The organism is Paenibacillus pinihumi DSM 23905 = JCM 16419 (genome assembly GCF_000422505.1).
In the GTDB taxonomy this organism is placed as follows: Bacteria; Bacillota; Bacilli; order Paenibacillales; family Paenibacillaceae; genus Paenibacillus_D; species Paenibacillus_D pinihumi.
In genome coordinates this window covers 461,371-517,913 of sequence record NZ_AULX01000006.1, presented here as the reverse complement: position 1 = coordinate 517,913, position 56,543 = coordinate 461,371, and the positions used below count along the sequence as shown (strand labels likewise).

Annotated in this window: 66 protein-coding genes and 1 pseudogene (2 of these 67 only partly in view); 58 read left to right on the top strand and 9 right to left on the bottom strand. The window is 48.7% G+C overall.

Going from position 1 to position 56,543, the window contains the following annotated elements; all coding sequences use genetic code 11:
- The 10 genes from H583_RS0102170 to H583_RS35880 all read left to right on the top strand — a co-directional run.
- Positions 1–89 carry the 3' portion of a hypothetical protein gene (locus H583_RS0102170; protein ID WP_028559042.1) on the top strand. 277 nt of this gene lie to the left of the window's left edge, so the window shows 89 of its 366 coding nt (coding positions 278–366); its start codon lies beyond the left edge, outside the window; the stop codon is at positions 87–89.
- Entirely contained in the window at positions 89–583 is a 495-nt protein-coding gene (locus H583_RS0102165) for an ASCH domain-containing protein (protein WP_245585819.1), read from the top strand. Before H583_RS0102170 ends, H583_RS0102165 begins: the two co-directional genes overlap by 1 nt.
- Before the next feature lies 1 nt (position 584).
- Positions 585–863, top strand: coding sequence for a hypothetical protein (locus H583_RS0102160; protein WP_028559040.1), 279 nt, complete (start codon positions 585–587; stop codon positions 861–863).
- An 86-nt stretch (positions 864–949) separates the two neighbouring features.
- A complete protein-coding gene (locus tag H583_RS0102155; RefSeq protein WP_028559039.1) occupies positions 950–1,414 on the top strand; it encodes an ArpU family phage packaging/lysis transcriptional regulator in 465 nt (154 codons plus the stop codon).
- 181 nt (positions 1,415–1,595) lie between these two features.
- Complete coding sequence (locus tag H583_RS0102150) at positions 1,596–1,898, top strand: hypothetical protein (protein ID WP_028559038.1); 303 nt, start codon at positions 1,596–1,598, stop codon at positions 1,896–1,898.
- A 585-nt stretch (positions 1,899–2,483) separates the two neighbouring features.
- Complete coding sequence (locus H583_RS0102145) at positions 2,484–2,699, top strand: hypothetical protein (protein ID WP_028559037.1); 216 nt, start codon at positions 2,484–2,486, stop codon at positions 2,697–2,699.
- 68 nt (positions 2,700–2,767) lie between these two features.
- Positions 2,768–3,109: a hypothetical protein gene (locus H583_RS0102140; protein ID WP_028559036.1), complete on the top strand. Its 342-nt coding sequence runs from the start codon at positions 2,768–2,770 to the stop codon at positions 3,107–3,109.
- A 131-nt stretch (positions 3,110–3,240) separates the two neighbouring features.
- Positions 3,241–3,960 (top strand): hypothetical protein, encoded by a 720-nt coding sequence (locus H583_RS35065; protein ID WP_028559035.1) that lies wholly within the window; start codon positions 3,241–3,243, stop codon positions 3,958–3,960.
- A gap of 32 nt (positions 3,961–3,992) precedes the next feature.
- On the top strand, positions 3,993–5,288 hold the full coding sequence (locus H583_RS0102130) for a site-specific DNA-methyltransferase (RefSeq protein ID WP_028559034.1): 1,296 nt from the start codon (positions 3,993–3,995) through the stop codon (positions 5,286–5,288).
- Positions 5,289–5,425: 137 nt separating this feature from the next.
- Positions 5,426–5,641: a hypothetical protein gene (locus H583_RS35880; protein WP_081666937.1), complete on the top strand. Its 216-nt coding sequence runs from the start codon at positions 5,426–5,428 to the stop codon at positions 5,639–5,641.
- Here H583_RS35880 and H583_RS36440 read toward each other — a convergent pair.
- Complete coding sequence (locus tag H583_RS36440; RefSeq protein WP_154665775.1) at positions 5,574–6,182, bottom strand: hypothetical protein; 609 nt, start codon at positions 6,180–6,182, stop codon at positions 5,574–5,576. The genes H583_RS35880 and H583_RS36440 overlap by 68 nt on opposite strands.
- Before the next feature lie 65 nt (positions 6,183–6,247).
- Here H583_RS36440 and terS point away from each other — a divergent pair, with 65 nt between their 5' ends.
- The 21 genes from terS (at position 6,248) to H583_RS36435 (ending at position 22,592) form a co-directional block, all read left to right on the top strand.
- Complete coding sequence (gene terS / locus H583_RS0102120; RefSeq protein WP_028559032.1) at positions 6,248–7,135, top strand: phage terminase small subunit; 888 nt, start codon at positions 6,248–6,250, stop codon at positions 7,133–7,135.
- Complete coding sequence (locus H583_RS0102115) at positions 7,128–8,549, top strand: AAA family ATPase (RefSeq protein WP_028559031.1); 1,422 nt, start codon at positions 7,128–7,130, stop codon at positions 8,547–8,549. The genes terS and H583_RS0102115 overlap by 8 nt, the downstream gene beginning before the upstream one ends.
- Before the next feature lie 15 nt (positions 8,550–8,564).
- Entirely contained in the window at positions 8,565–10,055 is a 1,491-nt protein-coding gene (locus tag H583_RS0102110; RefSeq protein WP_028559030.1) for a phage portal protein, read from the top strand.
- Positions 10,052–11,626, top strand: a complete 1,575-nt coding sequence (locus H583_RS31600; protein ID WP_051235857.1) for a minor capsid protein — start codon at positions 10,052–10,054, stop codon at positions 11,624–11,626. Before H583_RS0102110 ends, H583_RS31600 begins: the two co-directional genes overlap by 4 nt.
- A complete protein-coding gene (locus H583_RS37825) occupies positions 11,623–11,757 on the top strand; it encodes a hypothetical protein (protein WP_281170085.1) in 135 nt (44 codons plus the stop codon). Before H583_RS31600 ends, H583_RS37825 begins: the two co-directional genes overlap by 4 nt.
- Before the next feature lie 52 nt (positions 11,758–11,809).
- A complete protein-coding gene (locus tag H583_RS0102095) occupies positions 11,810–12,082 on the top strand; it encodes a hypothetical protein (protein WP_028559029.1) in 273 nt (90 codons plus the stop codon).
- On the top strand, positions 12,082–12,345 hold the full coding sequence (locus H583_RS0102090) for a hypothetical protein (RefSeq protein WP_028559028.1): 264 nt from the start codon (positions 12,082–12,084) through the stop codon (positions 12,343–12,345). Before H583_RS0102095 ends, H583_RS0102090 begins: the two co-directional genes overlap by 1 nt.
- A 115-nt stretch (positions 12,346–12,460) precedes the next feature.
- Complete coding sequence (locus H583_RS0102085) at positions 12,461–13,102, top strand: phage scaffolding protein (RefSeq protein WP_028559027.1); 642 nt, start codon at positions 12,461–12,463, stop codon at positions 13,100–13,102.
- Between the two features lie 5 nt (positions 13,103–13,107).
- The gene (locus H583_RS0102080) at positions 13,108–13,467 is read left to right on the top strand and encodes a hypothetical protein (RefSeq protein WP_028559026.1); all 360 of its coding nucleotides are present in this window, start codon (positions 13,108–13,110) and stop codon (positions 13,465–13,467) included.
- A 22-nt stretch (positions 13,468–13,489) separates the two neighbouring features.
- Entirely contained in the window at positions 13,490–14,539 is a 1,050-nt protein-coding gene (locus tag H583_RS0102075) for a major capsid protein (protein WP_028559025.1), read from the top strand.
- 48 nt (positions 14,540–14,587) lie between these two features.
- On the top strand, positions 14,588–14,857 hold the full coding sequence (locus H583_RS0102070) for a hypothetical protein (RefSeq protein ID WP_028559024.1): 270 nt from the start codon (positions 14,588–14,590) through the stop codon (positions 14,855–14,857).
- Positions 14,854–15,240: a hypothetical protein gene (locus H583_RS0102065; RefSeq protein ID WP_028559023.1), complete on the top strand. Its 387-nt coding sequence runs from the start codon at positions 14,854–14,856 to the stop codon at positions 15,238–15,240. Before H583_RS0102070 ends, H583_RS0102065 begins: the two co-directional genes overlap by 4 nt.
- Positions 15,237–15,608 carry a DUF6093 family protein gene (locus H583_RS0102060; protein ID WP_028559022.1) on the top strand — a complete coding sequence of 124 codons (372 nt, stop codon included), beginning with the start codon at positions 15,237–15,239 and terminating at the stop codon, positions 15,606–15,608. Before H583_RS0102065 ends, H583_RS0102060 begins: the two co-directional genes overlap by 4 nt.
- Entirely contained in the window at positions 15,608–16,009 is a 402-nt protein-coding gene (locus H583_RS31595) for an HK97 gp10 family phage protein (RefSeq protein WP_036708083.1), read from the top strand. Before H583_RS0102060 ends, H583_RS31595 begins: the two co-directional genes overlap by 1 nt.
- Positions 16,006–16,491 (top strand): phage tail terminator family protein, encoded by a 486-nt coding sequence (locus tag H583_RS31590; protein ID WP_211228311.1) that lies wholly within the window; start codon positions 16,006–16,008, stop codon positions 16,489–16,491. Before H583_RS31595 ends, H583_RS31590 begins: the two co-directional genes overlap by 4 nt.
- On the top strand, positions 16,448–16,663 hold the full coding sequence (locus tag H583_RS0102045) for a hypothetical protein (RefSeq protein WP_028559021.1): 216 nt from the start codon (positions 16,448–16,450) through the stop codon (positions 16,661–16,663). The genes H583_RS31590 and H583_RS0102045 overlap by 44 nt, the downstream gene beginning before the upstream one ends.
- Positions 16,663–17,979, top strand: a complete 1,317-nt coding sequence (locus tag H583_RS0102040; protein ID WP_028559020.1) for a phage tail sheath family protein — start codon at positions 16,663–16,665, stop codon at positions 17,977–17,979. Before H583_RS0102045 ends, H583_RS0102040 begins: the two co-directional genes overlap by 1 nt.
- A complete protein-coding gene (locus H583_RS0102035; RefSeq protein ID WP_028559019.1) occupies positions 17,980–18,444 on the top strand; it encodes a phage tail tube protein in 465 nt (154 codons plus the stop codon).
- A 30-nt stretch (positions 18,445–18,474) separates the two neighbouring features.
- Positions 18,475–18,897, top strand: a complete 423-nt coding sequence (locus H583_RS0102030) for a phage tail assembly chaperone (RefSeq protein WP_028559018.1) — start codon at positions 18,475–18,477, stop codon at positions 18,895–18,897.
- A 188-nt stretch (positions 18,898–19,085) separates the two neighbouring features.
- Complete coding sequence (locus H583_RS35060; protein ID WP_051235855.1) at positions 19,086–22,337, top strand: hypothetical protein; 3,252 nt, start codon at positions 19,086–19,088, stop codon at positions 22,335–22,337.
- Between the two features lie 12 nt (positions 22,338–22,349).
- Positions 22,350–22,592: a prefoldin domain-containing protein gene (locus H583_RS36435; RefSeq protein ID WP_054708973.1), complete on the top strand. Its 243-nt coding sequence runs from the start codon at positions 22,350–22,352 to the stop codon at positions 22,590–22,592.
- On the opposite strand, the gene H583_RS0102020 is transcribed toward H583_RS36435, so the two are convergent.
- Positions 22,525–23,223 carry a hypothetical protein gene (locus H583_RS0102020; protein ID WP_154665774.1) on the bottom strand — a complete coding sequence of 233 codons (699 nt, stop codon included), beginning with the start codon at positions 23,221–23,223 and terminating at the stop codon, positions 22,525–22,527. The two genes, H583_RS36435 and H583_RS0102020, sit on opposite strands and share 68 nt — an antisense overlap.
- Before the next feature lie 169 nt (positions 23,224–23,392).
- Here H583_RS0102020 and H583_RS0102015 point away from each other — a divergent pair, with 169 nt between their 5' ends.
- From H583_RS0102015 to H583_RS31580, 11 genes are all read left to right on the top strand, one after another.
- On the top strand, positions 23,393–24,091 hold the full coding sequence (locus H583_RS0102015; protein WP_028559016.1) for a stalk domain-containing protein: 699 nt from the start codon (positions 23,393–23,395) through the stop codon (positions 24,089–24,091).
- Positions 24,092–24,453: 362 nt separating this feature from the next.
- A complete protein-coding gene (locus H583_RS0102005) occupies positions 24,454–25,167 on the top strand; it encodes a LysM peptidoglycan-binding domain-containing protein (RefSeq protein ID WP_051235853.1) in 714 nt (237 codons plus the stop codon).
- Between the two features lie 4 nt (positions 25,168–25,171).
- Positions 25,172–26,143 (top strand): XkdQ/YqbQ family protein, encoded by a 972-nt coding sequence (locus H583_RS0102000; RefSeq protein WP_028559014.1) that lies wholly within the window; start codon positions 25,172–25,174, stop codon positions 26,141–26,143.
- Complete coding sequence (locus H583_RS0101995) at positions 26,143–26,448, top strand: DUF2577 domain-containing protein (RefSeq protein ID WP_028559013.1); 306 nt, start codon at positions 26,143–26,145, stop codon at positions 26,446–26,448. The genes H583_RS0102000 and H583_RS0101995 overlap by 1 nt, the downstream gene beginning before the upstream one ends.
- Complete coding sequence (locus H583_RS0101990; protein ID WP_028559012.1) at positions 26,445–26,825, top strand: DUF2634 domain-containing protein; 381 nt, start codon at positions 26,445–26,447, stop codon at positions 26,823–26,825. The genes H583_RS0101995 and H583_RS0101990 overlap by 4 nt, the downstream gene beginning before the upstream one ends.
- Positions 26,822–27,904, top strand: a complete 1,083-nt coding sequence (locus H583_RS0101985) for a baseplate J/gp47 family protein (protein ID WP_342663504.1) — start codon at positions 26,822–26,824, stop codon at positions 27,902–27,904. The genes H583_RS0101990 and H583_RS0101985 overlap by 4 nt, the downstream gene beginning before the upstream one ends.
- A complete protein-coding gene (locus H583_RS0101980) occupies positions 27,897–28,484 on the top strand; it encodes a putative phage tail protein (protein WP_028559010.1) in 588 nt (195 codons plus the stop codon). Before H583_RS0101985 ends, H583_RS0101980 begins: the two co-directional genes overlap by 8 nt.
- Positions 28,481–28,771 carry a hypothetical protein gene (locus H583_RS0101975; RefSeq protein ID WP_028559009.1) on the top strand — a complete coding sequence of 97 codons (291 nt, stop codon included), beginning with the start codon at positions 28,481–28,483 and terminating at the stop codon, positions 28,769–28,771. Before H583_RS0101980 ends, H583_RS0101975 begins: the two co-directional genes overlap by 4 nt.
- On the top strand, positions 28,771–33,102 hold the full coding sequence (locus H583_RS0101970; protein ID WP_028559008.1) for a pyocin knob domain-containing protein: 4,332 nt from the start codon (positions 28,771–28,773) through the stop codon (positions 33,100–33,102). The genes H583_RS0101975 and H583_RS0101970 overlap by 1 nt, the downstream gene beginning before the upstream one ends.
- 68 nt (positions 33,103–33,170) lie before the next feature.
- Positions 33,171–33,623, top strand: coding sequence for a phage holin family protein (locus H583_RS0101965; protein ID WP_081666936.1), 453 nt, complete (start codon positions 33,171–33,173; stop codon positions 33,621–33,623).
- Positions 33,620–34,372: an N-acetylmuramoyl-L-alanine amidase gene (locus H583_RS31580; protein WP_081666935.1), complete on the top strand. Its 753-nt coding sequence runs from the start codon at positions 33,620–33,622 to the stop codon at positions 34,370–34,372. Before H583_RS0101965 ends, H583_RS31580 begins: the two co-directional genes overlap by 4 nt.
- 37 nt (positions 34,373–34,409) lie before the next feature.
- Here H583_RS31580 and H583_RS0101955 read toward each other — a convergent pair whose 3' ends face one another.
- The 4 genes from H583_RS0101955 to H583_RS37820 all read right to left on the bottom strand — a co-directional run bounded on the left by H583_RS0101955 (position 34,410) and on the right by H583_RS37820 (position 35,856).
- A complete protein-coding gene (locus H583_RS0101955; protein WP_028559006.1) occupies positions 34,410–34,838 on the bottom strand; it encodes a hypothetical protein in 429 nt (142 codons plus the stop codon).
- Positions 34,819–35,325: a hypothetical protein gene (locus H583_RS0101950; protein WP_154665773.1), complete on the bottom strand. Its 507-nt coding sequence runs from the start codon at positions 35,323–35,325 to the stop codon at positions 34,819–34,821. Before H583_RS0101950 ends, H583_RS0101955 begins: the two co-directional genes overlap by 20 nt.
- Before the next feature lie 119 nt (positions 35,326–35,444).
- Positions 35,445–35,639, bottom strand: a complete 195-nt coding sequence (locus H583_RS0101940) for a hypothetical protein (RefSeq protein ID WP_028559004.1) — start codon at positions 35,637–35,639, stop codon at positions 35,445–35,447.
- A gap of 85 nt (positions 35,640–35,724) precedes the next feature.
- Positions 35,725–35,856, bottom strand: coding sequence for a hypothetical protein (locus tag H583_RS37820; RefSeq protein WP_281170084.1), 132 nt, complete (start codon positions 35,854–35,856; stop codon positions 35,725–35,727).
- Between the two features lie 183 nt (positions 35,857–36,039).
- Here H583_RS37820 and H583_RS0101930 point away from each other — a divergent pair, with 183 nt between their 5' ends.
- The 3 genes from H583_RS0101930 (at position 36,040) to H583_RS0101925 (ending at position 36,777) form a co-directional block, all read left to right on the top strand.
- On the top strand, positions 36,040–36,243 hold the full coding sequence (locus H583_RS0101930; protein ID WP_028559003.1) for a helix-turn-helix domain-containing protein: 204 nt from the start codon (positions 36,040–36,042) through the stop codon (positions 36,241–36,243).
- A gap of 95 nt (positions 36,244–36,338) precedes the next feature.
- Complete coding sequence (locus tag H583_RS38050; protein WP_081666933.1) at positions 36,339–36,560, top strand: LexA family protein; 222 nt, start codon at positions 36,339–36,341, stop codon at positions 36,558–36,560.
- Positions 36,550–36,777: a LexA family transcriptional regulator gene (locus tag H583_RS0101925; protein WP_028559002.1), complete on the top strand. Its 228-nt coding sequence runs from the start codon at positions 36,550–36,552 to the stop codon at positions 36,775–36,777. Before H583_RS38050 ends, H583_RS0101925 begins: the two co-directional genes overlap by 11 nt.
- A gap of 428 nt (positions 36,778–37,205) precedes the next feature.
- Here the strand turns inward: H583_RS0101925 and H583_RS0101920 are convergent, their stop codons facing one another.
- Positions 37,206–38,534 (bottom strand): ABC transporter substrate-binding protein, encoded by a 1,329-nt coding sequence (locus H583_RS0101920; protein ID WP_028559001.1) that lies wholly within the window; start codon positions 38,532–38,534, stop codon positions 37,206–37,208.
- Between the two features lie 147 nt (positions 38,535–38,681).
- Here H583_RS0101920 and H583_RS0101915 point away from each other — a divergent pair, with 147 nt between their 5' ends.
- The 8 genes from H583_RS0101915 to H583_RS0101880 all read left to right on the top strand — a co-directional run bounded on the left by H583_RS0101915 (position 38,682) and on the right by H583_RS0101880 (position 48,126).
- Complete coding sequence (locus H583_RS0101915) at positions 38,682–40,004, top strand: ABC transporter substrate-binding protein (protein WP_028559000.1); 1,323 nt, start codon at positions 38,682–38,684, stop codon at positions 40,002–40,004.
- Positions 40,005–40,275: 271 nt separating this feature from the next.
- Complete coding sequence (locus H583_RS0101910; RefSeq protein ID WP_028558999.1) at positions 40,276–41,937, top strand: ABC transporter substrate-binding protein; 1,662 nt, start codon at positions 40,276–40,278, stop codon at positions 41,935–41,937.
- Between the two features lie 11 nt (positions 41,938–41,948).
- Complete coding sequence (locus H583_RS0101905) at positions 41,949–43,361, top strand: amidohydrolase (RefSeq protein ID WP_028558998.1); 1,413 nt, start codon at positions 41,949–41,951, stop codon at positions 43,359–43,361.
- A gap of 48 nt (positions 43,362–43,409) precedes the next feature.
- Positions 43,410–44,429 (top strand): ABC transporter ATP-binding protein, encoded by a 1,020-nt coding sequence (locus H583_RS0101900; RefSeq protein ID WP_036708207.1) that lies wholly within the window; start codon positions 43,410–43,412, stop codon positions 44,427–44,429.
- The gene (locus H583_RS0101895; protein WP_028558996.1) at positions 44,426–45,403 is read left to right on the top strand and encodes an ABC transporter ATP-binding protein; all 978 of its coding nucleotides are present in this window, start codon (positions 44,426–44,428) and stop codon (positions 45,401–45,403) included. The genes H583_RS0101900 and H583_RS0101895 overlap by 4 nt, the downstream gene beginning before the upstream one ends.
- Positions 45,404–45,429: 26 nt before the next feature.
- Positions 45,430–46,380 carry an ABC transporter permease gene (locus tag H583_RS0101890; RefSeq protein ID WP_028558995.1) on the top strand — a complete coding sequence of 317 codons (951 nt, stop codon included), beginning with the start codon at positions 45,430–45,432 and terminating at the stop codon, positions 46,378–46,380.
- Between the two features lie 82 nt (positions 46,381–46,462).
- Positions 46,463–47,314 (top strand): oligopeptide ABC transporter permease, encoded by an 852-nt coding sequence (opp4C, locus tag H583_RS0101885; protein WP_245585826.1) that lies wholly within the window; start codon positions 46,463–46,465, stop codon positions 47,312–47,314.
- A gap of 56 nt (positions 47,315–47,370) precedes the next feature.
- Positions 47,371–48,126, top strand: a complete 756-nt coding sequence (locus H583_RS0101880; protein WP_028558993.1) for a gamma-glutamyl-gamma-aminobutyrate hydrolase family protein — start codon at positions 47,371–47,373, stop codon at positions 48,124–48,126.
- 192 nt (positions 48,127–48,318) lie between these two features.
- Here H583_RS0101880 and H583_RS0101875 read toward each other — a convergent pair whose 3' ends face one another.
- Entirely contained in the window at positions 48,319–48,903 is a 585-nt protein-coding gene (locus H583_RS0101875; protein ID WP_028558992.1) for an NAD(P)H-dependent oxidoreductase, read from the bottom strand.
- Between the two features lie 206 nt (positions 48,904–49,109).
- Between H583_RS0101875 and H583_RS0101870 the strand changes: the two genes are divergently transcribed.
- The 4 genes and pseudogenes from H583_RS0101870 (at position 49,110) to H583_RS0101850 (ending at position 55,388) form a co-directional block, all read left to right on the top strand.
- Positions 49,110–50,129: an AraC family transcriptional regulator gene (locus H583_RS0101870; protein WP_028558991.1), complete on the top strand. Its 1,020-nt coding sequence runs from the start codon at positions 49,110–49,112 to the stop codon at positions 50,127–50,129.
- Positions 50,130–50,223: 94 nt separating this feature from the next.
- Positions 50,224–52,410, top strand: coding sequence for an alpha-galactosidase (locus tag H583_RS0101865; RefSeq protein WP_028558990.1), 2,187 nt, complete (start codon positions 50,224–50,226; stop codon positions 52,408–52,410).
- Positions 52,411–53,248: 838 nt separating this feature from the next.
- Positions 53,249–53,669, top strand: a pseudogene (locus H583_RS37460) (FGGY-family carbohydrate kinase); the annotation flags it as partial.
- Between the two features lie 36 nt (positions 53,670–53,705).
- Positions 53,706–55,388 carry an FAD-dependent oxidoreductase gene (locus tag H583_RS0101850; protein ID WP_036708076.1) on the top strand — a complete coding sequence of 561 codons (1,683 nt, stop codon included), beginning with the start codon at positions 53,706–53,708 and terminating at the stop codon, positions 55,386–55,388.
- A gap of 88 nt (positions 55,389–55,476) precedes the next feature.
- Here H583_RS0101850 and H583_RS0101845 read toward each other — a convergent pair whose 3' ends face one another.
- A complete protein-coding gene (locus H583_RS0101845; protein WP_028558986.1) occupies positions 55,477–55,911 on the bottom strand; it encodes a hypothetical protein in 435 nt (144 codons plus the stop codon).
- A 340-nt stretch (positions 55,912–56,251) separates the two neighbouring features.
- Here H583_RS0101845 and H583_RS0101840 point away from each other — a divergent pair, with 340 nt between their 5' ends.
- On the top strand, positions 56,252–56,543 hold the 5' portion of the coding sequence (locus tag H583_RS0101840) for a glycerol-3-phosphate responsive antiterminator (protein ID WP_028558985.1). The gene runs 275 nt beyond the window's last position; the window shows 292 of its 567 coding nt (coding positions 1–292); the start codon lies at positions 56,252–56,254; its stop codon lies beyond the right edge, outside the window.

Here is a 56,543-nt window from a genome sequence, read left to right as displayed (position 1 = left end):
TCTGTCCAATCTGTCGCAGTGATCAGCACCTGCAGGATGGAAGCTATGGGCGATTCATCGCTACTTCAGTGAGTAGGAGGGCTGAGTAGTGAAATTATTAACTCCTATTAAGACGGTTACCGTGTGGCAGCCGTGGGCTTCGCTGATTGCCCTTCGTTTGAAATTGTTGGAGACAAGAGGCTGGGCAACGAAGCACCGCGGTCCGCTGGCCATCCATGCTGCACAAAAAATTGACCGGGAAGCCTGCGAGCGGGAGCCGATCAAGTCCGCCTTGGCTAAATACGGCTATACTGTGGACAATCTCCCGACCGGCGCAATTGTGGCCGTAGCAAATTTGTCGGAATGCTATCAAATAGAAAGGACTGCACCAGAACAGATCGAGGGTGGACCGGTTTGGCTGAAAGCATCTGCAGGTGGAAGCAAAGGATGGGCCGGGAAATTCCCGGATGAATATTATTATGGAGATTATTCTGCTGGTCGTTTTGCATGGGAGCTGGCCAACATTCAGCAACTCAAAGAGCCGATCCCGGCGAAGGGGCAACAAAAAATATGGAATTGGGAGGGGAAACTACTTTTCGGATAAAGTGAATGATCCACAAGATTTTTCAAAACCAGCACTCGTGTTTAATAGTGAAAAATTCTATTTGGGAAGAGCCTTGCGGTTTGAAGGTTCAGACAACAAGGGTTATTCTATCAAGGGGCAATTTTTAATCAAGGATGTTGACAGAGACCGGATGACAGTTACGAATTTCATAAGTGGGGATGTACTCATTCAATTGGAATGGATCTTACCTGAAATCTGGGGAGATGAAACCCGCAATCCACGTCTTATCGTAGAATTATATGGAGAAGATTTGAAATAGAATAATCCCCCGCACCTTGGCCGGACCGCGGGGGACAGCGAATTCAGTTAAACCCTACACCACCAATTATACCGGAGGTGTGGGGAATGGCACAATTGCAATTTCCGTGGGAGATCGACAGAGATGCGACTCGTGCGGCTGTAGAGGAACGTTTAGAATCAGCTCGTATATATAAACAAGTAGGATTTATTCGTAGGGAAATGAAGCTCACATCGTCGCCGGAACCGCGGTATCACGGATCGACGAATGTAGTGGGCAAACCTGCGGAAGATATAGCTATTCATAATGTAGATTCTGAAAATCTGATGCTTCAGCAGTATGAGCAGATAGAGAGGGTAGTCAGCCGGCTGGGGCGTCTGGAACGGGAAATAATTGAACGCCGTTACCTGGATGATGAAGTGTTCGATTATCAAGTAATGATGGACATGGACATCCGGGAGGGCAAATACTATCGCCTGAAGTCCAATGCAATCTACAAATTGGCGTTTGCGCTTCAGCTGGAAGTCTACAGCGAAGAAGCGCAAAATAAAAACATGGAAGAAAAATCGTAGAAAAATCGATGATAAACCGCAGAGCATTAGGTTTTAACCGTGTTATTATAGTAATGTGCCAATTGAGGACAACCATCTCCCCTCATACAAGCCGCTCCTTCGGGGGCGGTATTTTTATTCGACCTTTGAAGGATATGGAAATATAGTGTCGAAATTTGAAGAATAGGGGGTGAATGATCGAATGGAATATAGTATTGACTTAGAGGTCTTTTTAGAAAATGGTGGGAAGAAGGACCACCACGTTTTTACAGGGGAAAAGTTAATTATCAGCAGATCTTCTCAACTGTGGATTCAGAATAAAAATGACCGAGAATCTGACTTTATCGAGACTGTAAAAGTTTGGGATAAGCTCGATAGGTCTACTGGGAAACCAACTTTTTACCAGTTTAAAACTAGTGAAATGACACCTATAGGTTCTAAGACAACCTACAGACTAAAAAGAATAGTCGAAAAGGATCAAGCAGTTGTATTTGAAGCAATTTAAAGCGCCCTAACCGGTGCTTTTTTTAATTTGTAATGAAAGGACAACAGACATGACAGTCTTTGGATCAAAGCGAGCTGCTGACGCGGTATGGTTTCTTATCTGGATGATTTGGAAGATTGGCAGGTTGTTTAAGAGATTCAGGTCTTCCGGATCCTGAAAGAGTGATCGGACATTTTTGTCCAGTCAGGGGACAGAGAGTGGACATTTTTGTCTGTTCGCTTGACGAGTTTTGGAAGTGCCTGTAAAATGCTCTTTATACGTATCTAGTTACTAAGTACGTGTTTAATAATAATGAGCGACAGCGCGATTATAAAAGTTGTGGTAGTGGTGACTGCTACTACGCATACGTGTTTTGTAACTAAGTACGTATAACACCCCTCATTCATCGAATTATCTTGGAATTTTTTGGATGAAGGGAATGAAGAATATGAAGCCTCAGGAGCCGATTTAAGCCCTTGGGGCTTTTTTGCGTTCAGTTGATGGATGGGGGAATTGAAAGGCGGGAATAGGGCGCTGTGGTGATCAGAATGCATGTTCGTGTCCCTGCCTAACCGAAAACCAACTTAACACAAGGAGCTGATAGATTTGGGCATGACAATCAGGGATGAAATGATGAGGCAAGCCACTGTTTCAGAGCTGGAGGTTCGCATGATGTTCTTCCCAAAGGGTCCACATTCGCCAACTGGACCGGTGTTCAATAAGGTATTGACCGATGGGGAAAAACTGGAGAGGATGCAGGCCATGATCCCGACGGCCAATCCTTGGGAGCGGCGGGTGTATGAATTGGATGTTAACGACTAAAATGACTATAGATATCTATGGATTAATATGCCAAAATAGGAGTATACCAAAAGAGGAGGAAAACTAGTATGTCAGAGTCAAAGGCACAGAAAATTAAGTACGAGAGTTTCATTTATAAAGCTTTTAGTCTCGCACTGGGAGAAAAGGTTGGGCGTAGGGGAGATCCAGGACACCTTGCAGATGCAGATCATTTTGTTGATGATAAGTTAGATCGTATTAAAGCAGGTGTGGCTTACGCAATCGAGGTCTATAATGTTTATATAATGAACAATGATATAGATCTTAGTATTTCTGATTATGAATTATCATATCAGATCCAAAGCGATGTAATTAAAGCTAATAATAAAGATGAGGTTGTTCTAAAAATCGAGGAATACAATAAAATACTTGAAAAATATAAACTGCTATAGCACCTTTGGGTGCTATTTTTTATTCCTTCAAACAAAAAGAGCCGGGGGTGCTCCCCTCACGGCTCCCTCACATCATACCATATATTGTCGGATTTTGGTAGACAGTGTATGATGTGGTAGGGAGGGTTTGTATGAAAAAATGGGCGAAAACTGGGTTGTTTTTAGGTTTCGTGTTAGGTATCATTGCACTTTGGTTCTTTTCTAGTTATTTCATTTATTATAGGTGGCCTGAAAAAGAACCTGGGGCGGGAACTATCGGTGACATGTTCGGAGCAGTAAATGCTTTGTTCTCCGGCTTAGCTTTTGCAGCGATAATTATTACTATATGGATGCAGAGAGCTGATATAAAGCTGCAACGTGAGACTTTTGAAAATCAAAAACAAATTATGAATTTTCAAACAGCATTCAGTGTTGTTAATGAATTAACACGCGTGAAAAAAAGTTATATCGAAAGAGTATTGTATGTTATCCCAGCTAATATGCAGTATCCAGAACCGCGCTATGTGTATGGTATTGAGGCTATTCAAGAACATTGGAAAGAATACTATTTAAACGATAAGGAGATAAATAAAGATCACGCTTACTTCCAAGGAATAATAGATACCTTCCTTTTTACTTTGCACTACCTTTCGGGTACTGAGTTGGATGACTCTCACAAGAAAATACTTGTGAATATTATTGAGAGTAATCTAAACCCTTCAGAAATTTTACTGATAAATTATTTATCTACTCCAAATCAAATTCAAATTTACCATGAACTGCTGGATTATATGGGTTTTGATGAGAAAGTGGAAAAGGGTCTAGGGAGTTGGGAAGTTTACAAAAAAGCTGTGAAAAAAAGCCGTGTTTAGCATGGCTTTTTTTCATGGAAAGGAGTCTTCACATGAACATTCAGATCATTCCAATAGACCGAATCAACCCGGCAGCCTATAACCCGCGTGTGGACTTGCAGCCCGGCGATCCGGAGTATGAGAAGCTTCGCAGCAGTATAGAGCAGTTTGGATACATCGACCCTATCATCTGGAACAAACGCACGGAGAACATGGTAGGCGGTCACCAGAGGTATAAAATCCTCCGTGATAAGGGACATACGGAGCTGACTGTTTCTGTCGTTGATCTGGACGATCAGCAGGAGCGGCTGCTGAATCTGGCGCTGAACAAAGTGTCCGGCATTTGGGATGATGAGGCGCTGGCCATGCTGATCGGTGAGCTGCAGGTGAGCGGTGCTGATCTGGCGCTGTCCGGATTCGATGATGACGAAATTGCCGATATGCTAAGTACGCTGCCGTTTAACATTGACATGGAAGAACCGGTTATCGAGGACGATTTCAATTTTGAACAGGCATTGGAGCGAGTCAAAGAGCCGGAGACACGCCGCGGTGATGTGTGGCAGCTCGGCCCGCATCGCCTTGTTTGCGGGGACGCTACAGACCCGGATGATGTTGCATTATTGATGGATGGAGCCAGGGCTGCACTTGTAGTGACGGACCCGCCTTACAATGTGGCCATCGAAAGTGATTCCGAACGTCTGGCCGCTGACGGCCGAAGCAGCATATTGAACGACGACATGCCCGCAGAGGAGTTTGCGGGCTTTTTGCATGCTGTTTTTGAACGGTATGCTGAAATCATGGCACAGAAGGCAGCCATTTACGTCTTCCATCCTTCATCCTATCAACGTGAATTCCAGGATGCTATGGAGGCGGCCGGCATTATCATCCGCAGCCAATGTGTATGGGTGAAGAATTCCGCATCCTTCGGCTGGTCACAGTATCGGTGGCAGCATGAACCGGTCTTTTATGCTCACCTAAAGGGTAAGTCGCCGGGCTGGTATGGTGATCGCCGGCAATCGACGGTGTGGCGGGACGGGCTGCCTGGTGCAGAACTGGAGCCGTCCAGCGTGTGGGAGGTATCTCGCGGTGATGTGGGCAAGTACGTCCATCCTACTCAAAAGCCGCTCCCGCTGTTGGCCATCCCAATCGGCAACAGCAGCCAGAAGGGCGATGTGGTGGTGGACTTCTTCGGAGGCTCTGGCAGTACGTTAATGACCTGTGACCAGATGGAACGTCAATGTCGAACGTTGGAGCTCGACCCGGTATTCTGCGACGTAATCAGGCAGCGGTACCGGGCGGCTACTGGCATCGAGCCGGTGCTGATCCGCCGGACTGGACCTGCAGAATAAATAAAAAAGGAGAGGCGCTCGAACGCCCCTCCCCCTCACCAGGTAACCCCCGGCTGAGATAGTGGAAACCGTGGCCACGGATTCGACAAGCCACTATCTCGCATTCCATATTACAGGAAAGCCGAGGTTACCACAATATGACAGAGCAAAAACACGATGATTTGTTACTTCAGCACGAGCTTGAGGTCATGCAAGGGATAATCGAAAGCAAAGAACAGTACCGCCGCATTATCAAGGCTGCGGTTGCCCGTTGGGTCAGAGACTTCCAGGAGAACCGTATTGAGATTAACACCGTCGACGACCTCCGGAAGCTGATCGAGCTGGATATAGAGCTGCAGAAGGATATTCTTTAATTCCTCCTTCAGTTTCAATTTGATCGATTGCAACAGAAAATTTCTTGAGGAAGCTCTTTCTCCTGTTAGAAATATAGAGATGAGAGCCATATACCGTGAAGAGTATTACAAAAATCAATGCCAGTATAGAAATGTTATAAAAGAGATCTGTTGAAACTCCTGCTAGCGCATTACTTATTTTTTGTTTCAATTCAGATTTTTCAGGAAGAACAGAAACAATCGCCATAGCTGCTGCAATAAGAGAAACCTGAACAGCTGTAATTCCAACGATGCCATTAACTAAGTTTGTCTCAAACGTCTCGTCTCCGTAGTAGTAGCGAACATTATTTTTCAGTTCTCTGTAACAGTAATCAGACAATACTTTAGCGTTACAGTAAATTGATTGTATTGATTTAATCATTCTCTTTTTTTCTTTAATGGTGAGTCGATTACCGAAGGATTCAAACACTTTCTTTTTTATTCTTCTACTATGCATTAATTCAAAGAAAACAATAGAAGCTGCGAAAATTAGTACAACAATTAACATAATTAAAAGAATCAATTATATTATCTCTCCTTCAATTGAAAATATATATCTATTATCGGTCACGGGGGTGGTGATATGTAGTGGCCAGAGAGCGAAGTCCTGAGCGGGACAAGGCAAAACTGATGTGGCTGGAGAGCGGCGGGACGATGTTGTTAAAAGACATCGCTGCCGCTCTTTCTATTTCGGACAGCAAGGTCCGGAAGTGGAAGACATTGGACAAATGGACAGAGGAATTGAAAGGGAGCGCTCCACTTGATTCTAAAGGGAGCGCTCCCAGTCGTGGTGCCCCCAAAGGGAATAAGAATGCCGTCGGTAATAAAGGCGGAGCCCCGAAGGGAAGTAAGAACGCCCTGGGAAATCGCGGTGGCCATGGCGGACCATACGGTAATAAGAAGGCCATCAAGACCGGGGAGTTCGAGTCGATATGGTTCGACACCTTGGATGAGGACGAGCAGGAGCTGCTGGATGAGATCGACACCGACCCGGTCCGGCAGGCAGATGAGTGTATCACGCTGCTGACCATCCGGGAGCGGCGTATGCTTCAGCGTATTAAGCGGCTGACTGACGGGCTGACAGAAAATCAGAAGCGTGTACTTCAGCAGCTTAAATCCATCAAAGAAATAATTGAGGTTCATGATGAGAAGAGCGGGAAAACGAGCAAAGTGCCTGTTACCCGGAACGAGATGGTTGAGGCTGAGATCGAGGAAACAACATATCGGGTCATCGATGATATTCTCAAATTAGAGGATGCGCTGACTCGAGTCCAGGATAAAAAGCTGAAGGCCATTGAATTGAAAAACAGGCTTACTGCTGTGGATGAGGAAAAGGAAGTCCGCACCGCTATCCTGCAAATCGAACTGCAGAACCTTCAAGGTGGAGCCGGCGCAACTCAAAGCTGGACAGAGGGCCTGAAGGAAATTGCAGAGCGGCGTAAGGCCAAGCGGGCAGAGGTGCCTGCTGATGAGTAAGCCTTATAATGTTGTGTCTGACATCGTTGCGCTACTTGATATTTACTGGGATGACCCGGTCGCTTTTGCGGAGGATATGCTAAACTTCGATCCCGATGAGTGGCAGCGGGCTGTCATGACGGATGTGGCCAATCATCGGTTGACGAGTGTCAGATCGGGTCAGGGTGTTGGAAAAACAGGACTTGAGGCTTCGCTTGTGATCTGGTACCTGTGCTGCCGTCCGAATTGCCGGGTTGTCTGTACTGCACCAACAAAGCAGCAGCTCAATGATGTGCTTTGGGCAGAGGTGGCCAAGTGGCTGGAAACATCCATGGTCAAGAACCTGCTCAAGTGGACGAAAACGAAGGTTTACATGATTGGCCATGAAAAGCGATGGTTCGCTACAGCCAGGACGGCGACCAAGCCGGAGAACATGCAGGGCTTCCATGAAGACTATATGTTGTTCATTGTAGATGAAGCTTCCGGTGTGGCTGATCCGATCATGGAAGCCATCATGGGGACCTTGACCGGTGATGAGAATAAGCTGCTGATGTGTGGAAACCCGACTCGGACGAGTGGGGTTTTTTATGATTCTCATAACCGCGACAGAAGTCGTTTTCGTACGCATAAGGTAGACAGCCGGACCAGCAAACGGACCAGCAAAGAGAACATTCAAATGCTGATTGATAAGTACGGCGCCGAGAGCGACGTCGTTCGGGTTCGGGTGTATGGTGAATTCCCCAAAGCTGAGGCGGATGCATTCATTGCTTTGGAAATTGCGGAGCTGGCTGCGGATGCAAATATTGACCCTACTGGAGACACGCTGCACCTGGGCGTTGACGTCGCCCGCTTTGGTGATGACGAGACAGTCATTGCGCCGCGTATCGGCGCAAAGGTGTTCAAACTCAAATGCTACAACAAGCAGGATACGATGGTGACTGCCGGCTGGGTGATCGCTCTGGCCAGGGATATGTTCCGTAAGTATTCTCAGCTCCGCAATGTAGAAATCAAGGTCGATGATAGCGGCGTTGGCGGCGGAGTGACGGACCGGTTAAATGAAGTCATCCGTGAAGAACGTCTGAAGGGTTGGCGTGTGACGCCTATTAATAACGGCAGCAAGCCAACCCGCAAGGAAGAGGAGCATTACGAGAACCGAGGAACAGAGACATGGGCCGATTTGCGGGATCTGCTGCAGGAGTCCTTTTCTAAACATATTCAGGGGCAGCCCGTTTCTCTTGAGCTGCCGAATGATGAACGTCTGGTAACGCAGCTTACCCAGCGCAAGTACCGCATGACCAGCAAGGGTAAAATTGCTCTTGAACGCAAGGAAGATATGAAAAAACGCGGACTGGATTCCCCGGACAGGGCGGATGCAGTCGTTTTGGCGTTCGCGCAGCCGGAGCGCGGGGGCGTATTCTTCCCGAACCAAAGATGAAAGGAGGGCTAATCCATGCCATGGCCATTTGGCGATGAACAGCAAAAAGAGATCGAAAACATCATTATTCGCGGTGCCCGAACGGCTGCCACACTGGAGGATATCATTCAACTGGAAACTGGTGACTGGAAAAAATCAGAACAGCTTCATTGGATGGATGTCGGTGAAAGGTACTATCGAAATAAGACAGATATCCTTGAACGTAAGCGGACAGCGATTGGCCCCAGTGGCGCTAAGGAGGTCGTTGGTAATCTGGCCAACAATAAGCTCGTCAATGCTTTCGTCCGTAAATTGGTAGACCAAAAGGTTGGGTATCTTTTGGGTAAGCCGCTGAGTATTCAGACGGAAAATAAGCAGTATGCGAATGCACTGAAGGGGATCTTTAATGAGGCCATGAACCGCCGTTTGCAAAGCACTGGCAAAGAGGCGGTGAACAAGGGAAGAGCATGGTGGTTCGTCCATAATGATGAGACCGGGAAACTCTGCTTTCGGAAGATGCGTTCTCAGGAAATAATTCCATTATGGGCAGATGAGGCCCATACGATTCTGGACGCAGTCATTAGGGATTATGAAGTAACGGTCTATGAGGGGCTGAAACGCAAGAAACTCCGGAAGATTGAATGGTGGGATAAATCCGGCGTGCGCCGCTATGTACTCGACGGTACCGGGCTAGTGCCAGACGTTGAGGCCGGTTCAGTAGAGTCACATTTTACTGTTATTAATAAAAGTACCGATGAGGAGGAGCCAAGGAACTGGGAGCGCGTCCCGTTTATTTGCTGGAAGTATAACGAGGAGGAGCAGCCGCTGGTCGAGATCATCAAATCCTTGGCCGACGACTACGACCGGAACAAATCCGACAACAGTAACAATCTTGAGGACCTGCCCGATAGCATTTACGAGGTTGCAGAGTATGACGGAACTGATCCGGGTGAATTCAGAAAAAATCTCTCGGTATGGCGCACAGCTTTCGTGTCTAATGGCGGTGGAATTAAGGCGATCAACTTGGAAATAAATACCGAAGCCTACAAGATACACATGGAGCAGGCCCGCAAGGATATTTATGAGTTTGGCCGCGGCGTTGACACTCAGGGCGTGGATATCGGCAGTGCGCCCTCTGGCATCGCACTAAAATTTCTGTACTCCGACCTCGATCTCGATGCAAGCTTAATGGAAATAGAATTTCAGGCATCTTTAGAGCAAGTTCGCTGGTTCATAGATACTTATCTACTTATCAGTACCGGTATCGACTACAGCACCGATCATGTGCAATTTATTTGTAACCGTGACATGCCAGTGGACGAATCGGCCATCATCACGGCGATCAAGGACAGCGTTGGGATTTTGTCCGATGAGACGCTTGTCGCTCAACATCCGTGGGTTCGGGATGTGCTGGCCGAACTGAAGCGGATCAAGAAGCAGAAGGAGGAGGCGCTGAAGCGCATGGCCGACGGTTACGGTGGTATTCCGCCGAGCAAGGACCCGGACAAAGACGGTGATGATGAATGAAGTCGGAGCAATATTGGGCCAAGCGCATGGAGGCATTAAACGAGGCTGAGCTGCGGAAGGGTGAGGATTATGCCCGGAAGCAGAATGAGGAATACGATAAGGCCATGGCCCGGATTAAATGGGACACGGATGCCTGGTATGCTCGATTGGCAAAGAACAATGATGTTTCCATGGCCGAAGCTCAAAAGCTGCTAAAGGCAAACGAGCTTCAGGAATTCAAATGGACTGTCCAGGACTATATTAAAGCCGGCAGAGAGAACGCCATTGATCAGCGATGGATGAAGGAACTGGAGAATGCGAGCGCCAAGGTTCACATTACCCGGCTGGAAGAACTTAAAATGAAGCTTCAGCAGGAAGCGGAGCTTCTGGCAGCCAAGCGGGTCAAAGGGGCAACCGAAACATTAGGCGACATTTACAAAGATGGCTATTACCGCGGTATCCATGAGGTTCAGCGGGGAGTGGGCAAGGGAGTTCCGTTCGCGCGGCTCGACGGCCGGCAGATTGACAAGGTGTTGTCCAAGCCCTGGACGCCGGATGGCAGCAACTTCAGTGCGAGGATCTGGGCTGATCGCGACAAACTGGTTTCGGAGCTCCACACGACGCTGACTCAAAACCTGATCAATGGATCTCCTTCCGAAAAGGTCATTAATGATTTCGCGGCGCGCATGGGTGTCAGCAAGTCAATTGCTGAGCGGCTTATTCTTACCGAGTCTGCCTACTTCGCGGGTCAGTCCCGGATCGACGGGTACAAGCAAACCGGGGTCACTCATTATAAATATGTGGCCACGCTGGACAGCCGGACCTCGGACAAATGCCGCCATATGGATTCAAAAATCATTCCGATCAATGAAGCGGAGCCCGGTGTGAATTATCCGCCCTTGCATGCATACTGCCGCAGCACGACTATTCCGCACTTTGATGAGGCTGAGACTCAGGCGGAGCCGGATTCGGATTCGGATTCGAGTGATTATGAGGACCTTTATGATGTCCCGGAGGATATGCCTTATAAGGAATGGGCTGAGGAGCACGCGCCGGCAGATGCGACTGATCCGCCAAAGCCGGAGGACACAGCGCCAGTTAGGCCGCCGAAGGTTACGACAGCCGAGCCTACTCTGGAAAAGCTTACAACTGATGAAGCGTCAGCAGTGAAAAGGTATATCGGGGAATCCGCTCCGCTAAACTATAAAATTCATCAGGGGCAGCCGCTTGGCAGCAAAGATATGGAATGGGTCCAGCAATTGGATCAAGCTCTGGTCAAGCTGCCGCGTTATCGTGGCGACCTTACCCGTTCGCTTCATTTGACAGCACCTCAATTAAGCAATTTCATGAAACAAATCAAGCCGGGGGCAGTCATACAGCACCCGCAATACACTTCAATGACCAGCGGGGCTGCTCTTCCGGATGGACAGGTTCAGTTCCATATCATCGGGGCAGCCAGCGGGGCGCATTTAGCTGAGCTCAGTAAAGATGGAGCAGAAGTGATCTATGGACGTGACTTTGCGTTTGAAGTATTGGATGTCGAGCTGATTAACGGGGTTTATCACATTCTGCTGCGGGAGCTGGTGAAGTGAGTAAGAGTGATTTGTCCAAACCGAGAATCATCGGTTACAGGGAAGTCCCAAAGGCTGAGCAGGTGGAAAACAAGGCTCTCCTTCAGGAACGTTTACGCAAAATCGGCGTTCTGAAAAATAACAAGGATTAGAAGCGCTCCCGCTGCGGCGAGGGTGCTTTTTTTATGCGAAGGAGTTGAAGACGTGGGAAAGTATCGCAAAAGACCAGCGGTAATTGAAGCATTCCGATGGACAGGTGGTCCCGATCAAACGGAAGATCCCGATTGGATTAAACGGCAGATAAAAGCAGGATTCGTCAGTTTTAGTGGCGGGAACATGTTTATTAAAACGCTTGAAGGAACAATGCAGGCGAGCCCAGGTGATTACATCATTAGAGGCGTTCAGGGTGAGGTTCATCCTTGCAAGCCAGATATTTTCGAAGCAACATATAAGCCTGCCTTAAACGGTGGGAACTGATGCCGCAGCGTTATAAAAAGGCAGTTTATATTGATGCCGTAGAATTTGATAACACTCCCGGCAATCCACAAGCAATCATTGATTTTACTGGCATGCCGATCAGCGTTGAATACACCACTGATGGTGTGCAGCTTCGAGTAATTCGTGGTACCTACAGCGTGCTGATTGCAAAAGTAGGACAGTTCATCATCAAAGAGGCGAATGGTTCACTGCGGATTTGCAACAAGACGGAATTGGAAGCTGAATATGAACTTGTAGAATGATGGGCTCCGGCTGAGACTGCCGGGGCCTTTGCCGTCTTTGGCTGGTAGACGAAAAAACTGGCTCATCACCGGACGCAACCGGGACAACAAGCGATGATGAATAGGAGGATCACATATGACAAAGGAAGAGTTTATCGCATTGGGTTTGACGGAGGAGCAGGCCGCAAAAGCCGCTGCCGCATCAGCGGAGGAACTAAAGAGTTTTATTCCAAAAGCGAGATTCGACGAGGTCAATACCGCGAAGAAAGCTGCGGAAAAAGACGTCGCTGATCGTGACACGCAGTTGGAGGAGCTCAAAAAGTCCAGCGGTGATGCTGCAGAGCTTACGAAGAAGATCGAATCTCTTCAGACCGAGAATAAAGCTGCCAAAGAAAAGTATGAGACTGAGGCTGCTGCTCTCAAACTTAGCACCGCCGTGAAGTTGGCACTCGCCGGAAAGGTCCACGATCCGGACGATGTTACCCGCCTGCTCGATACGACCAAAATCGAGCTGGACGAGCACGGAAGTGTTAAGGCTGGACTGGACGACCAAATCAAAGCCCTGCAGGCCAGCAAGGCTTATTTGTTTGTTCCAGAGGACAAGGGCGGAGGTCAGTTCCAGTTTCGAGGCACCAACCCTTTTGAGAGTGGCGGTTCCGGGGGGAGCGGTGGCAGCGGCGGCAAAGACAAAGCTGCTGAATTTGGTAAGCAGATCGCCGAATATGCCAAAGCCAATGCTTCGACGTCTGATGCACAAAAATCCTATTTTGGAGGCTGATATCAATGAGCAAGTTTGTAACAACGACTTACGGAAATAGAAAAGAAATTCTCAAATTCCCGGACCATTACGTTAACATGCCGATCACTGTCAGCGATGCCGGTGTGGTCCCGAATGCTGAAGGTAAAAAGATTGTTCCTGCAGGTACGATTTTGGGTGGTGGAGTCATCTCAGATAATACGAAGCCCGCCGTGAAATCTAATGACGATAAAGCTGATGGCGTGCTCTTCCATGATGTGGACGTCACATATGGCCCGGCACCCGGCGCACTGCTGATTCACGGCTTCGTGGATCTGGCCAAGCTTCCTGAAGCACCTGTTGCGGCTGCTACCACTGCACTCAAACAAATTACATTTATTGCGTAAAATCGAAAGGAGAACTGAAGATATGCCTACTATTTTTGATTCCATAACAGCGCGAGCTCTGGCTGCCTACATCACCACTAATCCAAGCAATGATATTCCGTACCTGGGAGCAACGTTGTTTCCAGCTAAAAAGAAACTTGGTCTTGATCTGAGCTGGATTAAAGGAGCGCGAGGTGTACCTGTCTCGCTGCAGCCGTCGGCGTTTGATGCTAAAGCGACCCTGCGGGACCGTATTGGTTTCAAGAAAATTGAGACGGAAATGCCGTTTTTCCGTGAAGCAATGAGGTTAGGGGAAGTTGACCGTCAGGATTTACTACGCCTCATGGACAATAGCAATGAACAGTATATTATGCCTCTGATTACTCAAATTTTTGATGACCGTGCAGCGCTGGTAGCCGGTGCAGAAGTCATACCAGAACGCATGATTATGCAGCTTCTTTCGAGTGGTCATATCCGAATCACATCTAATGAGACACGCCAGGATCACGATTACAATTATGGTTTTGCAGGAAGCCATAAAGAGGTTCTCACAGGTTCTGGTCGTTGGAATGATCCTACCAGTACCCCGATTCAGGACATTCAAAGATGGAAGAAAATCATTAGCGGGGACACAGGTGCGACCTTAACTCGTGCGATTTGTACGGAGAAGACGTGGGGGTACCTAATGGAACACCCTGCGATCCGTTTAGACATGAATCCAATCGGTGGCCAGAACGTTATTATGACAGATGAATTGCTAAGAGCATATTTGTTCAACAAATTGAAAATCAGGGTGTCTGTTTATAACAAGATTTATGCTCTGCAAGACGGCAGCACCCACCAGTATTTCCCTGACGACTTTTTCACTTTAATTCCGGATGGGAATCTGGGTAACACCTGGTATGGTACTACGCCGGAGGAAGCCGATCTGATGGCGGGCTCAAAAGCAGCGGAAGTGGCTATCGTCAATACGGGCGTAGCGATCACCACTATTAAGGAGCCACACCCGGTTAACGTTGAGACAATCGTATCCGAGATCGTGCTTCCGTCTTTTGAGACAATGGATACAGTATTTATCGCCAAAGTGGCATAGTGAGAGGTAAATGTCTCTCCTATTTTAATTTCGAAGGGAGAATGAAACATGGCAGCAGCTAAAGTAAAAGAAGAAAATCAAACAGAATTGAAGGTACAGGGAGCAGACGCTCCTGCGATTCCGGACGGACAAGGGCCAGAAGACAATTCTACTGATTTAACTGAACCAGTAGAATCCTTGCCCACTGTGCGGGCGATTTGTTTGACCAACGTCAAGCATAATCGGGACTTATACAGGGCGGGTCAAAAGCTCGATCTTCCTGAAGATGTATTCGATACGCTTCATGAAGCAAAAGCGGTGCGGAGATTGGGTGAATGATTACGGCAGCAGATGTATGGCCGATCGTCAAGCTGCGGCTTGCCTTGGCGGATGATTCACATCAGCCACTTATTGCGACTTACATCGCTGAATTGGAGCATCGAATTAAGCACTATTGCAATATTGAGCGCCTGCCCGATGGCCTGCTATACACCTGGGCCAGTATGGTCGTGGATGCCGTTCGCGTCGATCTGCCAAATGTGGATGAGATCGACGACACGGTTGGCGGGCAGGCCAGCAATGTCAAAGTAGGAGATACATCCGTTTCTGGTGGAGGATCTGGCGGCGGGCTGACCAATACAACCAAATCTGTTATCGATAGGGTCGTGCTTAATTATCAGCACGACCTTAATCGTTATCGAAAGATGAGGTGGGGCGGATGATCAATTATAGGCGGCACCGACGAGCTATTGAGAAGATGTATGAGGACAAGGCGACGATCAGCCGGCACAAGCCCGGCAAGAACCCAGATACCCGAGTGACTGAGCAAAAGTTACAGGCCGTTTATGAGGATCAACCTTGCAAGCTGTCGCAGACCGGTCTTGCACGTAATGGCCAGACTGAGGCCCAGAACGACCTGCAGTATGATGCAAAGCTGTTCATCGCTCCGGAGTTGGAAGTTATGCAGGGCGATGTTGTGGCGGTCACTCGGGGAGCTACGGGTCGAGTCGAGATGTACACCGCTGGCCAGCCATTCCCACCGTACAGCAGCCATCAGGAACTTTTAATGACCCGCAAAGGGTGGGCGTGATGTCCGGGAAAGGCTTGGATGTATCCGGACTTCGCCGACTGCTCGGTAATATTCGCGGAGTAAAGCGGGATACCCGGCGCTTTATTGAGGATTGTGTCAAAGAGCTAGCCAACCGGTTGCTGGCCAAGGTTATTCCCCGTACTCCATCGGATAGCGGGGTGCTGCGGGCAAGCTGGCAGCTTGGGCCAGTAGTATGGGAGACGAACGGCAGTTGTTCCGTCGAGCTGCTTAACGCAGTTGATTATGCGCCTTATGTCGAGTATGGCCACCGGACAGCAAATCATATGGGATGGGTTGAGGGGAAATTCATGTTAACCATATCTGTGGAGGAACTTCAACGGGAGTTGCCGCCGCTGTTGGAGCGCAGAATGAAGCAATACCTCGACCGTATTTGGAGGTGAGCGAACTGATCACGGTTAATGACATGAAGAATGCAGTGACCCGCGCCCTGGATAATGCTTTCCCGGAAATACCTATTTACGGGGATAAGATTAACCAGAACCTTGATCCGCCTTGCTTCTTCGTAAAATTGTTCCCCGTTGGCCATAAAAGGTTACTGGGCCGCCGATACGATCGGCAGCATACTTTTGACATTCACTATTTCTCGGAAAAGGGCAGTGAAGAGATAAATGATGTGACTGAACAACTTTTTGGTGTGATGGAGTACATCGATTGCAATGGTCTTATCCGCGGGACTGATATGCGGGGCGAAACCGTCGATGGAGTGCTCCATTTCTTTGTGTCGTACGACTTCCATGTTCTGCGGCAACGGCCGAAATCTGAACCAATGCAGTTCATGGATGTGAAGCAGGAATTGAAATTGGAAAGGAGCAATCAAGATGGCAAGTTCAAAAGTCAAGGAGACAGCGCAGCAGGAAGTTGAACAGCCAGTTGAGCTGCCGCCGGCGAGGTATGTTGTACGGCAATTTATTCAGTCGGAAACATACAGCGCCGACCGGGATATTTTGACTGCGCTGCTGGATGAGGGGCAGCTTTATACGCCTGCTGAAGTGCAGGCAATTATCAATAAATTTAAGAATCAGGAGGCGTTGTAATGGCAGGAGGAACATGGACAAGTCAAAATAAGGTGCGCCCAGGGGTCTATATCAACATGAACAGCGCTCCGCAGGCTCTCGGTGCAGCTGGTGACCGGGGTGTGGCCAGTATTGCTCTTGCGCTGCCATGGGGACCATCCCAGCAGATCATCAGCATTGCTGCTGGTCAAGATGTCCGGGACGTGCTCGGTTACGATATCACAGCACCGCAGTTGCTTCTTGTACGAGAAGTGCTCAAGCGCGCGCAGACATTGCTGTTGTATCGTCTGAACGCCGGGGTAAAGGCTTCGGCCACCCATAGCGGGCTGCTGGTCACGGCGCAGCATGGCGGCACACGCGGCAACAATTTGAGCATCGTTATTCAAGCCAGCATTGACCAGCCGGAGAAATTCGAGGTGATTACGCTGTTGGACGGTACCGATGTACATCGTCAGATTGTAGCCGATGCCTCAGAGCTACAGCCGAATGCTTGGGTTACCTTTTCGGGTGGCGGCTCCTTGTCGACTACTGCAGGTGTGCCGTTGCAAGGTGGTACGGATGGTACGGTGACAAACGCGGATCATACTGCTTACCTGGCTGCTTTGGAACTATACTCATTTAACACGATCGCCCTGGCCAGCACGGATAATGCGCTTAAGGCGGTCTATGCTGCTTTCGTTCGCAGGTTGAGGGAGCAGGAAGGTGCAAAAGTGCAGGCGGCCCTTGAGAATTACCCCGTTGCTGATTATGAGGGCGTCATCAGTGTGAAAAACGGAGTTATTCTTTCCGACGGTACAGAGTTGACCGCAGCACAGACAACTGCCTGGGTAGCTGGTGCAACAGCAGGAGCGGCGAATAATGAATCGCTGACTTACAAAGCGTACGATGATGCTGTGGACGTGGCCACGCGCTACACCAACAGCCAGATTGAGGCAGCGCTGCGGGCCGGGGAGTTTCTGTTCACTCCGAACAATGGCCGAGCCGTCATCGAGCAGGATATTAATACGCTGACAAGCTTCACTCCTGATAAAGGACGAGCATTCAGTAAAAACAGAGTCATCCGGGTACTGGATGGTATCGCCAATGATATTAAGCGGATTTTCGAAACGTTTTATCTTGGTAAGGTCGACAATAATCCGGATGGCCGCATGCTGCTGGGGCAGGAGATTGTGACCTATTTGGGTAACCTGCAGGACAATGCAGCTATCCAAAACTTTGATTCGCAGGGAGATATGTCCGTCATCCAAGGCAAAGATGTCGACAGCGTATATGTCGAACTCAACATTCAGCCTGTGGATGCCGTTGAAAAAATCTACATGAAAGTGACGGTGGTATAGATGGCATTTTTGAGTGCGAAAGACAGTATTTCCGGCCAGGAGGGCAGGGCGTACGCTAAGGTTAACGGCGTGGTCGAAGAACTGTTTTACCTTAAGGATTTAGAGGCGACAGCCGAAAAACAGAAGGCTGAGATCAGAACTTTGGGCCGCCGCGGTACTCAGCACAAGGCAACCGGCTGGACCGGTACCGGAAGCATGACCATTTACTACGTTACATCGTACTTTCGCAAAATGATGTACGACTACATTAAGACAGGTAAGGATGTCTACTTTGAGATCACAGTAACAAACGATGACCCGACCTCGACGATCGGGAAGCAGACGACGGTTCTGAAAGGGTGCAACCTTGATTCTGTGATCCTTGCCAAGCTCGACACTGAGAGTGACGCACTGGACGAAGAGGTCAGCTTTACTTATGACGATGTGGAAATTCCGGAGCATTTTAAGGCTCCATCAGCTAATTAAATCCATTAACAATAAACGGAGGTAATAATCATGAGTAATATTGAAGCTTTTTACGCACAGAATGCAGATATTGAGGTAACGGAGGACTTTGTTGTATCCGGACGTTTTAAAGATAAGGAAGGGAAGCCGATCCCTTGGACACTCCGAAGCATGAAGCAAACAGAAAATGAGGCTATTCGCAAATCTGTAACTAGGAAAACAAAGGACAGACGTGGAGGCTACCAGATTGAGACCAATCCGGATGAGTATATCGCGAAACTGACTGTGGCGAGCGTTGTCTATCCGCCCCTTAAAGACGAGGCATTGCAAAAATCATATGGTGTTCTGGGAGCAGATAAGCTTCTGAGTGAAATGCTTCTTCCTGGGGAATATTCGGACCTTATTAACAAGGTCCAAGAGTTGAATGGATTTGAAAAAGATATTAATGAGCTGGTGGATGAGGTAAAAAACTAATCCAGGAGGGCGACCCTGAGTGGAATTATGCCTACTATGCCCTCCATGAATTAAATGTTCTTCCGCACGAGCTCAACCGTATGGACCGATACGAGAAGGCAGCCTTGTTCGCGATGATTGATGTAAGGGTGGAACAAGAGCGACGGGCTGCTGCTCGGGCCAAGAATAAGAAGTAAGGAGGCGTACTTATGGCGACGATAGGGGCAAGCTTGCGACTGTACGACCAAATTACGGATACGCTGGCCAAATCCGAGCGGGGAATTGAGTCTATGATCGCAGCGGCTGAGCGGCTTAATACAGTAGCTCAGCGGCATATTGAAATTAAGATTGACACCGGGAAGGCTGCTGCCCAGGTGGATGCACTGACAAGCCGCATTCAAAATATGATAGGCACTTCCACTATTAAAGTGGCAGTGGGTGCGGCAGACATATCACAGCAGATTGGCCAGCTCCAACAGCAATTACGTTCATCACTGGCTGAGACTGCAGTCCGTGTCACCGTAGACGCGGGAACAGTCATTCAGGACGCAGCACAGCTTAAGGGTCAGATTGACGGCGCACTCGCCAATAGCTCTGTGCTTTTGCAACTGGATCGCTCTCGCATTATGGATGGGTTGGCCAGCTTGCGGGCACAAATTAGCAATTCGGCTTCTGCTTTAACGTTACAGCTCACCATTGATTCGGGACATGCCCTTACACAATTGGGAGCGATCAAGCAGCAACTGGCTGCCCAGGCTGGGTCCATCACGGTGACAGTGTTGGCCGATTTGGATCAAGCGAGCTTGCGGGCCGTCACCGCGGCGATAGAAAGGCAGCGCGAATCTGCCGGAAGGCCGATACAACTTCATATCTATACTGCCGGAGCACTGGCGCAAGTTGACGCCCTGAGCGCGCGGATCGCATCGATGATGAACAATTCGGATATTCGTGTGACCGTTGGTGCAGCAGATTTATCCCAAGAGATAGCCCGAATGCAGCAACAGCTTCGTGGCGCAGTGGCGGCAACGGCCATTCAAGTGACATTAGATAGTGGAGCGGCACTCCAAGAAGCTGCCCAGCTTAAAAGCCGTCTTGAGGCTCTGACCAGTCCCCTGCTTATACAAGCGGGTTTGGATGGTTCACGATTACAGAGCGAATTGACTGCCCTTCGTGGCCAACTTGCGGGGACGGCAATGGCTGTATCCATCCCAATGCATATTGACACGGCTCAGGCTGTCGCTCAACTGGGGCCATTGCGTCAGCAGTTAACGAGCATGATCGGCACTGTGGAGATAGAAGTTATGGCCAGGTTGGACCGTTCCCGAATCATGGCCGATCTGGCTGCTTTGCGAGCACAGGCAAGCCATTCAGCAGCGGCTATTGCTTTAACAGTAACGATCAATACTGCGCAAGCTCTGGCACAGGTTGAGCCCTTTAAGCAGCAGCTTGCGACTCAGCTCGGAACGATTGCGGCTGAGCTTCAGATCACTTTGCCGAACGTCTTGCAGGATATGTTGGTCGATTTGCGGCGTCTTGTACTGCAGTTGCTGCGCGGTGTGCGCCGGATCAGGCAGACGCTGCCAACCGGAGCTGCTCAACAGTTAACGGCAGCCCTTCAGCGAATTGAAGAGTTGGAGAGGAAAATACTACAGCTGCAGGAGCAGACCAACAATTCCGTTAACAAAACTCAGGGTAGCACCAGCAATTGGCTTAGCGGGCTTAAGGGTATCCTTGCCACCTTTTTATCTATTGCTGGAGCGGTTAAACTGTTGCATGCTACCGTTGGCGCAGCGATGGAGCAGCTTAAAATGGAGGACATGTTCAAGGCCCGTACCGGGGATGTTCAGGTAGGCTCGGCCATGTTTGATAAATTCAAAGCCGAGGCTCTGGCTGCGGGGCAGGACGTTAATAAATCGTTACAGAGCACACTATCCTTTTTCTCTACAACCCAAAACACAGATCAATTGAGCAAACTCAATAACCTGGCTCAGCGTCTGAATGCCTTTGACGCTGCGGGCAACGGAATTGAGGGTGCAGCCTTTGCTCTGAAGGAAGCTATGTCGGGGGATATCGTATCCTTGGCCGAACGTTTCAATATGTCCAAAACAGATATCCGTGCCTTTAAAATTGATGACCTGGGGAAAGCCGGCGACATGGATGGCTTTATCAAGGCATTTGACCAGCTCCTTGAGAAGCAGAAAATGGGCCAAGCAGCATTTGAGACAATGTTGGCCAGCCCGGCCAAGCAGGTTGAGATCTTGAACAATAACATCAAATCCATGTTTGCGGATGCGGGTGGGGATGCGGTTCAGGCATTGCTGCCGCTCATTAACATGCTTAACACGGCCTTCAAGGAAGGCAAGTTTCAGCCATTCTTTGACGGGCTACGATCTGGGCTTGAGGCTGTGACCAATGTCGCGAAAGAGGTCTTCAATGTTTTTCTGCAGGTCTATGATTTTTTCGTAGGGAACTGGTCTTCCATAGAGCCTGTCATTTGGGGTGTCGTGGGGGCATTCGCTGCGTGGAAGGTAGCGACACTTGCCCAGGCAGCAGCACAAGCTATTGCCACTTTTGCTACCGGAGCGGGCACTGTTGCTATTTTTGCTCAAACGTTGGCGACACAAGGACTGGCGGCAGCCTGGGGAACACTTAACGCCGCGATGAAAGCCAATATCTTTATATTTATCATTTCGGTAATAATCGGCCTGATCGTCTGGCTGGTAAAGCTTTGGCAGACGAATGATAATTTTGCCGCAGCACTCATGCGGGCGTGGAATGGCATTTTGAATTTCTTCGACCGAATTCCCGGATTCTTTTGGCAACTGGTAGAAATGATGATGACCCCCTTTGGCTGGTGGGCGGAGAGCGTAGGTAAAATCTACGATACCGTAATCAACAGCATCATCGAAGGGATTAACTCCATTCTCTCGGTAGTTAATAAAGTTACCGGTTCATCCTATGAGTTGGCCGCGAAATTCAAGTTTGAGGACGTGGCCAAAGACCTTAAAGAATACGCCAATTTGAAAAAAGAGGATGCCTTTAAGAAGGCAGAGGAGAATGCCAAGAAACGTGAGCAGGGCGTCCAGGACATGCTTAATGACCGGGCAAAAAAGCGTGAGGAAGAGAATCAGAAAAAGGCAAATGACAATGCCGCGAAATTCAAGTTTGACGACTGGAACGCAAAAGCTGCTGCAGCCGGTACTCCGAAGGAAATCGACAAGGTAAAGAAGGTCGGAAAAATTGAGGACAAAGTCGATATTTCGAGTGAGGACCTGAAGATAATGCGGGACTTGGCGGAGATGAAGACGATTCAGAATTTTGTCACTCTGACGCCGACGGTATCAATCACAACCGGAGATATCCGGAACGGCGAGGACTTGGATTCTATGATTTCCAAGATCGAAACAGAAATCACCAATCAGATCCAAGCCAGCGCACAAGGCACTTATGGAAATGGTTAGGAGGGGAGAGTATTGAACAATAAGTTTATGAGAATCATCGCATTTGCTCTAACGATTTTCACGCTCGTCCTTCTAGTAAACGGATTTATCGTAGATTTGCAGAAAAGAAAGCTCAACCAGTTGCACAAGCAACAGATTGAGCAGCAGGCCAAACAGTGGCAGGAGTTGATTACGGAATATAGTCACTCTATTCACCGTCTTCAGGAGTTGGCTGATTTGCTTCGGAAGCATCTAATTGCTCCGCTGAAAAACTAGCAATGGCACTGAGCATTTCTTGTATCGCAGTTTCTAGCCGAAGTGCATTTTCATGGTTTTGTCGCAAGACTTCTTTATGATGACGCTCATTTTGCTCCATCTTCTCTTTATGATGACGCTCATTTTGTTCCATCTGCTCTTTATGATGGCGTTCGAGTTGTTCGGTATTCTGGTTGCCCAAATATATTGAGATCGCAATTGGAATTAAAACATTAATTAGCCATTGAAGAATTTGTTGAGTATTGAGCTTCGGAACTACTATCACCGATTGGGTAGAATTGGTTTCTTGTGATTCCTTATCCTGAAGATCAAGGGGGAGAATTTCAAGAATTGCCTCTTGTAAATTTCTTATTTTGGAATAAAAGTTATCATAAGAATGGGCAATTGGATCACTGACTACACTGACTTGTTCTACTATACTTTTTATTTGATTAGTTGCTGAATTTTCCAAGTATCGTGTTGCATCTTGCGCAGCTCTTAAAGCTGAATCTGAAGGGATCATAATATCTCGAACACTCTCACTGAGAGTTAGACGAGATTCAATCATTTGCATTTTTTCAAGCATTTGTTGAGTGGGTGAATCAATTATTCGGTTAATATTTTCGTACCAATTATAAACACCGTTTTTCAAAATACGATCACCTCTTATCTCTAATATTTGGAACTGAATAACATCCAATATTCGACATTATAGGGGTAAAGACCTGCTCCTGAAACCGAAGCTCTATCAAAACGTATTTCCTCCTGTGGCAAAGTTTGGTACTATATTCATAGCATCATGATATAGGAGGGGATACGTTTTGAAAAAGAGCATCATTACACTTGCTGCGGGCGTTCTGATTGGGGTTTCAATTTCTTACGCGGGGCCAGCCTGGGCGGCTGCCAAGCAGTTTATATTAAATGAAGTTAATTATCCGGTTGTTGTGGACGGGAAAGTCTACAAGGATACAAAAGCGCCAATTCTCAATTACAACGGATCCACATACATCCCATTGGCCAAGATCGGCGATCTGACTGGCGTGAACTATAAATGGAATTCTGAAAAGAAACAGGTGGAAATCGGCACGAAGAATTCCAGCAGCGACGGCCCAGCCGGCAGAAAGAACGACAACCTGCAGCCAGACACTGAGGTCAAAATTGAGGAGCCGGTCGTGAAGGGGTACAAAGGAATCAGGGACGAAGCTGACGTGAACATTGAAATAGCCAAGGTTCACAAGGTCTCGCCGCCTCCTTTGTTAAGTCAAGGTTGGATTTCGGAAGATTTGTTTTATGATGTCTTCAAATACAACAAATTGTACAGTGAAGATAAACCAGGTGTCGAGATAGTAAATATCGGTAAGAATTATGATGTTTTAATTACTTTTGAATTCCCGGATGGCTGGTCAGATGCTGACGAACAAAAAGAAATTAATGTAAACGGGGTTAGGGTTAAACGACACCTCGATACGAACTACTATAATATTGCTGATTTTGAAAAGAAGCTAGGCATTAAAAAGTAATATTGCGGGACTAAATCAGCTATGATATGCTTAAAATAGTAATAGGAGCCGGATGGCCGTCCGACTCCCGCACAACATTTTTCGGTGGGAAACCTCCGAGTATGACTCAGAAGAAAATAACCCGTTCCCTTGGCGCTAACCTGGGCGGGTTATTTTCGTTTGTTCAGATAAGTAAGAAAGGCGAGGAAGAACATTCCAAGCATTATTACTTCTGTCAACGAAAATTGCATGTGCGTCACCTCCACTCTGGAGGCGATACTTTCCCACCCAAGTCATGTTGTACTGGATTAGTATACCATTAATAAATAATATTTTCTATTAAAGCCACTCTCTTTGAGTGGCTTTTTTTGGGAGTGAGTCATATGGCAGAGAAAAAAACAAACAATAAGAAAATTAAACATTCATTCCTTCAACTTAGTTTCAACAATGGTGCTGAAACTCTCATTTTCCCAGTTCTTCCTGAGGAAATTCAAGTGAAAAAGAAAGGGAAGGGGCAGGCTTATGATATCGTGGGCCTGGGAGAAGTAAACGTCATTAAGTCACGAGAACTAGCAGAGGTTAGTTTTGAGAGTTTTTTTCCTGCGGATAAGAATGCACCATATTTATCAGTTCCGATAACTCAATTTAATGATCCTGAAACTTGCGTAAAAAAAATAAATGGCTGGCAAGAATCTATTTATCCTTGCCGGTTGCTCGTTCAAACTGAAAATTTAAAATTCACAATCGCGGTGAGCATTGAATCTTTTGAGCGCAGAGAAGTGGCTGGGCACGGCGGAGATATTTACTTTTCCCTTGTTCTTAAGGAATACAAATTTTACTCCACCCGGCGATTAATCACAGAAACAAAGAATGGGAAAACGACAGTCATGCAAGAGCCGGCCAAACGTCCGGACGAGCGGGTCCCGCCAGACACTTATGTGCTGAAGAAGAATGACAACCTATGGAAAGTGGCGCAGCTTCAGCTTGGCGACGGTAGCCGGTGGAAGGAACTTATGAAACTGAACAATATTACTGAAGCACAGGCAAAGCGGCTGCCAGTTGGAATGAAAATAAAATTACCGCCGAAAAGGAAGTGATTTTATGTTTGAAGTCTTCATTGATAACCGGGACGGGATAGTCTGGAATATTTCCCGGATTATATCTCAGTTGAAGATAAAGACCGCCCGGATCGGCAAGGCCACAACAGTAGATATTACCTTCATCAAAAATTCTCCATTTTCGGATGACGAATTCAAATACGGCTGCGGTGATGTCATCCGGATCCGGAAAGATGATATGAACATCTTCTATGGCTATGTGTTCGCCGTTGATGAAGATGAGAATGATGAAGTTAAAATAACTGCTTACGATCAAGTGCGGTACCTGATGTTCAGTGACACAATCGTGATGTCTAATACAACGGCGACGCAGCTCGTCAAAAGGATAATTAAGGAGACGGGACTTAAAGCAGGCGACCTGGCAGACACGGGATATGCGATCCCGAAGATTATGGAGGATGCTCAGCCATTTTTGGATATGATCTGCCGGGCGTTGGATAGTACCCTGATAGCCGATAAAGAACTGTTTGTGTTTTATGACGATTTCGGTAGGCTGAACCTTCGAAATATTAAAGATATGGTTCTGGATATTGTAATTGGTGAAAAGAGCCTTATGTTCAGCTATAAGGACAAGAGGTCCATTGATACGGATACGTACAATCGGATCAAATTGTACAAGGACAACAAGAAGACAGGGAAGCGTGAAGCATATGTCGCCGAGAACAGCACCACAATGGCCAAGTGGGGGCGCCTGCAATACTATCAGAATATTGACGAGAAGATGAATAAGGCGCAGATCAATAAGATGCTGGAGAACATAATGGCCCTGAAAAACAGGGAGCAGCGTTCCCTCAAGGTCGAAGCTTTGGGCGATATCCGGATTAGAGCCGGGAATATCATTTGGCTTGCGATAGAATCAAAAGGCATCAAACAGCAATATGTCGTCAATGAATGCATACAAAATTTTGATGGCGATCAGCACACAATGTCACTTGATTTGGTGGTGTATGGATAATGAGTTTGGTTGATTTAATAAAACAGATAGGGACTGCAGCCGTCGATTCGCAGCATCCCGTAGCCTTGATGTTTGGAAACGTCATAAAAGAGAATCCCTTGGAGGTGAGCGTTAATCAGCGCATTACACTCACAAGGGATTTTTTAGTTGTTCCGGATACGCTCCTTGAACAAAAAATATTAATTGGTGGGACTGAGTATCTTATCCGAAAGCCGCTCCAGCAAGGTGACAAGGTGGCGCTGTTGCGTGTTCAGGGCGGACTGAGCTACTACGTTTTGGACAGGGTGGGGGCAATGGACGAATGATACCCACAGGAGCTGTGCCGGCGGATGCAGAGTTCAACGAGAGCGAGCAGCCCAGCCGGACCTATATGCTGGATTTCGCCCGCGGCCGAGTTTCTGGAATGGTTGATGAACTGGAGGCTGTTAAGCAGGCCGTATACAAAGCTTTGAGCACAGACCGTTTTTTCCACTTCATATACACGACCAATTACGGTTCAGAAGTACAGATCAATTCAGCGGAGACAGAGCTGGAACGCTGGGTTAATGAGGCGCTGCTCCAGGATGACCGGATCACAGCTATTGAGAATTATCAGGTGACGGTTAACGGGGATAGCGCGTTGATGGAATTTACCGTCGTTTCCACCTTGGGACGATTTTCTGTTTCTCAGGAGGTGCAATGATGTACGAAATGTATACCTTTTCTTTTCTGCTGAACCGGATGCTCAGCCGGGTACCGGACACGGTGGACAAGCGGGAAGGTTCCATTATTTATGACGCCTGTGCGCCGGCTGCTGCCGAGCTGGCACAGATGTATATGGAGTTGGAAATGAACGCGGCGCTATCGTTCGCTGATACGGCAAGCGGGGAATTTCTTACCCGGCGAGCTGGAGAGTTTGGAGTTAACCGCTCCCCTGCGACGAAGGCCGTGCGGCGCGGGCTTTTTGTGGATGACAGTGGCAAGCCGCTGAACGTCCCGATCGGCAGTCGCTACAGCATCGAGGACACTGTTTACGTAGTTGCCGCAGCTATTTCTGCGGGAGCTGCAGAGCTTGAATGTGAGACTCCGGGAGTTGTCGGCAATACGTTCTTCGGCCAACTCCTGCCGATTGATTATGTGGCTGGGCTGGCCACTGCGGAGCTGGCGGACATTCTTATTCCTGGTGCTGACGAGGAGAGTGACGACGCGCTGCGCGAGCGATATTATGATGCGGTAAACGAACCGGCATTCGGCGGAAATGTGGCTGACTATAAACAGACGATCAATGCGATCAGTGGGGTAGGGGCCTGCAAGATCTATCCGGCATGGGCCGGGGGTGGCACGGTTAAGGCAACGTTAATCGCATCGGACTGGTCAGCGCCGACGTCGGCCTTGGTCAATCAAGTGCAGACACTTATGGACCCGACGGTCAACAGCGGGCAGGGGCTGGGGCTGGCTCCGATTGGCCACCAGGTCACCATTAAGGGCGTGCAGGCGGTTAAAGTGTCTGTTTCAACGACCCTTACGCTTGCTTCCGGAATGACGCCGGGGCAGGTGCAGGCAGATGTAGAGGCAGTTTTTTCTGCCTACCTGCTTGATTTGCGAAGGGATTGGTCCAACCAGGCGCAGCTTGTCGTCCGGACAGCACAACTCGACGCTCGTATCCTGACCATTGCAGGAATTGAGGATGTGGCTGATACCAAGCTTAATGGTTCGCCCGCAAACCTGACGTTAGGAGCAGACGAGATCCCAACAGCGGGGGCGGTGACCATTAATGTCTAATCCTTTTCTGGAGTATTGGCCGGATATTTATCAGGACATCAAGGATTTTGTAGAGTTGGCGAAGACAGAGGATGTCGAGCTGCAATTAACCGAGAACGCAATTTCTCAGCAGCTTGATGACCAGTTTGTCACATCATCAAGTGTTCAAGCTATCCGGCGTCGTGAGCTGATGTTGGGCATCAAGGCGGACCCGACAAATGAAACGTTGGAATTCCGTCGCCGGCGAATCCTCAACCGCTATCAGACCAAGCCGCCGTTCACGATTCGCTTTTTACAGCAACAGCTCGATTTGCTTGCTGGCCAAGGGATGGCTCTTGCATCTGTTGATGTGGAGGACCTTGTATTGACGATCGCTACCAACGTCAGTAACGCGAGTGTGTTTGCGGAGATTGCCCACACTGTTGATACGATCAAGCCGGTCAACTTGGTCTATCAGCAGGTAGCCGCTCTTGATGCTGAAATCGAGTTGGTAGAGAAAGTTTCTATGAAGACGGTGAACTGGCGATACAAATTGGATGGATCGTGGCAGCTGGGGGCAACACCATTTGCCACATACGGGTCGGAGGTGGCAGTAAAATGATAAGTCCGGGTTTGCTTCGCGATGTGGCCATCTATGTTGACGGACGTATTTCTAAAGTAGTGCTAAATGGAACATATGAAATTAAAGATTTTCGAGTCAAACAGGTCACGGACAGCACCGTGGCCTTAAATTATTTTGTGCCGGTATCGGACGTATCCTTGATTACGCTGATTGAGCTCAAGGACGCTGCTGGGAACGTACTGACATCCAATGAGGTTCACGTTCCGCTGATTGCTGATCAGATTATGATACAAACAATTGATGTTAACGAGCGGGGGGCAGTTTAATGGCAAAGACAAATTGGGGAATGAACGACACGGTCAAGCCTGCCGACCTGAACCAGATCGGACAGGAGATTAATGATACTACTTCGAAACTGACCAATCATACCGGATCAGGTGGTGCTGCCCATTCCGTGGCCACGGCAAGCGATGCTGGATTCATGAGTTCTACAGACAAGACAAAGCTGGACGGTGTACAGGCAGGAGCCAATAATTACTCTCATCCAACGGGTGATGGGAACCTTCATGTTCCCGCAACCGGTACCGGGAACAATGGTAAAGTGCTGAAAGCTGGGAGCGCAGCAGGTAGTGCGGCTTGGGGTAATGTAGCCTTTTCTGAGGTAAGCGGCAAGCCTACTACGTTGAGTGGGTATGGGATTACAGATGCAGCGCCGTCTTCACACGTCGGTGCCGGTGGAACTGCTCATGCTAATGCGACTTCAAGTGTTGATGGGTTTATGAGTGCAGCAGATAAAGGGAAGCTGGATGGCGTTCAGGCGGGGGCCAATAATTATACGCACCCGTCGACGCATCCAGCTTCTATTATTGTACAGGATGCAAACAACCGCTTTATGACGGATGCGGAGCGGAGTAAGCTGTCCGGCATTGCTGCTGGAGCGAATAACTACACACATCCTGCAACGCACCCGCCGTCAATTATTGTTCAGGACGCCAACAATCGCTTTATGACTGACGATGAAAAGGCAAAACTCGGCGCGCTTCCTGCAGGCGGCAATGTTGTTCCGAAAAAAATTCAGCTTGCAAATGAAAATGGCGGTACGATCTTTAAAGTTTATGACTTGGCATCATATAAAAATAATGCAGCAACTGTCCGCGGAGCTCTCAAAATCACCCTTCCAGTAGGCTGGACCAATACGATGATGGATCTGTACTTTAACGGCATCAACTACGGCACCAATAACATTTTGCAATGGGACATGTCGTTGTTTGGCTACAATTATTCGCAAAACGGAACATGGCAAAGAGCGCAGGCGCGGACATCCGGCAATACAATGTTCAAAAGGGTCCGCCTGGGCATTGAAAATGGAAAGTGCATAATTATCGTCGGTGAAGGCACTGATACATGGGAGTATCCCGCCGTCACTATAGCTGCAGGTATTTTTTCTCATACTGTCCCTGCTGCAATTTTAGACGAGCCTTGGAAAATGGAAATTGTGACGAGTTGGGAATCGGCTGTGATTTCGGCTGACATCACCAAGCTGACCACAGGAATTCATGCGGAAACTGTTGGCGGGATGCGGGAAACAGACTTTGTTCCAAACAGAAACATTCTTCCCGGCAGCACAGACTTGGACACTATTAAAGACCCTGGCTTCTATAGACTGGGTGCGTCAAATCCAAACCAGCCGCCGGGAACCAACGGTTATGGGCAACTGCTCTCTGTATATGGGGGGTCTGACACTGCTGCTCAAATGTTCTTTGATTACGTTAATAGTAGCCGCCTTCACTTTCGGTCAGGAAAGCCTTGGCATTCTACCGATCCGTCTTGGGGTCCTTGGAGGCGAATACTTACAGATAACATGATGGGAGCAGGCGGCGGCATTGATGCTGATACTGTGAGGAGTTTTATCATAGGGCAGCACTTAAGAACTACGGATATGGTTACCTTTAAGGAATTAGTTCTGCGTGAGGGCGGGGGACAAATTTATCCTCCAGCAGCACCCACAGGTAACTGGTCCAGGGGCTGGCTTTATAAAGCGCAAGACGGCTCAAATATAGCTGCAATCGGAATGCTGGGCAATAACAAAGGGGAGCCAGTACTAATGCACCTGGCTTACGGGGTAACTCCATGGGACTCTGGCAGAGGCTTGTACATCTTGGCGAACGGCAATGTTGGTGTTCGCACCACTACACCTGAGCAAGCATTTGACGTCAACGGTTGGGCAAGAGCGCAGCGCTTCCTGTCAACTGTAGCCCGCGGGACGGCCCCGCTGGAAGTTTTGTCTGATACAATGGTGGCCAACCTGAACGCTAATTTTGTAAACGGAAAAACAACTGACCAAGACCTACGAACTTCTGATAGCGTGCGGTTTTCGAAAATGGAATCCCGTGGCGGAGCGGACACATTGCGGCTTTATGCAAGTGCAGTGACGGATCATGTGTATTTAGCGATGTACCCAAGATCGGCTGACCCGACTTTAAGGGGGATGTATTTTGGCTACGGCACTGGCGGGTCAAACCAGCTAGTTATGTCAAACGAATTAAACGGCAACATTCTCTTGAACACTCCTAACGGTTATGGTGTTGTATCAAACGGGAAACTAGAAGGCACGGAATTGATTGCGATTAATGGCACAATGGGCGCTTATAAAAGAAAAATAGCTTTTGCAAGCACCGACACTACCGGAAGATGGATGCTTATAGCGAGAATACAAAACAAGGCTAACCCTAATGATTCAACCGAAAACGCAATGTTCAAAGGGACCGCTATTATAGATTCTAGCTATGGTAGAGCTGGGGACAGACAATCTATCTGTCAATTTACATTCGGTTCGAGAAATGGAGTAAGGCCCGCATTCTTCACAGTTGGAGATTATATTCCTGAGTTCAGAATCGTAAGAAAATCTGACGGGTTCCGATATCTCTATCTATACCAAACAGCCTATAGCAGACGAGTCATATTTGATTATTATAACTGGGACTGTTTGGAATACTGGACTATTGAAGACCCAAATTCGTTAACTGGTGCTACACTGCTTTGGAGTTCTGTGGACAGCGGACAAAATGTTCAAGATGTATACGTTGGTAACCAAAAAGCGGTTGTTGAGGGGTCTATCCCAAATTTACAGTCCCTAAATATTGCAGCGAACATAACTCTTGATGCGTCTACAACAGAAAGTGCCATCAGATTTGATTATCCAGGAACAAATAGTCCGCGCGTGGGAATTTACAGCAACCCTAATGGTAATACTTTTGGCATTTATGACTGGGGCAATAGCAGAGGAGTTATGACATATTCCCAATCGACAAATATTGTTACGTTTAGCTCTGGCGTGAACTTGGTGGGTATTCCGACAGCTGTCACAGCTCCAACCGCTGATAACTCAACTAGACTCAGTACAACTGCCCATACTCAAGCAGCCATAGACGCTAAAGTGGGCGCGCTGTCTGGGCTGAACACAACAGCGAAAAATAATGTTGTTGCTGCGATAAATGAGCTTTTTACATCTGTCAGTGACGGTAAAGCATTAGTCGCAGGTGCGATTACTGACAGAGGGGTACCGACACCTGCGAACGCAACTTTCCAACAAATGGCTAGCAATGTAAACGACATCCCATTCGCCAGAAAGGGAATGATTTGGGGAACTGCTATTAATGATGGAAGATACTATAAAACCGTTGTGTGGACTGGAATTAGATACATCGCTTTTGCTGAGGGTAATCCTTCATACTACCGAATTTCAAGTGAAGAACCTTCAACACCATCCTCCACATCTCAGGTCACTTGGGGTTCGCCTATAGCTATGACAGGCGTTGGGGCTAACTCTTGGATCGTGGACAGTATCCAAGCTGGCGGTAAGACAGTTGTTCTACTTTGGGGTGGTGGTGGCTCTGGAGGTCAAGTCTCGTTTTCTACTATCGGCGATGGCAATGGCTGGACATACGGAACTGCAGGTGAATCAACAGGTTGGGGAGAAAACAGATCAATCACTTGGGGTAACAACTTGTATGTAGCAGCCCGTAACAACTCTGCAGGAGACATTACGAACCCCAGGTCAATCATTACAAGCCCAGATGCAATTACTTGGACAGTAAGATCACTGCCAGCCACAACAGGAGGTCCGTCTGTTGAAACTTGGGGTCAAGTAGCTTTCGGTAACAACATGTTCATCTGCTTATCTGTCGACGGCACATCTGGCACAGGTAACATTGCTCGAAGACTAATGACAAGTACCAATGGCACCACTTGGACATGGAGCACTGTACAGATTCCGTTTGCTACAAGCTATGTAATCTGGGATGGAAAACAATTTGTTGCTGTCGGAAGAGATTTGACAACTAACCGGGCAAGCTCCATGACAAGCCCGAATGGTACCACCTGGACAGTATCACCAACGCCGACACAATATTCAAATATTGGCTTCTACCATGTGTCCTATGCAAATGGTATGTATATGGCGGTAATATCGTTCCAAAATCCGGGCTTGTTATTTACGTCAAAGGATGGCTTGCAGTGGAACCCAAGAGACTTGACAGGAGTCACTTCAAACTCACGAATGATGCAAACTGCAAGTGGTAATAAAACTTCCGTGCTTGTGGGCGGGAGGGCTGATACTAACGGAGCTAATATTTGGTACTCCTATGACAGGTACTAAGCTAAAATTTACAGTAAATCAAAGCCCGCAAAAGCAGGGCTTTGTCTTATTTCAAGGAGGAGAAACCTATGATTAGTAAAGTGGGGCAAACAATACTGACGGCCGCTGTGGGATCGTCGGGGAAAGAAACAGCCATCGGGGGAGCAGTTGCAGCCATCGGGACTTTCTTAGCCGCATCATTAGGGGGTTGGGATACTGCTCTTAAAATTTTAGCTTACTGTATGGCAATTGATTATATTACGGGATTTCTGGGGGCTGTTAAAACCAAAACTCTAAACAGCGAAGTCATGTATTGGGGCGGCATTCGCAAAGGGGTCGTCCTATCCATGGTAGGTCTTGCTGTTTTGTTTGACCAGCTTGTCGGCAATGAAGCTCCTGTATTAAGAATGGTCGTACTTTACTTTTACATTGGCCGTGAAGGGCTTTCTATTATTGAAAATCTAGGCGTATTGAACGTCCTCGTTCCACAAGCAATGAAGGATCGTCTCCAGCAGCTTAATGGGAAGGGTGAACAGAAATGAAAATTGCACTTGATGCAGGACATGGCCCGGACACTCCAGGCAAGCGCACTCCGGATGGAAGCATGAGGGAATTTCAATTTAATAATGTTGTGGCCAACTATGCCGCTGAGCTGCTGAAAAGCTATGAGGGTGTACAGACAATCTTTACACATGCCCCTGATGGTAGCCGGGATGTTCCGCTCAAGGAACGGACGAATAAGGCAAATTCATGGAAAGCAGATATCCTGATTTCCATTCATGCGAATGCCAGCGGCGATGGTTGGAGCAATGCAGAAGGGATTGAGACGTTTACCTACATCTTGCCATCAGCAGCATCTATTAAGCTGGCCACAGCCGTACAAAGGAAACTGGTTCTTTCTACAGCGCGACGCGATCGCGGCGTTAAGCAAGATAACCTGCACATGGTCCGTGAGGCTCGGATGCCGGCCATTCTTGTAGAATGTGGCTTCATGACAAATCGAGCGGAAGCGGAACTATTAAAGGCGAACTCATATCGAATGGTATGTGCTAATGCCATCGTTGAGGGGATCGCAGCAGCATATGGGCTGGTAAAAAAAGAAGTAAAGGAGGAACCTGATATGTCAGGACAGTTCACGGATGTTCCGGCAACACACTGGGCTACTGGCGCGATCAGCACAGCGGTTGAAGCCGGAGTCGTTAAAGGCTATGCCGACGGCACATTCAAGCCGGATCAGTCGGTTTCGCGCGCGGAGTTGGCGGTCATTATTGCAAGGCTGTTGAAACAATAGACAAAATAAAACCCGCCTGGCCAGGCGGGTTTCTTGGCTACACCGTATCATAATCTGTCCATTTTTTCATTACTGCTTCCACAGTAGGAGCGGGGTTCATATAGGAGTACAATGAAACGACTGTTTCTATTGCAACGCGAAGATCGTTATAAGTTTCCCTCTGAAAGTCTCCTTCAAAAGTCTGATATTCGTATTGGCCAGACTCTTTTTTTACTTCAAGAATTTTATAATTATAAACCCAAGTGCTGCGCCTTAATCCGGGGTAAACGGATGTGACGATATATTCTACGTCAATCCCTATCGCCTGCAGCTCTTCCTCTATCTCTTTTTTACTTTTTAACGCTGATTTTCTATAGTCAGCATCAGTATTTCCGTATAATGGATCAACCTCGTTGGAAATTGGTTCTTGTAGCTGCCGGGCAATATTCTCCCAAATTCGCATTTTTTCATATATTGCTGGAGTCATCGGGCTTTACCTCTCTTCCATTTTCTTTGTTATGCTGCGCGATTATTTCCTTTGCTTTCGGCTCCAGCTCTCGGTTCATCTCTAATTTGAAGCTGAAATAATCTCTTTCCCGGTTTTCAATCCACCACGACGAGGAATCCTGATTGATCCTCTCGTCTACCCATTCATGCATTATGGCCAATATTTTTTCGCCAGCAACATTAATGGGTTTCCTGTTGGAAATCGAAGATTTCAATTTCTCCAATTCTTCAAGCACACCCGGACGTATTCTTGTTGCCTGTTCAATTTGTTTCTCGCTGCCGGTGAGCGGAGAAAGCTCCTTCAGCAATTCTACTTCCTCGGCAGCGGCCGTTATAGCAGCCCTGTAACAATCCCGACATTGTCGATTTAACGCTGAAGTTATGTGCCGGTCACGATCCTTGTTATCACCATAAAGCTGTTCCCGTATAACATGGCCGCATGCATACGTCACTTCATTCCATGTCAAGTGCGTTAGCCCCTTTTGTTTTTAATTGCCCGAAGCATTGCTGTTACACTTATCGTAAGAGCTGCAAGGCTTATGATCAAAGTTATTGTATCCATTAGGCATCCTCCTTTTAAGCTGCATTACAATTCATAGCTATCTATAAATTCCGTTGCCTCTTCCATGGAACATGCTTCCCAGTCGTACAAGCGGTATCCTTCTCCATATTGCCATTCTTCAGATGTATATACTTTAAAAGTCGGTAGCTTTGTCGTTGTGTCATTACTTTCTTTTATTTTGAAGCCTTTATAACTGATGACTTTTGATTTACGTGCCATTCGCATTCCTCCCTCAGCAGATTGTTACACTCAGCCGTTTATGTTAAGATTGGGAGGAGGGGAGGCTATTCCCCTCCGAGGGAACCTATTTACGTTTGCGTGGTGCGCGGCGTTTTTTGGTTCCTTTTTTGTTTTTCTCTTGGCTTGCCACCCGGAAAAGCATGACTGCTGTTACCAACTGGATGACCGCCGTGAGAAGCCCTACCCAATCTTTCATCTTTTCACCCTTTCGGAGGTCATTCTCTCAACCTCTTAATTAAATTATAACATAATTATTCCAAAAAGTAAACTACAGTTTATATTTAATAAATTATGTTTTATAAAAAGTGAATTGAAGTTTACGTATTAGGGATTTTAGTATAATATGGTATGAGGAAACTTTTTAGAAAGGGTTGGGAATATGCTGACTTTCGAACCATTTCGTCACTGGTGTTTCGTGAATAAAAAAGAGCGAAAGGATGTAGCGGCAGAAACAGGCTTTTCGATGCCAACTATCGGAAATATATATAATGATAAATTTCCTTTTAAGACAGATACGCTGGAAACATTATGCCGTGTTTACGGCTTAAGGGTTGAACAAGTAATTGAATATAAACAGGATTAAAATGGACCCGCGCATGCAGGTCTTTTTTTATTGTAAATTGGAAGTTTTCTTGTATAATAGGAACAAGTGTTCTGTATAAAGAAAGGGTGATAGTAATGGGGAAAATTACACCGAAGCAAAAGAGAGTCTTAAATTTCATTGTTTCATTCGTCAGTCAGCACAATTATCCGCCCACACTTCGAGAAATTGGGGCAGAGCTGAACATTACGTCTACAAGCACCATACATGCTTATTTGACCCGCCTTCAAAATAATGGGTTCATACGTTGGGAGCCATCAGCTCCACGCACAATCAGAGTACTGGTCAATGCTGAGTGATCTGGAGCGCAAGGTCCTGCGCATCTGCTATAATTATTCTGTGGCCAATCGTAGGCCGCCAACGATCCGGGAGCTTTGCATCAAAACAGGCAAGCCTATTGGTCGAATTAAATTTATTCTTCATCAACTGACGGCCAAACAGTTTCTAGAATGGAATCCGGAGCGGCATGGCGAGATGCGGGTCATTCAAGCTTGGGAATTCAATTTTGGACGATAATATTAAGAGAGCCCTGGCAAATGCCAAGGCTCTTTTTTTCGTTAGTGGGGCATGGGGCAGAATGGGGCAAAAATGGGGCAAAACATTCTTGAAATATTAATATTGCTTACCAATCATTACAAACCACGTTGAAACGAACGCTATATATAATAATAGGTTTACGATTATTTAATAACCGTTAATAGCGGCCATATTAGCCTTCCAAGCTAATAGCGTGGGTTCGATTCCCATCACCCGCTCCATACATAATAAGTGATAACCCTTGCGCAGCAAGGGTTTTTTTGTTGTTGTTTTTTGATATGTGACAAGCGTTTTTGCCCTATGGGGCAGGTCAACGGGGCAAATTTGACCCGTTGTGGATGTAGACTCTCCAGTTGCTTGGTAAAAACCCGACTTGCCTTGGGGGGAACTGCCTATGGTATGTTTTTTTAGTCTCCCAATCCCTCGACGATTTCACTTGCCTCTTCTTTCGACTGAGTCAACAGCAATTGTCCTTCCACTTGTATGAATGCTAATGCTTCGTCAAGGGTTGCTTCCCCGCGAAGGATCGTATCAAAATGTTTTTTTATAATCATTGGCAGCTTCTCATGAAAAACACCGGGTACGGCAGGATACTCCCTGCTATGCATCTTCGGCGGCAATTTATAAAAAGGTTCAAGGCTCCGTCCCCCGATTTCTTGCATTTGCTCTGCCCAGATCGACTCTCCCGGAGTTCCTTTATCTGGACCAATACTATATTTGAGATACTCCCATGCAGCTTCAATATTTGCAGAAGAACTATTAATGCCATAAATTTTTTGGATTTCCCAATTTGTATTTTCGGGGTTCTCCGGATTTATAGGAGCCGTTACAATCCCCCAGTCGAACATGACCCTGTCTTTGAGTCTATCCGGATCATACAAGGGATCATTCAATTTGCCGGCCATAAAGGGATAACTTAAATTTAAAGCCGCCTTGCCTGCAACAAATTTTTCTGGAGCCAGATCTTCTTGTATGACCACATTTCCGGATTGAATGCCGGATAGCACGGTTTCAAAAAGTTTCTTCCATTCTTTATTTTGAACGGTGACTTGATCTCCTTCGGCATCCAAATAAGGAAGATCTATTGCCTTGGCCATATCCACAATAAAGGCCCCTTCCCCATAGATATATCCACTGATGTGCAGTCCATCAATACCGTCCCGGCTTTCGGCCACAGGAAACCGCTGTGCCAGTTCAATAACCTCTTCCCATGTCATATTGTCTTCCGGATAGGGGATTTGGTACTTATTGAACAAATCTTTATTAAAATAAAGTGCCTGAGAAGAGAACCACAAAGGTAAACCATACAGCTTGCCGCCTCCCTGTGCACGCGTATAGTCAATTAAGGATGGCACCATCTTATCAATAGGATATTGCTCCTTCCTAATGATAGGCTCCAGATCAACCAGCTTACCCTCCGCCACCAACTTGCGATATAAGCCAGGGGGAACGCGAATCACATCCGGCATTTGTTCAGAAATCACCTTTTCCGTCAGTGCGTAACTGGTCGCAAACCGGTCGTCTAGTATAACCGGCTCTAATGTGATATCAGAGAACTTCTCAGAGAAATCCCTAACAACACTGAATTGAAAACTATACTCATCTGAAGCCATAATTCTGAGCTTGACCGGCTCTTTTTCTTTAGTAGTGCCGCTGCAAGAAGCCAAAAGCGTGCTTGCGGTCAGTAGCAGGACCAACAGTAAATTTGGACGCAACTTTTTGTGTATGCGGATCATAGAAACACCCCCGGAAATATAAATTATCCAATAATATCCTTTTATTATATCGTATTTACATCCGTTTTAGATACCTGTTCATTAACTGAATAGCGAAAAACAAAATTTGGATATTATGATATAATTGCAAAAAAAAGGAGGTGCAGTGTGCGAAAGTATAACAACCTGCTTTCTGCTGTCATCATTATAATGCTGCTGCTGTTAGGCGCGTGTTCTGGGGATGGCCGCGAACCTCCGGATCCAAATACAAGTGCGTCGATTAAAGTCATGTATTGGGATGAGGAATCATTTTATCGAAAATACGGCAAATGGTTCAATCAGAAATTTCCTAAGGTTAACATTGAAGTGGTCAGCAAACCACGGATTGGCAGCGATTTAGGGACCGGGGATCGTAAGGAACAACTAAATCAGCTGATTCAACAGGAGCGGCCGGATCTATTGTTGCTCAATTTGCAGGAATACGAGAAGTTAGCAGCAGACGGTGAATTATATCCGCTTGATGTTCTGATTCAACAGGATGAATTTGATATAGAAGGTATGCATGCTACGGTCCTGGATGCGCTTAAGGAGCGGGGAAACGGCAAATTATACGGCTTAGCATCAGCGTTCTATTCATCAGCGTTATTTTACAATTCCGATTTATTTCAGGCTTATGGGGTCGAACCGCCGCAAAACCAAATGACATGGGAACAAATTATGGATCTGGCCAACAGGTTTCCATTATCTGAAGACAGGGAGGAACGGATTTACGGCTTTCAGCTGGCAGAATATAACGGGATTTCTCAATTGATTCTGGATTGGGGGAAAACTGAAAATTTAAAGTTAAGTGATGAGGATGGGAAATTGATTTTTGACTCGGAGCGATGGAAGCAGGTATATGTGTCAGTTATAGATTTGCTTAGCACCGGGCGATTATATATTCCGAATCCCCCGAATGCCGGTTCACTTGAAGAGGAGGCCGATTTATTCGCTTCAGGACGCGCAGCGATGAGAATAAGCGGTCCATCATACATTAACCGGTTAGAGACTTCAAAAGCGCCATCCCATTGGAAAATGGTCAGCGTCCCCGTAAGTTCTTCCAACCCCACAGATTCTGCCTATATGAGCCTTGCTGATTTGTTCGGTATTCGGGCTGATTCGGAACACACCAGCATTGCATGGGAATTTATTAAATTTGCAAACAGCGAAGAATTTGCCAAAGCCGAGTCCTTCACCATGGGGGATGGGCTTCTCACCCGGACTCTATTCAATGCCAATACAAGCAATCTTGAGCTGGAACCATTCTACATGCTGAAGCCGCAAGCGAATCATTTGAACTTATCGAATCTGCCTCCATCATTCTATCAGACGTTCTCGGGAATTATCGAGGCACGGACACGGGAAGTGCTTGCTAACAAGCTGACTGTTGAGGAAGCCATTATGACCATACAGCAGCAGGGCAATGATGGCGTTCCGGGTTTGCCACAGTAACAGTAACGTAATCTGCAAACTGTAAGATGCTAGTGAACATGGCGCAAAAGGCAAGGTCATGTTCATTATTTTCATTGCAAAAAGGCCGTTCCCGGATATGACTTATGGGGGCGGCCTTTTGATTTATATCGTCTTCTGATTTTCATTTTATAGAACGTTTCATTGTCTTTATTGAAGAAATCTATTAGACAGCAGAGTTTGGAAAGTGGTAAATTTGGAATTATATCACACTAAATCAATAGGAATAATCAAAATGGAGGGTTAAGATATTATGAATCGTTATTATCGCCGGACCATGCTTTATGGAATGACAGCGCTCATGCTTATTTTATCTGCGTGCAGCGCATCGGGCAATCCGCCTGCACCAGCAGCAACACAGACACCGGCCGCCAAACAAGCACAAGCTTCTGATGATTCTGCATCACAAGGAGAGAAAGTAGTCTATATCGGTATCGTCAATGCCCCCGTTACATTGAATCAGATTAATGATCAGGGGGACTCCGCTGCTGACAATGCGATTGCGTTAATTAATGACTCTTTGCTTGATTTAAATGAAGATTTTGAATTTCTGCCGAAGATCGCCGAATCTGTGGACACGAAGGATAATCAAACATTTGTCGTCAAGCTGAATGCTGCTGCCAAGTGGAATGACGGCGAGCCGTTCACCACGGCTGACGTTGCTTTTACCCTTCAAACAGCACTTCACCCGAAGGTGGATACCAACTTCAAATTGAACTTCATCGAAGGCGTGAATAATGCGGGCAAGCTGGATGAGGGCACGACAGAGATCAGCGGCCTGAAAATCGTGGATGACAAAACCTTCGAGGTGAGAACGAAAACGCCGATTGATCCGCTTATTTTCAAGGAGCGTTTTGGAACCAAAGTGTTCTTTTTGCCCCGGCATATTCTCAAGGACGCAGCCCCGGAACAACTTTCCACACATCCGTACTTCCAGAAGCCTGATGTCACAATAGGCGCCTTCAAATTCGGCAGCTTTGCCCAGGGCCAGCATGTTGAGGTCGTCAAGAATACGAATTATTACCGGGAAGCGGCCAAACTCGATAAAATCTTTATCAAGGTATTGCCGGCTGCGAATCTCGTGGCCCAGCTGCAAACCGGGGAGATTCAGCTGAACTCCGTCCCGGTAGGTCTCATTCCCATTACCGATTATGAGAAGGTCAAAGGCTTTGAGAATGTAGAGCTGGCTTCAGGAAATCCTTCCGTGCCGCCTGAAATTTTTTTCAATAGCGAGAAAATAGCAGATTCCAAGGTCCGTCAGGCCATTGCCTATGCGCTGAACCGTACACTCATTGTGGAGCAGCTGTTGAAAGGGCAGGGAGAAGTTATTGATGGCGGCATTCCAAGCTACCATCCTTACTACAACAAGAACATTGAGAACTATGCCTATGATCCGGAAAAGGCGAAAAAGCTGCTGGAGGAGGCGAAATGGGATTACAGCAAACCGATTCAATTCCTCGTTCCGGTGGGCAATAAAATCCGGGAGCAAGCTGCGGATATTCTGGTGCAAAATCTGACGTCCATTGGCCTGAAAATTGATGTGCAAAAGTATGATTTTGCGACATTAATTCAAAAGGTCCGCAAAGGCGAGTACGACATTACGATTTTCACCCGCGACTTTTATATTGAGCCGAGCTCATACTTCACACTGTTCAAGAGCGATAATGCGGGCAATTTTTTGAAATATAAAAATCCGCTGGTGGACGAGCTGATTGTCAGCGGGGAAACGGAGGCTGATCCGGCCAAGCGCCATGAGATTTACAACAAGCTCCAGGAAACGCTGCATCAGGATGTCCCGGCTCTGGCTGTCTATTCTGAAAAAAGGCTGCTTGCCGTATCCAAAAACGTACTTGTCGGAAAGCCTCGCGATATCGGGATGTTTAATAACATTAACGAATGGGATTTGAAAAAATAGGGGGATCGCGCATGGGCAAAAAGAAGCTGGTTGAATGGCTCAATGCCAATAAAAGTACCTATGAGGAGCTGGCACTTCGTATATGGGAGCGTCCTGAGCCGGCATACGAGGAAGCTTTCGCCTCGAAGTTGCAGCGTGAAACGTTGGAGGCAGCGGGGTTTCGCATCAACTCCGGCATCGGTGGCGTCCCGACGGCTTTCGTAGCTGAATACGGTTCCGGAAGTCCGGTACTCGGTATTCTGGGGGAGTATGATGCGCTTCCAGGGCTTTCGCAGAAGGTGAGCGCGGTCCGTGAAGCCATTATCCCTGGCGGTCCCGGCCACGGCTGCGGACACAATCTGCTCGGAACAGCTGGCGTGGAAGCCGTTATTGGCCTGAAGCAGCGTCTGGACGATGAAGGACTGAGCGGTACAATCCGTTATTACGGCTGCCCGGCTGAAGAGGTGCTGTCCGGTAAAACCTTCATGGCGCGAGCGGGTATTTTCGATGATGTGGATGCGGCGCTGACCTGGCACCCGGGGAGCTCGAATACAACGTGGAGTATTCCTACATCGGCGTTAACATCGATTGAGTTTTTCTTCAAAGGCCGTGCCGCACATGCCGGGGTGGCCCCGCATCTGGGACGCAGTGCCCTGGATGCTGTCGAGCTGGCCAATATTGGCGCAAACTATTTGCGCGAGCATGTTCCTGAAGGATCGCGTATTCATTATACGATTACGAACGGGGGCGAAGCGCCCAATATTGTTCCTGATCAGGCGAGTGTATGGTATTTCCTGCGTGGTGTGAACCGGGAGCATGTCGATGAACTGCTGGAGCGGTTAATCAAAATTACGCAAGGCGCCGCCATGATGACGGAAACATCGGTATCCTGGAAGATCAAAGCAGGTGCTTATGATCTGAACATAAACGAGACACTGAACCGGCTGCTTGCCAACCAGCAGCATGAAGCAGGTGCGCTGGATTTCTCAGCAGAAGATCAGCAATTAGCCGCAGATTTGGCCGCTACGCTGGATGAATCCTTAGAGCAGTCTGCGAGGAAGCGCCAGCAGGAGCTGGGACTGCAAGCGGACGAGCTGCTGCCCACTGGTTTCTATGATTACAAGCCGTCGGTAAAGACAACCGGCGGCGGTTCTACCGATGTAGGAGACGTGTCATGGATTACTCCGGTCGGTCAGATCACGACGACCTGTGCGCCATTAGGCGTTCAAGTGCATACCTGGCAGGCGACCGCAGCTTTTGGTTCGCAGATCGGCCTCAAGGGCATGCATCATGCCGCCAAGCTGCTTGCGCTGGCAGCTTATGAGCTGCTGACTGACGGCGGACATGGAGTTGACGCAGCCCGAACGGAGTTCCTGCAGTCGACGCAGGGCAAGCCTTATGTACCGGCGATTCCGCAAGATGTGCAGGCGCCGGTTCTTGTATGAAGCATTGGCCATTAGCCGGGTCATTCTGTGAGAAGGACGGTGAACCCTATCACTCATTTACTGGAAATTGATCGGCTGCAGACTGTATTTTGGAACGGGCGTGAAGAAGTAGCCGCTATCGAGGATGTCAGCTTTAGTCTGAGGGCGGGGGAGACGATAGGCATTGTCGGTGAATCCGGCTGCGGTAAAAGCGTGACCTCGTTATCCATCATGAGGCTGCTCGGCCAAAATGGGCGAATCAGGCGGGGTGAAATCCGCTTTAACAGCCGGAATCTGGTTGCCGAATCCGAGAAGGAACTTCGTTCCCTGCGGGGAAAGGAGATTGCGATGATATTTCAGGAGCCGATGACCTCGCTGAATCCCGTTCTGACTATAGGTCATCAACTGGTAGAGATGATTCGGTGCCATACAAGTTTGTCACGCCGTGAAGCCAAAGCATATGCGATGGAAATGCTGAAAAAAGTCGGCTTGCCTCAGGCAAAAGACTTGATGAGTGTCTACCCGCATACGCTCTCCGGAGGAATGCGCCAACGAATCATGATTGCCATGGCACTATCCTGCAAGCCCAGGCTGCTCATTGCCGATGAGCCGACGACAGCGCTCGACGTTACGATTCAAGCGCAAATTCTGGAGCTTATGAAGTCGCTTCGCAAAGAAAGCGGGGCCGCTATTATGCTGATTACCCACGATCTGGGCGTTGTGGCAGAGATGGCGGATCGGGTCGTCGTCATGTATGCCGGCCAAATTGTTGAGGAGGCGGATGTATTCACGCTGTTCCGTGAGCCGAAGCATCCCTATACTCAAGGATTGATGGCCTCCATCCCCCGGGTTCAGGGAGAGAACGAGCGGCTGCGGGCGATACCAGGTACCGTTCCTTCAATCCGCAAAATGCCCAAGGGCTGTCGTTTTCATACCCGCTGTGAATGGGCTGCTGAGCGATGCCGGCAAGAGCAGCCTCAGCTGGAAAGCGTAGGTGGAGAGCATCAAGTGAGGTGCTGGATCGTCCAGGAGCAAGCGTCACCTTTGCCCGTTTCGGCAAATTTTCAGCATCAGGAGGCTGGCGTATGATGACTGCATCTTCCCCGCTGCTTCAAATTGAACAGCTCAAGACCTATTATCCGATAAAGAAAGGCGTCTTCTCCCGCACTGTCGGTCATGTAAAGGCAGTGGACGACGTTAGTCTGTGCATCTATGAAGGTGAGACGCTGGGACTTGTTGGCGAATCAGGCTGCGGCAAGTCATCTTTCGGCCGGTCGATTGTCCGGCTTGAGGACCCTTATGAGGGGCGGATATGGTTTGACAATGAGGATATCACCTCCCGGAAGCAAAAAGAGTTAAAACGAGTTCGTACGCGGCTCCAAATCATTTTCCAGGACCCCTATGCATCACTCAATCCTCGCCAACGGGTGGCTGATATATTGGCAGAGCCCTATATCGCGCATAAATTGGTGCCGCGCTCTGAAGTACAGGTGCGGGTCAACCGGCTGCTTGATATGGTGGGGCTGCCTAAAGCCTACAAAAACAGGTATCCGCACGAGTTCTCAGGCGGCCAGCGCCAGCGGATCGGCATCGCCCGGGCTATCGCATTCGAGCCTAAGCTCATTGTGTGCGATGAGCCGGTATCTGCACTTGACGTGTCGATTCAGGCGCAAATTTTGAACCTGCTTGCTGATCTGCAACAGGAATTGAACTTGACTTATCTGTTCATTGCCCACGGGATCGGCGCAGTGAAATATATCAGTACCCGGGTTGCGGTCATGTATCTGGGCAAGATCGTGGAGATCGGGGATAAGGACGAGTTGTTTCGCAGTCCCAAGCATCCGTATACGCAAATTTTACTTCAGGCCTACCCGAAGCCGGATCCCACATTGCGGGGGGATAAACGCATTGTCATCCAAGGCGATGTGCCGTCTCCTGCCCATCCGCCAGCCGGCTGCAGATTCCATACGCGGTGTCCTTATGTGCAGGCGGTGTGCCGCAGCGAAGAACCTGCATTAGGCCCAGATGCGCATGCGGTTGCCTGCCATTACCCACTTGCCTGATAGAGGAGAGAAGGGAGTAATCAGCCATTCTTCAATACATCATACGCCGGATTCTGATCGCCATCCCTGTTCTGTTTGGGATTACAATCCTTAATTATTTCATTATTAAGCTTGCGCCCGGCAACCCGGTAGATATGTTCATTGACCCGAATACACCTGTGGAAATGCTGGAGATGCGCAAAGAGTTGCTCGGTCTGAATGATCCTGTAATTTTGCAATATTTTAAATGGCTGTTGAACCTGCTTCAGGGCCAGTTGGGTTATTCTTTCAGCTCGTATGCGCCGGTTACAACCATAATCGGGGAAAGACTCGGGCCTACATTGCTGCTGGCTTCCGCCTCGTTAATTTTTGGGCTGCTTATTGCCATCCCGGTCGGTATCCTTAGTGCCGTTAAACAAAACACGAAGTTCGATTACATCATGACAGGGCTCTCCTTTATTGGCACCTCAATCCCGCAATTTTTCCTGGGCCTGGGGCTGATCTATATTTGTGCGGTTCAATTCAAGCTCTTTCCTACGGGCGGAATGATGACGCTGGGCGGTCCGGGCGATTTTTGGGATCGTCTCCGCCATATGGTTTTGCCTGTATTTGTGCTGGGCATTGTCATTGCAGGGAAAAAAGTACGCTATGTGAGGGCGGGCATGCTCGATGTGCTGAAAATGGATTACCTGCGCACAGCGAATTCCAAAGGACTGCATCCCTTTCACGTCATTAACAAGCATGCGCTGCGCAATGCACTCATTCCGATCATCACCGTCGTTGCAATGGAAATTCCGCTGCTGTTGGGCGGCAGTATTCTCATTGAGCAGATTTTCCAGTGGCCGGGCATCGGCCAGTTGACGATTCAATCAATTCTATCCCGTGATTATCCGATTCTTATGGGGCTGAATCTGGTGGCGGCGCTCATTGTTTTGTCCACAAATTTGCTGACCGACCTGCTTTACGCAGCGGCTGATCCGCGCATTCAATATACATAGAGAGGATGATCCGATCGTGGCATTATCTCCGTATGAGCTCAAAGAAGGCCCGGTGTCTGCTGAGTTCCTTGCTGACAAAGCTTTGCCGGAGACGGAGGATACGGGATTGAAGCAGCTGCTTAGCCGGTTTATCCGTCATAAGCTGGCAATCGCCGGTCTCGTCATCACGATGCTGCTCATTCTCACGGCACTGCTTGCACCATGGATCGCCCCTCATGATCCGAAAGAAGTAACAGGAGTATTCTCAGCCCCTCCTTCCGCAGAACATTGGCTGGGGACCGACCAGGTGGGACGCGATGTTGTGAGCCGCCTGATCTATGCCACGCAAATTTCCCTGATCGTCGGCTTTGTGACGGTCGCTCTCTACGTGACTGCCGGGACGCTGATCGGCATTGTGTCCGCTTACTTTGGGGGCTGGGTGGATATGGTTATTATGCGGATTACGGATATGTTTATGGCATTTCCGTTTCTGATGGTCATTCTTGTGGTCATCAGTGTACTAGGCTCAAATATGACAACGATTATTCTCGTACTCGCCCTGTTCTCCTGGCCCGGCGTCGCACGGCTTGTCCGGGGCAGTGTGCTGGCGATCAAGCAGCTTGACTACGTACATGCGGGTGTGGCCCTTGGGCTGAGCACGCCAAGAATATTATTTCAGCATATATTGCCCAATGCCATTGGGCCCATAATTGTGAATGCAACCTTCGGCGTCGCTTCTGCGATTATGAGTGAAGCAGGTTTAAGCTTTCTCGGCATGGGCGTTCAGCCTCCGACAGCAAGTTGGGGGAATATGCTGACAGACGCTCAATCATTAACGGTATTAACTGATCAGCCGTGGCTATGGGTGCCGCCGGGAGCAATGATTCTGGTGACTGTGCTTTCCATTAATTTTGTAGGGGACGGTCTGCGCGATGCGCTGGATACCCGCCAGTAGTCTGGCCATTGATTGGTATAGCCGGGCTACATTCATAGAATGAAAAGGAGCTTGCTATGAAACCTGTAATTGGCATTACAAGCACATTAGCCAGACTGAATGCGAACAGCGAAGGGGTTTATGTGCATCAGGACTATTACCGTGCGGTAGAAGCCGTGGGCGGCCTGCCCATTGTTCTTCCTCTGGCTTCAATTGAAACGGTCAAACAACTGATCGATCTTTGCGATGGCCTGATTTTTACGGGAGGAGAGGACATTGAACCGTCTGCATATGGAGAAGAAGCCATTGCTGAACTGGGTCAGACGCTGCCGCTTCGCGATCAAATCGAACTGGAAGCGATTCGCTACGTTATAGACGCGGATAAGCCGCTGCTCGCCATTTGCCGTGGGGCACAGGTACTCAATGTTGCGCTTGGCGGCACACTTTATCAGGATCTGCCCAGCCAATATGAAGGAGCGCTGGAGCATGTGCAGAAGGGGGTTCCCAGAAGCCGGGATACGCATGAGGTTTTGCTTGCTGCGAACAGCCGTCTTGCTCATATTTTTGGTGGGGCCGGGGTCCGGGTGAACAGTCTGCATCATCAGTCGCTGCATCTGCTGGGCCAAGGGCTGCAAGTGACTGCAATATCACCTGATGGTGTGATTGAGGGAGTAGAGCTCAGGGGCAGTACGTTTGCAATCGGGGTGCAATGGCATCCCGAAAACATGGCAGCGGCAGGAGACAGATCAATGACGAAGCTGTTTGCAGCTTTTTTGGAGGAGAGTCAGACATCGGTTGAGCAGCGCAAGCCAAGTCAGGCGTCTAAAGGTTAGAGTTGTATGGGCTGAAGGCACATCTGATTCTCCCCGGCGCCGGACTTGCGTTTGCAGACGGACGTAGACGATTCACCAGTTATGTTGCAGATGAGCCTCGTGCCTTTTCAGGTCCAGGTCTGAATCATGCAAGAGCTCCAGCAAGAGCGGATACATTCATTCTTGCTGGAGCTCTTTGTGCGCGGCAGCTGTCTAATGCCGTTTTGCCCCTAGTGCTTCAATCCGGGACAGCCATTGTGCCCGCTTCTGGTCTGATGAGCCCTTGACCGGACCGATCTCCGTAATGCGTACCGGCTTGATTCCGCAAAATTGCAGCGTTGCCCGCTTCATGACGGTGTGGCCCGCTTGTCTGTATACCAGACGGTTATACCATGGCGGGGTGTCCATCGTCACAATCAGGCGTGCGCTCTTCCCTTCCAAAAGCTTATCCCACAGCATAGAGTTTGGCCGATATTTGTAGGCAAAGCCCGGTAAAAACACACGGTCAATAAATCCTTTCAAAATGGCCGGCATTGTACCCCACCAGATCGGATAAACGAACACAAGATGATCCGCCCAGCGGATGGTATCCTGGGCTTCAAGTAAATCGGCTTCCAGCTCCGTCCGTTTGCGATAACCGTACTCCAGGTTGGGATTAAAGCTGATCCGGCTTAAATCGATAAAGCGCACGTCTGCTCCGCTCGCATTGGCTCCCTTGGCATAAGCTGCGGCCAATGCTGAGCAGTAGCTTGCTGAATCAGGATGACCGATAATAATGGCAATATGATTGGTTTTCATTGGTGGCCTTCTTTCTGAACGGGCATCGCATTCCCATCTGTACATGGATGTCTGCCCGTTCCATTCACTCGTTCAAGTTTCAATGGTAAAATAAAAAGATACAGCATGACTGTATCTGTATACATTTATCATAAAGGGCAACAATCTGCGTGAGTATGATATCATGCGCAGAAATCATGTTCTTTCGCGCAAAGGAGGCCGGGGAATTGAATACATACAGTGTATCCGTCTCGCTCTTTTATTCGGTGCTGAAAGCTCTGGCGCTTAAGGGCTGTGACCAGGAGGAGTTTTTTCGTTTTGCAGGGGTAGACAGAACGCTATTGCAGGATGCCGAGGGAAGGATTCCCGAAGAGGAGTTTGAGCGGATCGTTGAAGCAGCCGCCGAGTTTACCGGTGACGATGCCTTTGGCCTGCTTCAGGGGCAGGCAGCTGACCTGTCGGATTTAGGAATTCTTGGCTACGTCCTGCTGCACAGCTCGACAATTGGTGAAGCACTGCGTGCTTTTCAAAAATATAATACGGTGACCTGCAGCGGCTATAACATTAGCTGGGAGACAGAAGGGGAGCTGACAGGCATCTCTTTTTTGCATCAGAACCCGCTAAAAACGCCGTCCCGGTTATGCATTGAGGACATGGCCAGCTCGTTATATCATTTGATGCTCAAACTGGGCTGCCGGCCGATCCGGATTCATGGCATTTATTTTAGGCACGCCCCATCGGGCGGACCTGAGATCTATAACGATGTTTTCTGTGTTCAGCCTCAATTTCATGGAGATGAAAATAAGATGGTCATTTCCAGGGAAGCACTGGATTATCCGGTCGTTCTGGCTGACCAGCGGCTGCTGGGGATGTTCGAGCAGTTGGCGCAGGAAGCTATGGACAGACTTAAGGAGGGCCGTCCTTTTTCGGATGAACTGTACAGCTGGATATTGAAAAAGATGCCCGAACGGCTTCCGTTGCTGACCGATTGCTCCAGGGCATTCAGGGTGAGCAAGCGTACGCTGCAGGCAAGACTCAAGGAGGAGAACACAACGTTCAATGAGATGCTGGCCAGGGCGCGGAAGGAACTGGCTACGGCTTATCTTGCGAAGCCGGAATACCAGATTGGAGAAATTGCCTATTTGCTGCATTATTCGGAGCCAAGCGCTTTTCAGAATGCGTTTAAAACATGGACAGGAACAACCCCGGGCAAATACCGCACGCAGCGGCAAGCAGAAATGAATTGATCATCGCAGAGTGCTCAAGTATAGTGTTAATAAGGGTTTTATAACCTCTGCTCACTTCTACATAATAATTTTACTAAAAGGTTGGAGGACTGTAATGCTTATCCATTTCGATTCCAATGAACGCGTTTTTCATTTGCAAAGCAAACGTGCAAGCTATGTGATACAACTGATCAACAGCGGCATTCCGGCTCATGTGTACTGGGGCCCGAAGCTTCGCCAGCAGCAGCTTGGACGAATTTTGCAGCTTCAGGAAAGATGCTCATTTTCCCCGAACTCATCCCCGGATGACATGAGGGTTTCACTTGATACACTACCGCAGGAATATCCTGCTTACGGTGCAGGCGATCTGCGCCACCCGGCTTATCAAATTCAGCGTCCTGACGGATCAACGGTATCGGAGGCGCTTTACGTAGCCCACCGGATTATAGACGGCAAGCCACAGCTTGAAGGACTTCCGGCTACTTATGTGGAGGAAAGCGGCGAAGCTCAAACGCTTGAGATTGAACTGCTGGACAAGCTGGCAGGTCTGAAAATTACGTTGTCCTACTCTGTGTTCAGAGACGTGGATGCGATTGCCCGTTCTGTGCGTTTTGAAAATGTTGGCTCCGAAGATATTAAGCTGCTTCGTGTGCTCAGCATGGCAGTTGATCTGGAGCATCACGACTATGATCTGATCCATCTGTCGGGAACTTGGGCAAGAGAGCGTTATATGGAGCGCCGCCCGCTGGCTTCCGGTGTTCAAGGTGTGGAGAGCCGCAGAGGCTCCAGCAGCCACCAGCATAACCCGTTTATTGCTCTGGTCTCCAAGAATGCAAATGAGTATCAAGGCGATGTCTACGGTTTCAGCCTGGTGTACAGCGGCGGATTTTCTGCGCAGGCAGAGGTCGAGCCTTATGGAACAACCCGCGTGACGATGGGACTTCAGCCGTTTGATTTCAGCTGGCTGCTTGAGCCGGGCCAGTCGTTCCAGACTCCGGAAGCGGTTATGGTGTTCTCGGCCGAAGGTCTTGGCGGCATGTCCCGCAACTATCACAAGCTGTACCGCGAGCGTCTGTGCCGCGGCGAGTTCCGCGACAAGGCGCGCCCTGTGCTGGTAAACAACTGGGAAGCGACTTATTTTGATTTTACAGCGGATAAAATCGAGCAAATTGCCCAAGCAGGCTCTGAGCTTGGCATCGAGCTGTTCGTATTGGATGACGGCTGGTTCGGCAAGCGTGACGGCGACAACAGCTCCCTGGGTGACTGGGTCGTCGACAAGCGCAAGCTGCCTAACGGCTTGAATGACCTGGCTGAACGTGTGCGCAACATGGATATGGAATTTGGCTTGTGGTTTGAGCCGGAGATGATTTCTCCGAACAGCGACCTGTACCGTCAGCACCCGGACTGGTGCCTGCATGTAGAGGGCCGCAGAAGAACCGAAGGACGCCAGCAGCTCATTCTGGACTTCTCCAGGGAAGATGTATGCGATGCAATTACGGAACAGCTGGCAGCTATTTTGAGCAGCGCTCCGATTACGTATGTGAAATGGGACATGAACCGCAACATGACGGAAATCGGTTCCGCCGGACGCGCACCTGAGCGTCAACGCGAGACAGCGCACCGTTATATTCTCGGTTTGTACCGCGTGCTGGAGCGTCTGACCACGCAATTCCCGCACATTCTGTTCGAGAGCTGTTCTGGCGGCGGAGGCCGCTTCGATCCGGGGATGCTGTATTACATGCCGCAAACCTGGACAAGCGACAACACCGATGCGGTCAGCCGTCTGAAGATTCAGTACGGCACAAGCCTGGTGTACCCGATCAGCACGATGGGCGCACACGTATCGGCAGTACCGAACCATCAGGTTCACCGTATTACATCGCTTGAAATGCGCGGCAACGTGGCAATGTCCGGCAACTTTGGCTATGAGCTTGACCTGACCCGCTTCACGGATGAGGAAAAAGCGATCGTGAAGGAGCAGGTTGCACAGTATAAGCAGCTTCGTTCCCTCGTTCAGTTCGGGAATCAGTATCGTTTGCTGAGCCCGTTTGAAGGCAATGATACGGCTTGGGTCATTGTTTCGGAAGATCAGACCGAAGCTGTTGCCTTCTACTTCCGTGTGCTTGCTGAGCCAAACGCGCCGCTGAAGCGTCTGCGCCTGCAAGGCTTGAACCCGGAGGCGGATTACGAAATCAACGGCGAGGTATACGGCGGGGATTACCTGATGTATGCCGGACTTCCGGTGAACGGACTGAATGGAGATTTCCAAAGCCTGATGTGGCATTTGAAGCCTAAGGCTTAATCAAAAGCCAGGCTGTGCCAGGAAAAACACAACTGAGGAACAACTCTTTCAAAAACAACTTATTCTTGACAATTATGTGTCTGAGTACGTATAGTCGGGGTAGGTAGTTCATGTGAGGAGACTTGGAGAACACATCAAACCTGTTACGGGTGGGGTGTGTTCTTTTTGCGTTTTCTTTTAAAAAGGCGGTGCGTGGGTGGTGTGATGGGGCTGCGAGGGAATGTCTTGTTCTCCGATCGCTTCTTGACCCCCGGATGGAACTGAACTGGATTCTGAAGGAATCCATCCGGGAGCCAAATGCGAACGCTCCGCTTCTCCGAACAAGACATTCCCTCTCCGCCAGCAACGTGGGCGCACGATGCTTTTTAAAAGATTTACTGGGGCTGGGCAGGGAGGGGCGTGCGTGCGTGGGTGGTGTGATGGGGCTGCGAGGGAATGTCTTGTTCTCCGATCGCTTCTTGACCCCCGGATGGAACTGAACTGGATTCTGAAGGAATCCATCCGGGAGCCAAATGCGAACGCTCCGCTTCTCCGAACAAGACATTCCCTCTTCGCCAGCAACGTTGGCGCACAATGCTTTTTAAAAGATTACTGGGGTTGGACAGGGAAGGAGGGGCATTCGTGCGTGCGTGGGTGGTGTGATGGGGCTGCGAGGGAATGTCTTGTTCTCCGATCGCTTCTTGACCCCCGGATGGAACTGAACTGGATTCTGAAGGAATCCATCCGGGAGCCAAATGCGAACGCTCCGCTTCTCCGAACAAGACATTTCCTCTCCGCCAGCAACGTTTGGCGCACAATGCTTTTTAAAAGAATACTGGGGCTGGGCAGGGAGGGAGGGGCGCGCGTTCGCGGGGCGATGTTTGGCCTGACCCGGGGAACAACCAAGGAGCATATTATCCGTGCCGTGTTGGAATCAATCGCTTACCAGAGCAGGATGTGCTGGATGCCATGGAGGCGGAGTCGGGATCGCAATGTCCACGCTCCGTGTCGACGGTGGTGCCATACGGAATGATTTTCTGATGCAGTTTCACAGCGATCTGCTTGGGGTAACGGTGGAGAGGCCCGTTATTAATGAGACGACAGCCCTCGGAGTGGCATATTTGGCGGGTCTGGCAGTCGGATTCTGGGAGAGCTGCGAGGATATTGCCCCAGGCTGGAGCGCAGGAAAGTGCTATACGCCCGAAATGAAGGCGAAGAAGCGGCGTATGCTGTACAACGGCTGGAAAAAAGCGCTCAAGGCCTCAATGGCTTTTAAATAATACGCTTACGATTCGCGACTAAGGGAGGCATAGATCATGGAACAGCAATTTGCAGCAGAGAAGCGGTTGGAGACCTTGAAGGCGATGGCGTCAGAGGAACTGGATGTGCTCGTAATTGGAGGGGGAATTACAGGGGCAGGCATCATATTGGATGCGCAGACCCGTGGCATGAAAGCAGGGCTTGTGGAAATGCAGGATTTTGCAGCGGGCACATCAAGCCGCTCCACCAAGCTTGTTCATGGCGGCTTGCGGTACCTCAAGCAATTCGAGATTAAAATGGTAGCCGAGGTAGGCAAGGAGCGGGAGGTTGTCTATGAGAACGGCCCCCATGTGACAATACCGGAATGGATGCTGTTCCCTTTTTACAAGGGAGGAACGTTTGGTGCATTTACAACGTCAATCGGCCTTCGGCTGTATGACTATCTGGCCGGAGTGAAAAAAAGCGAACGCCGCAAAATGCTCGGCCCGGACGAAACGGCACGTCGCGAGCCGCTGCTCAAAAGGGGCGGTCTGAAGGGCGGCGGCTATTACGTGGAGTACCGGACGGATGATGCCCGATTGACGATTGAAGTAATGAAAAAGGCTGTGGAGCATGGGGCGAAGGCCGTCAATTATGCTAAGGCGGAGGATTTCCATTATGAGGGCTGCAAGCTGACAGCAGTGCTGGTGAGCGACCGGATCAGCGGAGAGTCTTTTCTCATACGGGCACGTAAAATTGTGAATGCCACCGGACCTTGGGTCGATCTTATGCGTGAAAAGGACCGTTCCAAAAAGGGCAAAATGCTCCGGTTGACCAAAGGGATTCACCTCGTATTTGACGGGAACCGGTTCCCGCTTCATCAGGCCATTTATTTTGATACTCCGGACGGCCGCATGGTGTTCGCGATTCCCCGGGACGGCAAAACCTATGTCGGAACGACAGATACGGATTACAGCGCCGACCGTGCCAATCCCCGGATGACAGATGTGGACCGGAATTATGTGCTGGAAGCAGCCAACTATATGTTTCCTGAACTGAAGCTGACTGCCGCAGATGTGGAGTCGAGCTGGGCGGGCCTGCGTCCGCTTATTTACCAGGAGGGCAAATCGCCGTCTGAAATTTCGCGCCGGGACGAAATTCTTCACTCGGAATCCGGCTTGTTCACGATTGCGGGCGGCAAGCTTACGGGATACCGCAAAATGGCGGAGCATGTGACGGATATGCTGCAGCAGGAGCTTGAGGCTGAAGGAGCGGGAACTTATCAGGGATGCCTGACAAAAAAGCTGCCCCTCTCCGGTGGGGAGGTTGGGGGTTCGGCAGGCTTTGCACCATTTTTGCAGCAGCAAATCGCAGCAGGCATGAAGCTTGGCCTGACGGGGCAGACGGCTGAGCTGCTCACCAGGCGTTATGGAGCCAATATTTCAAAGGTATATCAGCTGATCGCGGACCGGAGCGGCGAAGCGGAAAGCTACGGGATGCCTGCCGGGCTATATGCAGCATTGCGGTATGGAATCGAGCAGGAGATGGTTTTGAAGCCTGCCGACTTTTTTGTGCGTCGTACAGGAGCTTTGTTTTTCGATATAAAGCAGGTCAAGTTGCATAAGGAGCAAGCGATCCAATTCCTGGCCGATAAGCTTCATTACACAGCAGCAGAAAGGATGAAATATGCGCAGGAGCTTGATCAGCTGCTTCATGAGGCAGTAACGCCTGCGGCTCAGGAGGCTGATTATAAGGGATAAAGGCGACCAGGCACAGGGAGCACGGGTGCAGGAGAGCATGAAGCGTAAGCGAAATCTGCTTGGGGATTCAGACACGAGCGGAGTTAACTTACGCTTTTTTGGTGCCGGCACCTCCGGACACCAGCCGCTCAATGAAACTTGAGCCGATAGAGAATACGACCGCTGATCCGGTAAAGTAAGCATAAAGCAGAACCGCCATTTCAGATGTGAAATATTGTGCGGTCAAATGCCCGAACCCAAACCCGAATACAGGGACAAAGGTCGCCGGGAAAATGCCGAACAGGACGAGGGAGATTGCCTTCATCAGAAATGAATGCTTGTTGGCCAGCCGATGTATCAAATAGGTGATGATGCTGTACGCCGGAATTATATTAAAAATATAGAACAGGACAATTCCGGTGTGTAACAGCTGGTACTCGCTCTCTTCCGGAATGTTCATTGCGGCTGCAGCTCCTTTAAAACAGACCAGACCTGCAGCATAGCTGAAAATGAATAGAAGCGGATAACTCCAGGCTCTGCTCATACAATCCCTCCTGTGATAAAATTAGAGTTTAACCGTATCATCGGGCAGAACGGATGAATATGCTTTTATGCTTATTGTACTTTACATCACCGTCTGAAGCATCATAGCTTGAAGACGTCGCGCCGAAATGAATGGAAATCCGTTTGACAATAGGTCCCCGCCCGGCCTTGAACAGGGATGATACGTGCACGGCAAGATGGCGTTAATCACTAATTGGCAGAAAAAGATGCAGCAAAACTGTCCCAATTGTCTTATAATGATTGCTATATGGCTGGGGGTCGATTGGAAATTGAAAGGCCGGTCGTTCAACTGCAGCAACCATCAGGGAGGGGTTGAAGCGATGTATCCCATCGTGGACCTTGTCGAGCATCAGGTCATTGCCGCTGTAGAGGAGGAAGAAGGGGTAGAAGAGGCCTTGCATAGCCAATGCAATGTGGTTTTTCTTCTGTGCGGAACCATCTTCTCGGTGAAGGCGATCGTCGACCGCTTGAAGCAGGCGGGCAAGCATGTGTTTTTGCATATGGAGTTTATTGAGGGAATTGCCCCTGATCGCAGCGGAGTTGCGTATGTGGCACAGCATGTTCAGCCGAGCGGGATTATTTCGACCAAAAGCGCGGTCATCCGAATTGCGA

What these genes read in the sequence shown, in the direction of transcription:
- H583_RS0102130 (WP_028559034.1), top strand. Translation starts at nt 3,993, where the DNA reads ATGAACATTCAGATCATTCCAATAGACCGAATCAACCCGGCAGCCTAT.
- H583_RS0102150 (WP_028559038.1), top strand. Translation starts at nt 1,596, where the DNA reads ATGGAATATAGTATTGACTTAGAGGTCTTTTTAGAAAATGGTGGGAAG.
- H583_RS0101850 (WP_036708076.1), top strand. Translation starts at nt 53,706, where the DNA reads ATGGAACAGCAATTTGCAGCAGAGAAGCGGTTGGAGACCTTGAAGGCG.
- H583_RS0101985 (WP_342663504.1), top strand. Translation starts at nt 26,822, where the DNA reads ATGATGTACGAAATGTATACCTTTTCTTTTCTGCTGAACCGGATGCTC.
- H583_RS0101940 (WP_028559004.1), bottom strand. Translation starts at nt 35,639, where the DNA reads ATGGCACGTAAATCAAAAGTCATCAGTTATAAAGGCTTCAAAATAAAA.
- H583_RS0102070 (WP_028559024.1), top strand. Translation starts at nt 14,588, where the DNA reads ATGGCAGCAGCTAAAGTAAAAGAAGAAAATCAAACAGAATTGAAGGTA.
- H583_RS0101965 (WP_081666936.1), top strand. Translation starts at nt 33,171, where the DNA reads ATGATTAGTAAAGTGGGGCAAACAATACTGACGGCCGCTGTGGGATCG.
- H583_RS0101995 (WP_028559013.1), top strand. Translation starts at nt 26,143, where the DNA reads ATGAGTTTGGTTGATTTAATAAAACAGATAGGGACTGCAGCCGTCGAT.
- H583_RS0102005 (WP_051235853.1), top strand. Translation starts at nt 24,454, where the DNA reads ATGGCAGAGAAAAAAACAAACAATAAGAAAATTAAACATTCATTCCTT.
- H583_RS0102085 (WP_028559027.1), top strand. Translation starts at nt 12,461, where the DNA reads ATGACAAAGGAAGAGTTTATCGCATTGGGTTTGACGGAGGAGCAGGCC.
- H583_RS0102060 (WP_028559022.1), top strand. Translation starts at nt 15,237, where the DNA reads ATGATCAATTATAGGCGGCACCGACGAGCTATTGAGAAGATGTATGAG.
- H583_RS37820 (WP_281170084.1), bottom strand. Translation starts at nt 35,856, where the DNA reads ATGAAAGATTGGGTAGGGCTTCTCACGGCGGTCATCCAGTTGGTAACA.
- H583_RS0101865 (WP_028558990.1), top strand. Translation starts at nt 50,224, where the DNA reads ATGCTTATCCATTTCGATTCCAATGAACGCGTTTTTCATTTGCAAAGC.
- H583_RS0101905 (WP_028558998.1), top strand. Translation starts at nt 41,949, where the DNA reads ATGGGCAAAAAGAAGCTGGTTGAATGGCTCAATGCCAATAAAAGTACC.
- H583_RS0102040 (WP_028559020.1), top strand. Translation starts at nt 16,663, where the DNA reads ATGGCAGGAGGAACATGGACAAGTCAAAATAAGGTGCGCCCAGGGGTC.
- H583_RS0101990 (WP_028559012.1), top strand. Translation starts at nt 26,445, where the DNA reads ATGATACCCACAGGAGCTGTGCCGGCGGATGCAGAGTTCAACGAGAGC.
- H583_RS0101930 (WP_028559003.1), top strand. Translation starts at nt 36,040, where the DNA reads ATGCTGACTTTCGAACCATTTCGTCACTGGTGTTTCGTGAATAAAAAA.
- H583_RS0101955 (WP_028559006.1), bottom strand. Translation starts at nt 34,838, where the DNA reads ATGACTCCAGCAATATATGAAAAAATGCGAATTTGGGAGAATATTGCC.
- H583_RS0102030 (WP_028559018.1), top strand. Translation starts at nt 18,475, where the DNA reads ATGAGTAATATTGAAGCTTTTTACGCACAGAATGCAGATATTGAGGTA.
- H583_RS35065 (WP_028559035.1), top strand. Translation starts at nt 3,241, where the DNA reads ATGAAAAAATGGGCGAAAACTGGGTTGTTTTTAGGTTTCGTGTTAGGT.
- H583_RS0102115 (WP_028559031.1), top strand. Translation starts at nt 7,128, where the DNA reads ATGAGTAAGCCTTATAATGTTGTGTCTGACATCGTTGCGCTACTTGAT.
- H583_RS0101975 (WP_028559009.1), top strand. Translation starts at nt 28,481, where the DNA reads ATGATAAGTCCGGGTTTGCTTCGCGATGTGGCCATCTATGTTGACGGA.
- H583_RS0102045 (WP_028559021.1), top strand. Translation starts at nt 16,448, where the DNA reads ATGGCAAGTTCAAAAGTCAAGGAGACAGCGCAGCAGGAAGTTGAACAG.
- H583_RS0101895 (WP_028558996.1), top strand. Translation starts at nt 44,426, where the DNA reads ATGATGACTGCATCTTCCCCGCTGCTTCAAATTGAACAGCTCAAGACC.
- H583_RS0102155 (WP_028559039.1), top strand. Translation starts at nt 950, where the DNA reads ATGGCACAATTGCAATTTCCGTGGGAGATCGACAGAGATGCGACTCGT.
- H583_RS0102065 (WP_028559023.1), top strand. Translation starts at nt 14,854, where the DNA reads ATGATTACGGCAGCAGATGTATGGCCGATCGTCAAGCTGCGGCTTGCC.
- H583_RS0102140 (WP_028559036.1), top strand. Translation starts at nt 2,768, where the DNA reads ATGTCAGAGTCAAAGGCACAGAAAATTAAGTACGAGAGTTTCATTTAT.
- H583_RS38050 (WP_081666933.1), top strand. Translation starts at nt 36,339, where the DNA reads ATGGGGAAAATTACACCGAAGCAAAAGAGAGTCTTAAATTTCATTGTT.
- H583_RS0101980 (WP_028559010.1), top strand. Translation starts at nt 27,897, where the DNA reads ATGTCTAATCCTTTTCTGGAGTATTGGCCGGATATTTATCAGGACATC.
- H583_RS31595 (WP_036708083.1), top strand. Translation starts at nt 15,608, where the DNA reads ATGTCCGGGAAAGGCTTGGATGTATCCGGACTTCGCCGACTGCTCGGT.
- H583_RS0101925 (WP_028559002.1), top strand. Translation starts at nt 36,550, where the DNA reads ATGCTGAGTGATCTGGAGCGCAAGGTCCTGCGCATCTGCTATAATTAT.
- H583_RS0101910 (WP_028558999.1), top strand. Translation starts at nt 40,276, where the DNA reads ATGAATCGTTATTATCGCCGGACCATGCTTTATGGAATGACAGCGCTC.
- H583_RS0102110 (WP_028559030.1), top strand. Translation starts at nt 8,565, where the DNA reads ATGCCATGGCCATTTGGCGATGAACAGCAAAAAGAGATCGAAAACATC.
- H583_RS0102000 (WP_028559014.1), top strand. Translation starts at nt 25,172, where the DNA reads ATGTTTGAAGTCTTCATTGATAACCGGGACGGGATAGTCTGGAATATT.
- H583_RS35880 (WP_081666937.1), top strand. Translation starts at nt 5,426, where the DNA reads ATGACAGAGCAAAAACACGATGATTTGTTACTTCAGCACGAGCTTGAG.
- H583_RS0101920 (WP_028559001.1), bottom strand. Translation starts at nt 38,534, where the DNA reads ATGATCCGCATACACAAAAAGTTGCGTCCAAATTTACTGTTGGTCCTG.
- H583_RS0102090 (WP_028559028.1), top strand. Translation starts at nt 12,082, where the DNA reads ATGCCGCAGCGTTATAAAAAGGCAGTTTATATTGATGCCGTAGAATTT.
- H583_RS35060 (WP_051235855.1), top strand. Translation starts at nt 19,086, where the DNA reads ATGGCGACGATAGGGGCAAGCTTGCGACTGTACGACCAAATTACGGAT.
- H583_RS0101845 (WP_028558986.1), bottom strand. Translation starts at nt 55,911, where the DNA reads ATGAGCAGAGCCTGGAGTTATCCGCTTCTATTCATTTTCAGCTATGCT.
- H583_RS0101970 (WP_028559008.1), top strand. Translation starts at nt 28,771, where the DNA reads ATGGCAAAGACAAATTGGGGAATGAACGACACGGTCAAGCCTGCCGAC.
- H583_RS0101880 (WP_028558993.1), top strand. Translation starts at nt 47,371, where the DNA reads ATGAAACCTGTAATTGGCATTACAAGCACATTAGCCAGACTGAATGCG.
- H583_RS0101875 (WP_028558992.1), bottom strand. Translation starts at nt 48,903, where the DNA reads ATGAAAACCAATCATATTGCCATTATTATCGGTCATCCTGATTCAGCA.
- H583_RS0102035 (WP_028559019.1), top strand. Translation starts at nt 17,980, where the DNA reads ATGGCATTTTTGAGTGCGAAAGACAGTATTTCCGGCCAGGAGGGCAGG.
- H583_RS31580 (WP_081666935.1), top strand. Translation starts at nt 33,620, where the DNA reads ATGAAAATTGCACTTGATGCAGGACATGGCCCGGACACTCCAGGCAAG.
- H583_RS0102075 (WP_028559025.1), top strand. Translation starts at nt 13,490, where the DNA reads ATGCCTACTATTTTTGATTCCATAACAGCGCGAGCTCTGGCTGCCTAC.
- H583_RS0102080 (WP_028559026.1), top strand. Translation starts at nt 13,108, where the DNA reads ATGAGCAAGTTTGTAACAACGACTTACGGAAATAGAAAAGAAATTCTC.
- H583_RS31600 (WP_051235857.1), top strand. Translation starts at nt 10,052, where the DNA reads ATGAAGTCGGAGCAATATTGGGCCAAGCGCATGGAGGCATTAAACGAG.